51 protein-coding genes and 1 tRNA gene (2 of these 52 only partly in view) are annotated in these 57,671 nt (G+C 58.9%); 21 read left to right on the plus strand and 31 right to left on the minus strand.

Going from position 1 to position 57,671, the window contains the following annotated elements; translation table 11 throughout:
* The 6 genes in view from ACIPR4_RS02570 to nadC are tightly spaced (at most 11 nt apart) and all read right to left on the minus strand, a layout consistent with a single transcriptional unit that may run on beyond the window.
* Positions 1 to 2,526, minus strand: partial view of a ComEC/Rec2 family competence protein gene (locus tag ACIPR4_RS02570; protein WP_013567087.1) — the 5' portion only. 252 nt of this gene lie to the left of the window's left edge; only the first 2,526 of its 2,778 coding nucleotides appear in the window; the start codon lies at positions 2,524 to 2,526; its stop codon lies beyond the left edge, outside the window.
* 11 nt (positions 2,527 to 2,537) lie between these two features.
* Positions 2,538 to 3,890, minus strand: a complete 1,353-nt coding sequence (gene rlmD / locus ACIPR4_RS02575) for a 23S rRNA (uracil(1939)-C(5))-methyltransferase RlmD (RefSeq protein WP_013567088.1) — start codon at positions 3,888 to 3,890, stop codon at positions 2,538 to 2,540.
* Positions 3,887 to 4,603 (minus strand): hypothetical protein, encoded by a 717-nt coding sequence (locus tag ACIPR4_RS02580; protein ID WP_013567089.1) that lies wholly within the window; start codon positions 4,601 to 4,603, stop codon positions 3,887 to 3,889. Before ACIPR4_RS02580 ends, rlmD begins: the two co-directional genes overlap by 4 nt.
* Before the next feature lie 9 nt (positions 4,604 to 4,612).
* Complete coding sequence (locus ACIPR4_RS02585) at positions 4,613 to 5,455, minus strand: type III pantothenate kinase (protein ID WP_041586350.1); 843 nt, start codon at positions 5,453 to 5,455, stop codon at positions 4,613 to 4,615.
* A gap of 5 nt (positions 5,456 to 5,460) precedes the next feature.
* A complete protein-coding gene (locus tag ACIPR4_RS02590) occupies positions 5,461 to 6,270 on the minus strand; it encodes a biotin--[acetyl-CoA-carboxylase] ligase (RefSeq protein ID WP_013567091.1) in 810 nt (269 codons plus the stop codon).
* 5 nt (positions 6,271 to 6,275) lie between these two features.
* A complete protein-coding gene (nadC, locus tag ACIPR4_RS02595; RefSeq protein ID WP_342612308.1) occupies positions 6,276 to 7,214 on the minus strand; it encodes a carboxylating nicotinate-nucleotide diphosphorylase in 939 nt (312 codons plus the stop codon).
* Between the two features lie 53 nt (positions 7,215 to 7,267).
* Between nadC and ACIPR4_RS02600 the strand changes: the two genes are divergently transcribed.
* Positions 7,268 to 7,663, plus strand: a complete 396-nt coding sequence (locus tag ACIPR4_RS02600) for a hypothetical protein (protein WP_013567093.1) — start codon at positions 7,268 to 7,270, stop codon at positions 7,661 to 7,663.
* A 152-nt stretch (positions 7,664 to 7,815) separates the two neighbouring features.
* Here the strand turns inward: ACIPR4_RS02600 and ACIPR4_RS02605 are convergent, their stop codons facing one another.
* Complete coding sequence (locus ACIPR4_RS02605; RefSeq protein ID WP_013567094.1) at positions 7,816 to 10,614, minus strand: valine--tRNA ligase; 2,799 nt, start codon at positions 10,612 to 10,614, stop codon at positions 7,816 to 7,818.
* Positions 10,615 to 10,727: 113 nt separating this feature from the next.
* Between ACIPR4_RS02605 and ACIPR4_RS02610 the strand changes: the two genes are divergently transcribed.
* Entirely contained in the window at positions 10,728 to 11,225 is a 498-nt protein-coding gene (locus ACIPR4_RS02610) for a hypothetical protein (protein WP_013567095.1), read from the plus strand.
* 150 nt (positions 11,226 to 11,375) lie between these two features.
* Here ACIPR4_RS02610 and ACIPR4_RS02615 read toward each other — a convergent pair whose 3' ends face one another.
* The 6 genes from ACIPR4_RS02615 to tldD all read right to left on the minus strand — a co-directional run bounded on the left by ACIPR4_RS02615 (position 11,376) and on the right by tldD (position 19,398).
* Complete coding sequence (locus ACIPR4_RS02615) at positions 11,376 to 12,557, minus strand: alpha/beta hydrolase (protein ID WP_013567096.1); 1,182 nt, start codon at positions 12,555 to 12,557, stop codon at positions 11,376 to 11,378.
* A gap of 108 nt (positions 12,558 to 12,665) precedes the next feature.
* Positions 12,666 to 14,456 carry an outer membrane protein assembly factor BamD gene (locus ACIPR4_RS02620; protein WP_013567097.1) on the minus strand — a complete coding sequence of 597 codons (1,791 nt, stop codon included), beginning with the start codon at positions 14,454 to 14,456 and terminating at the stop codon, positions 12,666 to 12,668.
* Between the two features lie 167 nt (positions 14,457 to 14,623).
* Positions 14,624 to 15,292 (minus strand): ribulose-phosphate 3-epimerase, encoded by a 669-nt coding sequence (gene rpe, locus ACIPR4_RS02625; RefSeq protein ID WP_013567098.1) that lies wholly within the window; start codon positions 15,290 to 15,292, stop codon positions 14,624 to 14,626.
* Between the two features lie 15 nt (positions 15,293 to 15,307).
* A complete protein-coding gene (locus ACIPR4_RS02630) occupies positions 15,308 to 16,582 on the minus strand; it encodes an excinuclease ABC subunit C (RefSeq protein WP_144312289.1) in 1,275 nt (424 codons plus the stop codon).
* A gap of 9 nt (positions 16,583 to 16,591) precedes the next feature.
* Positions 16,592 to 17,974, minus strand: coding sequence for a TldD/PmbA family protein (locus ACIPR4_RS02635; RefSeq protein WP_013567100.1), 1,383 nt, complete (start codon positions 17,972 to 17,974; stop codon positions 16,592 to 16,594).
* Positions 17,971 to 19,398 (minus strand): metalloprotease TldD, encoded by a 1,428-nt coding sequence (gene tldD / locus ACIPR4_RS02640; protein WP_013567101.1) that lies wholly within the window; start codon positions 19,396 to 19,398, stop codon positions 17,971 to 17,973. Before tldD ends, ACIPR4_RS02635 begins: the two co-directional genes overlap by 4 nt.
* Positions 19,399 to 19,400: 2 nt before the next feature.
* Between tldD and ACIPR4_RS02645 the strand changes: the two genes are divergently transcribed.
* The gene (locus ACIPR4_RS02645) at positions 19,401 to 20,009 is read left to right on the plus strand and encodes a YfiT family bacillithiol transferase (protein ID WP_245536435.1); all 609 of its coding nucleotides are present in this window, start codon (positions 19,401 to 19,403) and stop codon (positions 20,007 to 20,009) included.
* A 9-nt stretch (positions 20,010 to 20,018) separates the two neighbouring features.
* Entirely contained in the window at positions 20,019 to 21,626 is a 1,608-nt protein-coding gene (locus tag ACIPR4_RS02650) for a hypothetical protein (protein WP_013567103.1), read from the plus strand.
* Here the strand turns inward: ACIPR4_RS02650 and dusB are convergent.
* The gene (dusB, locus tag ACIPR4_RS02655; protein ID WP_013567104.1) at positions 21,623 to 22,864 is read right to left on the minus strand and encodes a tRNA dihydrouridine synthase DusB; all 1,242 of its coding nucleotides are present in this window, start codon (positions 22,862 to 22,864) and stop codon (positions 21,623 to 21,625) included. The two genes, ACIPR4_RS02650 and dusB, sit on opposite strands and share 4 nt — an antisense overlap.
* Positions 22,865 to 22,950: 86 nt before the next feature.
* Positions 22,951 to 23,187: a 50S ribosomal protein L31 gene (rpmE, locus tag ACIPR4_RS02660; RefSeq protein ID WP_013567105.1), complete on the minus strand. Its 237-nt coding sequence runs from the start codon at positions 23,185 to 23,187 to the stop codon at positions 22,951 to 22,953.
* A gap of 201 nt (positions 23,188 to 23,388) precedes the next feature.
* On the opposite strand from rpmE, the gene ACIPR4_RS02665 reads away from it, so the two are divergent.
* On the plus strand, positions 23,389 to 24,174 hold the full coding sequence (locus ACIPR4_RS02665) for an ATP-binding protein (protein ID WP_013567106.1): 786 nt from the start codon (positions 23,389 to 23,391) through the stop codon (positions 24,172 to 24,174).
* A gap of 48 nt (positions 24,175 to 24,222) precedes the next feature.
* Here the strand turns inward: ACIPR4_RS02665 and galU are convergent, their stop codons facing one another.
* The 3 genes from galU to mfd all read right to left on the minus strand — a co-directional run bounded on the left by galU (position 24,223) and on the right by mfd (position 30,635).
* Positions 24,223 to 25,101: a UTP--glucose-1-phosphate uridylyltransferase GalU gene (galU, locus tag ACIPR4_RS02670; protein ID WP_013567107.1), complete on the minus strand. Its 879-nt coding sequence runs from the start codon at positions 25,099 to 25,101 to the stop codon at positions 24,223 to 24,225.
* Between the two features lie 112 nt (positions 25,102 to 25,213).
* Positions 25,214 to 26,965 (minus strand): DUF885 domain-containing protein, encoded by a 1,752-nt coding sequence (locus ACIPR4_RS02675; RefSeq protein WP_013567108.1) that lies wholly within the window; start codon positions 26,963 to 26,965, stop codon positions 25,214 to 25,216.
* A 37-nt stretch (positions 26,966 to 27,002) separates the two neighbouring features.
* Entirely contained in the window at positions 27,003 to 30,635 is a 3,633-nt protein-coding gene (mfd, locus tag ACIPR4_RS02680; RefSeq protein WP_013567109.1) for a transcription-repair coupling factor, read from the minus strand.
* Between the two features lie 45 nt (positions 30,636 to 30,680).
* Between mfd and gatB the strand changes: the two genes are divergently transcribed.
* From gatB to ACIPR4_RS02695, 3 genes are all read left to right on the plus strand, one after another.
* Positions 30,681 to 32,162 (plus strand): Asp-tRNA(Asn)/Glu-tRNA(Gln) amidotransferase subunit GatB, encoded by a 1,482-nt coding sequence (gene gatB, locus ACIPR4_RS02685; RefSeq protein ID WP_013567110.1) that lies wholly within the window; start codon positions 30,681 to 30,683, stop codon positions 32,160 to 32,162.
* An 11-nt stretch (positions 32,163 to 32,173) separates the two neighbouring features.
* Positions 32,174 to 33,649: a hypothetical protein gene (locus ACIPR4_RS02690; RefSeq protein ID WP_013567111.1), complete on the plus strand. Its 1,476-nt coding sequence runs from the start codon at positions 32,174 to 32,176 to the stop codon at positions 33,647 to 33,649.
* Positions 33,650 to 33,729: 80 nt separating this feature from the next.
* A complete protein-coding gene (locus ACIPR4_RS02695) occupies positions 33,730 to 34,014 on the plus strand; it encodes a DUF6496 domain-containing protein (protein ID WP_013567112.1) in 285 nt (94 codons plus the stop codon).
* Between the two features lie 9 nt (positions 34,015 to 34,023).
* On the opposite strand, the gene ACIPR4_RS02700 is transcribed toward ACIPR4_RS02695, so the two are convergent.
* From ACIPR4_RS02700 to ACIPR4_RS02720, 5 genes are all read right to left on the minus strand, one after another.
* Positions 34,024 to 34,359 (minus strand): FmdB family zinc ribbon protein, encoded by a 336-nt coding sequence (locus ACIPR4_RS02700; RefSeq protein WP_245536436.1) that lies wholly within the window; start codon positions 34,357 to 34,359, stop codon positions 34,024 to 34,026.
* Between the two features lie 11 nt (positions 34,360 to 34,370).
* Positions 34,371 to 35,984, minus strand: coding sequence for a phosphoglycerate dehydrogenase (gene serA, locus ACIPR4_RS02705; RefSeq protein ID WP_013567114.1), 1,614 nt, complete (start codon positions 35,982 to 35,984; stop codon positions 34,371 to 34,373).
* Between the two features lie 53 nt (positions 35,985 to 36,037).
* A complete protein-coding gene (locus tag ACIPR4_RS02710; RefSeq protein WP_013567115.1) occupies positions 36,038 to 37,198 on the minus strand; it encodes a glutathionylspermidine synthase family protein in 1,161 nt (386 codons plus the stop codon).
* Positions 37,198 to 37,566: a hypothetical protein gene (locus tag ACIPR4_RS22020; RefSeq protein WP_013567116.1), complete on the minus strand. Its 369-nt coding sequence runs from the start codon at positions 37,564 to 37,566 to the stop codon at positions 37,198 to 37,200. Before ACIPR4_RS22020 ends, ACIPR4_RS02710 begins: the two co-directional genes overlap by 1 nt.
* 96 nt (positions 37,567 to 37,662) lie before the next feature.
* Positions 37,663 to 38,838, minus strand: coding sequence for a pyridoxal-phosphate-dependent aminotransferase family protein (locus ACIPR4_RS02720; RefSeq protein WP_013567117.1), 1,176 nt, complete (start codon positions 38,836 to 38,838; stop codon positions 37,663 to 37,665).
* 90 nt (positions 38,839 to 38,928) lie between these two features.
* On the opposite strand from ACIPR4_RS02720, the gene ACIPR4_RS02725 reads away from it, so the two are divergent.
* The gene (locus ACIPR4_RS02725; protein ID WP_013567118.1) at positions 38,929 to 39,402 is read left to right on the plus strand and encodes a GatB/YqeY domain-containing protein; all 474 of its coding nucleotides are present in this window, start codon (positions 38,929 to 38,931) and stop codon (positions 39,400 to 39,402) included.
* A gap of 188 nt (positions 39,403 to 39,590) precedes the next feature.
* On the opposite strand, the gene ACIPR4_RS02730 is transcribed toward ACIPR4_RS02725, so the two are convergent.
* Positions 39,591 to 40,235, minus strand: coding sequence for a ribonuclease HI family protein (locus ACIPR4_RS02730; RefSeq protein WP_013567119.1), 645 nt, complete (start codon positions 40,233 to 40,235; stop codon positions 39,591 to 39,593).
* A 55-nt stretch (positions 40,236 to 40,290) separates the two neighbouring features.
* Between ACIPR4_RS02730 and ACIPR4_RS02735 the strand changes: the two genes are divergently transcribed.
* Positions 40,291 to 41,259 (plus strand): 2-hydroxyacid dehydrogenase, encoded by a 969-nt coding sequence (locus ACIPR4_RS02735; RefSeq protein ID WP_013567120.1) that lies wholly within the window; start codon positions 40,291 to 40,293, stop codon positions 41,257 to 41,259.
* 100 nt (positions 41,260 to 41,359) lie between these two features.
* Here ACIPR4_RS02735 and ACIPR4_RS02740 read toward each other — a convergent pair whose 3' ends face one another.
* The 4 genes from ACIPR4_RS02740 to ACIPR4_RS02755 are packed head-to-tail and all read right to left on the minus strand — an operon-like array spanning position 41,360 to position 45,155.
* Entirely contained in the window at positions 41,360 to 41,809 is a 450-nt protein-coding gene (locus ACIPR4_RS02740; protein ID WP_013567121.1) for a nuclear transport factor 2 family protein, read from the minus strand.
* Positions 41,810 to 41,869: 60 nt separating this feature from the next.
* A complete protein-coding gene (locus ACIPR4_RS02745; RefSeq protein ID WP_013567122.1) occupies positions 41,870 to 43,105 on the minus strand; it encodes a DUF2264 domain-containing protein in 1,236 nt (411 codons plus the stop codon).
* Positions 43,102 to 44,610, minus strand: a complete 1,509-nt coding sequence (gene mctP / locus ACIPR4_RS02750) for a monocarboxylate uptake permease MctP (RefSeq protein WP_013567123.1) — start codon at positions 44,608 to 44,610, stop codon at positions 43,102 to 43,104. Before mctP ends, ACIPR4_RS02745 begins: the two co-directional genes overlap by 4 nt.
* Before the next feature lie 2 nt (positions 44,611 to 44,612).
* Positions 44,613 to 45,155 (minus strand): hypothetical protein, encoded by a 543-nt coding sequence (locus ACIPR4_RS02755; protein WP_144312290.1) that lies wholly within the window; start codon positions 45,153 to 45,155, stop codon positions 44,613 to 44,615.
* Between the two features lie 57 nt (positions 45,156 to 45,212).
* Here ACIPR4_RS02755 and ribH point away from each other — a divergent pair, with 57 nt between their 5' ends.
* The 4 genes from ribH to ACIPR4_RS02775 all read left to right on the plus strand — a co-directional run bounded on the left by ribH (position 45,213) and on the right by ACIPR4_RS02775 (position 47,977).
* The gene (gene ribH, locus ACIPR4_RS02760; protein WP_013567125.1) at positions 45,213 to 46,085 is read left to right on the plus strand and encodes a 6,7-dimethyl-8-ribityllumazine synthase; all 873 of its coding nucleotides are present in this window, start codon (positions 45,213 to 45,215) and stop codon (positions 46,083 to 46,085) included.
* A 1-nt stretch (position 46,086) separates the two neighbouring features.
* Positions 46,087 to 46,527, plus strand: coding sequence for a transcription antitermination factor NusB (gene nusB, locus ACIPR4_RS02765; RefSeq protein ID WP_013567126.1), 441 nt, complete (start codon positions 46,087 to 46,089; stop codon positions 46,525 to 46,527).
* Between the two features lie 234 nt (positions 46,528 to 46,761).
* Entirely contained in the window at positions 46,762 to 47,709 is a 948-nt protein-coding gene (fbp, locus tag ACIPR4_RS02770; protein WP_013567127.1) for a class 1 fructose-bisphosphatase, read from the plus strand.
* A 1-nt stretch (position 47,710) separates the two neighbouring features.
* Positions 47,711 to 47,977, plus strand: coding sequence for an alanyl-tRNA editing protein (locus ACIPR4_RS02775; RefSeq protein WP_013567128.1), 267 nt, complete (start codon positions 47,711 to 47,713; stop codon positions 47,975 to 47,977).
* Between the two features lie 53 nt (positions 47,978 to 48,030).
* On the opposite strand, the gene ACIPR4_RS02780 is transcribed toward ACIPR4_RS02775, so the two are convergent.
* The gene (locus tag ACIPR4_RS02780; protein ID WP_013567129.1) at positions 48,031 to 48,813 is read right to left on the minus strand and encodes an SDR family NAD(P)-dependent oxidoreductase; all 783 of its coding nucleotides are present in this window, start codon (positions 48,811 to 48,813) and stop codon (positions 48,031 to 48,033) included.
* Between the two features lie 85 nt (positions 48,814 to 48,898).
* On the opposite strand from ACIPR4_RS02780, the gene ACIPR4_RS02785 reads away from it, so the two are divergent.
* Together ACIPR4_RS02785 and ACIPR4_RS02790 are read left to right on the plus strand one after the other, a co-directional pair.
* Positions 48,899 to 49,426: a TetR/AcrR family transcriptional regulator gene (locus ACIPR4_RS02785; RefSeq protein WP_013567130.1), complete on the plus strand. Its 528-nt coding sequence runs from the start codon at positions 48,899 to 48,901 to the stop codon at positions 49,424 to 49,426.
* A 161-nt stretch (positions 49,427 to 49,587) separates the two neighbouring features.
* Positions 49,588 to 49,663, plus strand: a tRNA-Ala gene (locus ACIPR4_RS02790).
* A gap of 59 nt (positions 49,664 to 49,722) precedes the next feature.
* Here ACIPR4_RS02790 and ACIPR4_RS02795 read toward each other — a convergent pair.
* Positions 49,723 to 50,553, minus strand: coding sequence for a response regulator (locus ACIPR4_RS02795; RefSeq protein ID WP_013567131.1), 831 nt, complete (start codon positions 50,551 to 50,553; stop codon positions 49,723 to 49,725).
* Positions 50,554 to 50,857: 304 nt separating this feature from the next.
* On the opposite strand from ACIPR4_RS02795, the gene ACIPR4_RS02800 reads away from it, so the two are divergent.
* The gene (locus ACIPR4_RS02800) at positions 50,858 to 53,497 is read left to right on the plus strand and encodes an ABC transporter permease (protein WP_013567132.1); all 2,640 of its coding nucleotides are present in this window, start codon (positions 50,858 to 50,860) and stop codon (positions 53,495 to 53,497) included.
* Positions 53,498 to 53,528: 31 nt separating this feature from the next.
* Here the strand turns inward: ACIPR4_RS02800 and ACIPR4_RS02805 are convergent, their stop codons facing one another.
* The gene (locus ACIPR4_RS02805; RefSeq protein WP_013567133.1) at positions 53,529 to 54,413 is read right to left on the minus strand and encodes an aldo/keto reductase family oxidoreductase; all 885 of its coding nucleotides are present in this window, start codon (positions 54,411 to 54,413) and stop codon (positions 53,529 to 53,531) included.
* Between the two features lie 51 nt (positions 54,414 to 54,464).
* On the opposite strand from ACIPR4_RS02805, the gene ACIPR4_RS02810 reads away from it, so the two are divergent.
* The 4 genes from ACIPR4_RS02810 to ACIPR4_RS02830 all read left to right on the plus strand — a co-directional run.
* Positions 54,465 to 55,124, plus strand: coding sequence for a TetR/AcrR family transcriptional regulator (locus ACIPR4_RS02810; RefSeq protein WP_013567134.1), 660 nt, complete (start codon positions 54,465 to 54,467; stop codon positions 55,122 to 55,124).
* A gap of 27 nt (positions 55,125 to 55,151) precedes the next feature.
* Entirely contained in the window at positions 55,152 to 56,189 is a 1,038-nt protein-coding gene (yiaK, locus tag ACIPR4_RS02815) for a 3-dehydro-L-gulonate 2-dehydrogenase (RefSeq protein WP_013567135.1), read from the plus strand.
* 299 nt (positions 56,190 to 56,488) lie between these two features.
* The gene (locus ACIPR4_RS23440; RefSeq protein WP_013567136.1) at positions 56,489 to 56,776 is read left to right on the plus strand and encodes a helix-turn-helix domain-containing protein; all 288 of its coding nucleotides are present in this window, start codon (positions 56,489 to 56,491) and stop codon (positions 56,774 to 56,776) included.
* Positions 56,777 to 57,062: 286 nt separating this feature from the next.
* Positions 57,063 to 57,671, plus strand: partial view of a hypothetical protein gene (locus tag ACIPR4_RS02830; protein WP_013567138.1) — the beginning only. It continues 894 nt past the right edge of the window; 609 of the gene's 1,503 nt are visible here — the first part of the coding sequence; the start codon lies at positions 57,063 to 57,065; its stop codon lies off the right edge, out of view.

Genomic DNA, 57,671 nt, shown 5'->3' on the forward strand with positions numbered 1-57,671 from the left:
GAGCGGCTGTCCACTCTTCAACATGGCCTCCTCGCTCGGAGCTTCGGCGTCGCCTTCCAGTAGGAACGAAGCCTTTTGCCAGGTGATTCGCATCGCTAACGAGTCATTATTATTTGGCATCGAGCCCGGCGAGTAATTTGCTGCCGGAGACAAGACCTGCACCTGCGTCTGGCCCCAACCGATCGCGTCTCCTGCGTGCAGACGTCTCACATGAATTCCCATATGGGTCGCCTGCTGAAGCAGTGCACGAAACTGCGGTGCGTTGGAGTCCACACTGATCCAGAGTTCACGCGGATGGAAATTTCCCAGTACCGCAGACATACCTCCCATGTGATCGCCATGCGCGTGCGTCAGCACCATGACGTCCAACTGACTTACACCGCGGCTCCACAGGTAGGGTGATACGATTTCTTCGCCCACATCGTAGTGGCTGCTCTGCGCCATCTCGGCGGTGCCTACAGGACCTCCCGCGTCGATGAGCATGGTATGTCCATCGGGAGAAGCAACAAAGATGGAGTCTCCCTGACCTACATCCACAGCGGTCATCTCCAGCCGCTCCGGTGAGAGACGAGGTCGTATAGGCCACAGGATCAGCGCGGCCATAGTTGGCAACAGAACAACTCCTATCCAAGCTGCCTTGCACGATCCTCGTAGCAGCCACACCGTGGCCACCATCAAAATGCAGAACGCAACGACGTGTAACGATGACGGCTCTGCCACTCTCCAGTCGGCTCCATGCGCAAGGCTCACGCGATGAAGAACCGCTGTGACCGCGTGTAACAGCCCCGCCGTGATCACGCCCGCAGGAGCGGCCACTGGTGCCCCTACACACGCAAGAACAAACAGAATCGCAAGGGAGCCCATGAGAAATGGAATCAGAACGATGCAGATGAGATTGGCGGGTAAAGCGAAGGGAGTCAGGCGGTGAAAGTAAATCATCATTGGCAAGGACATTATGAGTTCAGCCATTGCAGAAAACAGCACGAGTTCCAGCAGCCAGGCAGAACCACGGACTACCCGCGCAAGAGCGCGCGCCGCGATTTGTGGGTTGCGAGGAAGAAGTGCGCTGGCGACCATACGCAGGCTTACGCGGAACTGAGCCAGTACCGGGGCAAGATGCGCATCCCATGCGATGACATTGATGGCCCGAGATGCTCTCGCATAGGGCAGAAAGCTGTGCTGTGCCAGTGGAAGGGCGATGCCCGCAATTGCAATCACTGCGAGGATCGTCATCTGAAAGCCCGCCTCGAAAAGGGACGAGGGAGCCACGATCAGCATGCCCAGCGCACTGGCTCCAAGGGCATTCAGCGCATGTCGCTGGCGTGCGAACAACGTTGCGATGAGGAACACCATCGTCATCCAGAGCGCTCGCTGTACCGGTAGTCCAAATCCAGTGAGCACAGCGTAGCCACTCGTGAGGAACATCGTCGCAAGCGTCGCCGTGGTCCGTCCGCAACGTAGCCATAGGAGAAGGGAATAGACTCCCCAGGCAACGAGGCCGACGTGCAGGCCTGCGACAACCAGAAGATGGAACGAGCCTGTCCTCTCGAAGTCCAACCTGGTTCCACGCTGTAACGCGCTTCGATCGCCCAGGAGCATCGCATTGAAGATACCCGCATCGGTCTCGGTGACGCGAAACCATTGTGGCATACGAACATTTACTTTGCTGCGAGCGTAGCGTTCGATGCGCTCCTCGGCCCACTTCCTCATGCGCAATAAACCGCACGCCAACGAGGCGTGGTTCGCATGATGCACAGAGCGAGGAAGCTCACGGCTCGAAGCGCGCACGCCAACGCCTTCGCCTTGCAGATACTCCGGATACTGCCAGACGCCCGGATCGCGAAAACCCTGCGGCAGACGAAGCCGCAATGCAATCCGAAGTTGATCTCCGCAGAGCAGTTCAGGCATGACTGTGTTCTGCATCGTGATGCGAACGACGCCATCCATCGCAACCATTTTGGAGACATCCGGGGTTACGTCTTCGACGGCGCCCATCGCAAGATCGACGACCCATTGATCTTGCGGTATTTTACGTGATGCGGAGATTTCCTGATCCGGAGCCATCTCGACACCGCCGATTTCTTCGTCCGCTACTTCATTGCTCCGTAGACGCCGGATGTTTTGAACGGTTCCATCCACATCCCGACGTAAGCCGTCCGCATACTTTTGAAGACCTGTCTGTGGCTGCGGTCTCATTTCCAGTGAGGCGCAGGTCCAGCCAAGTGCGATCCACGCCACTCCGAGCGCAAGCAGGCGTACATGACTCGGGCGAGACGAGCAGAACCAGGCAATAGTAACAAGCAGACAGGTACATGCGACTCGAAGCGCTGCAGTCTGCCATCGCGAGATCAGTAGCCGGTCAGATGTAATCCCCGTGGCGAAGCATAACGCCGCGAAGAACAAAGGATGCGTGCGGAAGACGAGAGAGTCGAGCGCGGAAAATCGAGCGGGATGACCGACATACTTCTTGTGATGAGGTGATGCCTCCGCGTCCTGCACGTCGATCCAGCGCTCCCAGGTAGTCATGCAAGACTCGCCTAGCGCTGAAGGACCGTCACAGTTTCCATGTGATAGGTCTGCGGAAACAAATCGACCAGATGAAGCTCAGCGAGGCGATAGCCGGAGTTTAGCAGCTTTCGCAGATCGCGCGAAAGCGTTTCTGGATCGCAGGAGACGTACACGATCTCCTTTGCTTCTACCTTCGCAATCAGACCACAGAGTTCTTCACCAAGACCTGCACGCGGAGGATCCACGACGATCAGATCCGGCTTGCGCATCGCTGTGGAGGCAACCCGTTTACGCAGGAAGCCGACGCATGTCTCCCGCACCGCTTGATGGCTCGAGTGTGCAACGAAGTCACGCAGACTTCCGAAGGCCCGCTCTGCTACTTCGACTGCGATCACCTGTTGGAACCGGTCGACGAGCGCCTGCGTAAATAGTCCAGCTCCTGCGAACAGGTCCCATGCAAGACCGCCCTGTCGTTCGCCAAGCGCAAGCTCAACCAGTTCCTGGACCAAATATCGATTGACCTGAAAGAACCCTCCACGCGCGATGGCGTGCGTATACTTCCGTCCCAGCGCATCTACCTTGTAGAGCAGCTTCGGTTCACCCCACGCAACGATCTCAATCTCTTCCGCCTGTTCTGCAGGCACACCGCGCTTCGACGTTTTGGTGCTCGCAGTCACAGGCCGAACGAAGAGGCCCGCTCCACTTAGCTCCGGGACAGAAACGCGGATCGCATCACAGAGTTTACGAAACTGCTTTGGACTCTCGCGTTCCATCTCTTCCATCGCGGCGTTCAGCGAGAGTGACAGCTGCACCGTCTGCTCGCTGGCATCGCAAAAGAACTCAACCTCGCGTGACTGCGCGGGTACAAGCTGCGAAGAAGCAACAAACGCCTGCGCGGCTCTCCATAACAGCGGCGCAGCAATGGGACACTCACGCGCTTCCATGAAAACGCGCGATCCGCGCATGACATATCCAACGCGCCATCGACCTTCAAAAGAATCCAATCGCAGACGAATGCGGTTGCGATAGCCCCATGGCTCCGCAGAGTGCGTCTGTAATTTTTCAGGAACCGGAACACCGTTGCGCTCCAGCATCGTGCGGAGAATGGTCTCTTTGATCCTGAGTTGCTCTTCGTACGATGCTTGCTGATACTGGCATCCACCGCAGACGCCAAAGTGCATGCACCCCGGAGCTACGCGCTGCGCTGAAGGCTCCAGCACACTTTGGATGCGCCCTTCTTCGCTAGTCTCAGAGCGCGGCGCAAGCAGGATCTCTTCTTCCGGAAGCGTGAAAGGAATATAGACAGAACGGCCTTCGACGCGGGCTAGACCTGCGCCACCGTAGACCATCTTCTCGATGCGCACACGTGCGGAGCCGTTCATCCCTGGCTCATGTAGAAAAGACTCAACCTCGGCAAGGCATTCTCTTCGAGCAGCTTCTTCTGCAAAAACTGATCCTGAATCTGGCGAATCTGCGCACCCTGCATCTTGCCGCGATACGGTGCGAGTTCGCGCGCGGCCTGCTCCTGCAGACGCAGGAGATCGTCTTCGTCCGCAGTCAGCTTCAGCGCGGAGAAGATTCTCTCTTCCATCGACGTGAGGGTCAGCTCTACGCTTTCGATCTGGCTTGCGTCTCCTGTGCGCACCTGCTCCGCGAGCGCGCGCAGCTTGGCCGCAGAGGCCCGCAGCGTCTCACCGGTGACGCCATCCATGAGGATCTCATCGAGTATCTGTGCGTTCTTTTCGAGATAAGCTGCAATGCGGTGCGCTTCGAAACCGCTCTCCTGGGCTACTGTTTCTTCTGTCGAAGATGACGCGCCAATGGCAGCCTCACTCATCGCTTCCGCCGCCTGCATCACGCTCTGCGCGCACCATGCCAGACCATTGATCTTCTTCGAACGTGCACTCGCCTGTGCGCGCTTTGCATCCTGCTTATCGAAAGCATCGTCGATGCCGCGCAGCACGGCCTCTACCGGTATCCCCGATTCACGCCAGATCTCAATCAGCGCCCAATCGAGCGTGGAGAGGAGCAGCAGCGAACCGCGTCGTTGCTGAAACCGTTCTTCGATCTCGGTAAAGTAGTTGAAGTAATTCAACGGAGATTCCTATATCTTCGCAGTCGGTTGTGGAACGGAGGAAGCACGGCGTCGGCTTCGTTCCAGGTTGCGGTCAAGATTTCGTTCATGGATCAAACGAAGGCCGTCGAGCGTCAACATCTCATCGACCACTTCAATGTACTTCGACCCACCGGCAATGAGCTTTGCCAATCCACCCGTAGCTACAGCCTTTACCTTGCCACCTATCTCCGTAATCAGCCGCTCCAGGATTCCATCCACCAGCCCGATGTATCCGTAGTACAGGCCAATCTGGATGTTGTCCGTAGTACTTGTTCCGATGATCTTCGAGGGACGCTTGATATCCACGCGGGTCAGACGTGCCGCGCTGTCGAAGAGCGCATCGGCCGAGATGCCAAGTCCGGGTGCGATCGCGCCACCAAGAAACTCGCCCTTCGGAGAAACCACATCGAAGGTCGTTGCCGTGCCCATGTCGACTACGACGCAAGGGCCGCCATATTTTTCAAAGGCAGCAATGCAGTTCACAATGCGGTCCGCGCCGACCTCTGCCGGATTGTCCGTCAGCACTGGAAGTCCCGTCTTCACCCCCGGTTCGACGAAGAGCGGACGCAGTTTGAAAAAGCGGTCGCAAACGTGTCGCAACATGGAATCGACGGGTGGCACTACAGAGGCGATCACAATCGCTTCCACCACGGACAGCTCCAGACCATGCAGAGCAAACATGCTGCGCATCTGCACGCCAAGCTCGTCGATCGTGGTGTGCTTCGGCGTGGTCAATCTCCAGAAATGAATTGGCGGATTTCGCTCTGCGGTGCTGAGGTCGTATAGCCCCATCACGGTATTAGAGTTGCCTACATCGATTGCTAACAACATGCGTGTCATTCCGGTCCCACCTCCCGAACGCCACCATGCCGGGGCGTTCGTATTGCTCCATTGGCCAATCTCACGCGAAGAAATCCCCGCTCATCCAGACCATCGGTCACGCCAGTATATCCCTCGTCTTCGTCCACCTTAACCCTCTTTCCGAGGGCCCAGCCGCTCTTCGATGTAAATCTGCGCAGAATCTCCTCGGGGTCTTGTACCAGCAAAATCATCTCCTGCGATAGTGCATGTAGCAGAGAAACCAGCACCTCTTCCCGGCGAACCGATCGTCCCGTGATCATACGGGCGGAGGTGGCAGAGGCAGCGATCTCCGCAGGCATTTCGATGTGATTCAGATTCAAGCCAATACCGATCACCGCGTAGCGCAGTTGTCCCTCAACGCTTACACCCGTTTCTGTGAGCAATCCACCCATCTTCTTGCTGAATGCTCCCGGTTGAGGAACCACAATATCATTGGGCCATCTCAGATCGACATGGAAACCGCAGCTTTGTTCCAAAGTGGTCTGCACAGCGAGTCCCGCGGCCAGCGAGATCTTCAGAGCATGGGAGACAGAAAGCTCGGGTCGAAGCAGCGCGCTGACATAAAGTCCCGCGCCTGCTTCGGAGTGCCAGGCATGGCCACCTCGACCTCGTCCCGCAGTCTGTCGATCAGCGACACAAACCGTGCCTGCGGCAGCGTCTTGCTGTGCTTGTTCGACGAGGTAGGTATTCGTGGAAGAGATTTCTTCAAAGTGGAGCACACGACCGCCCGCCGCGCGACAAAACGCGGTGCCAGCCAGTGCTGCATCCAGAGCCTCGAGGTCCATCACGCTCAATAGACTTCCGACGTGATACGCATGCTGATGTCCGCGGCCATGGCGGAACGTGTAAGCGCGCCCACCGAAACAAAATCGACACCTGTTGCGGCATAGTCGCGCACCGTATCCAGGCTCAGATGGTCCGCAGCCTCCAGCTTCACCTTGGGACTCTTAGCGCGCGCAGTCTTCACGGCCTTGGCGACCTGAGAAGGCGTCATCTCTACCAGAAGCAGAGCCTCAGCGCCAGCGTCCATCGCCTCTTCCACCTCGGCGATCGATCGAACTTCAATCTCCACAATCTGCCCGGCTTTTTTCCCCTTCAGGGCAAGCTCGATCGCAAGTGTGATGCCTCCGGCCAGGGCAATGTGGCTGCTCTTGATCAGAATGCCGTCCTGCAGGTCCTGCCGGTGGTTCTGTCCGCCACCACAGCAGACGGCGTACTTGTCCAGCACGCGCAGGCCGGGAATCGTCTTGCGGGTATCGAGTACCTTGGCCTTCGTCCCCTTGGTCTCTTTCACGAAATCATTGGTCAATGTGGCGATACCACTCATACGCTGCAGCAGATTCAGGATCACGCGCTCGCAGCTCAAAATGGCGCGAGCGTTATGACGGATGACGGCAATGGTCTTTCCGCTCTTGACGCGGACACCGTCGAAGATCTCGGCATGACTCACTACTTCGAACCGGCCTGCGGACTTGCGTCCGGACTGGGTCAACATGTGGTTGAAAACGTCAAAAGTCGCGATGATCGCACCCAAACCTGCGATCACGCACTCCTGGCGCGTAATTACCGTGGCGGAGGCCCGCACCTCCGCGCCCACGGTCAGGGCGGTGGTAATGTCTTGCATTGCCTTGTCTTCCAGAAGCGCGGCTTCCAGAATTGCCGCCACTTTCTTGCTCTTCCACTCCATTGTCCCGCCATCCTTGCCGTGCGTCTGGCATCCAATAGACACCAGCCATCCGCACCGTACCGCTGTAGGATGCTTCCACACCCCCGGGAGAGTCAATGCCGCTTTCACATCAGTTCGCCATGCTCGCTCTGCTCGCGCTCCCGATCGCGTGCATCGCATGGACGGTCACCCATGAAGAGATCTTTCGCGAACCGCGCGAGTTCTGCAAGCGGTGCAGCGAAACCAGGACCCATTTCCTGGTGAGAAAGTTTTTTTATCTCTTTACCTGCGAATACTGCTTCAGCCACTACGTCACGGCGGCTATTCTCATCCTCACCCGCTTCCAACTGCTCTACAGCGGTTGGCGAGGATACTTCCTCGCGGAGTTTGCCCTCGTCTTCCTGGCAAACATCTATATGAGCTTCTACAACCGCCTGCGGCTCGATATCAAACACGAGAACGTCGTCATCGCGAACGAAGAAAAAGCGCAGGAAGAGATTGAAACGAAGTAGCAGGGGTTGTGCACAAGATCATGCACAACCCCCATTTTTTCTGCTTTTGCTCTAAACCAGCAACGTCGTGCCCCATTCTTTTGCAGCTTTATCGCGAAAGGGTGGGGTAAGGGCACCACGGATCTATAAGCAAGGATCCGGACCCAAAAGAACTAAGCCGGCAACGCCTCCAGCGCAGCCCTCGTCTTGTCGCAAAGCAACTGGGTCTCCGCCTGTTGCTTCTTCAACCCATCCACCACACTCTGCGGAGCCTTCGCCAGGAAGCCTTCATTGCCCAACTGCCGCGAAGCCGCTTCCAGGCCCTTTTCATACTTCACAAGGTCTTTCGTCAACCGTTCGCGCTCCGCCGCAACATCGATCTGCCGCTCATAGACCACAGCGACGTCGAAGTCCTTCGTAGAGCGAGCATTCGCACCTGACAGGGCTTCCGTGGCAAACTCCACATCGCTCACGCGCGCCAACCGCGCCAGCATATCGCGATTCGCATCGGCCAGCGCCAGCATGCGATTGTCGCCATGCAGCTGGATCGGTGCAGACTCCTTCTCCGGTACCGCCATCTCCTTCCGCACACCGCGCACCGTCACGATCAGGCTCTGCAGCGTCTCCATCGCGGCCACCGCGCTGTCGTCGGCAGGGAAGTCCTCAGCCTGCGGATAACGTGTCAGCGCAATGCTCTTTGCAGGAGCATCGCCTTCATACATGGCATGCCAGATCTCTTCCGTAAGGAAAGGCATGAAGGGCGAGAGAAGCCGCAGGGCAGACTCGAACACGCCGACGAGACCAGCCAGAGAAACCGCCGTCTCAGGATTCTGGATGCCGGGGACATACTCCAAACGAAGCTTCACCAGCTCCAAATACCAGTCGCAAAACTCGCCCCAGAAGAACTGATAGATCGCACTCGCCGCCTCATCGAAGCGATACTCGGTAAGCGCACGATCCACCTCGGCGCACACAGCGCGTACGCGCGCGAAGATCCATCGCGTCTCGATCGGCGTAAAGTCCGGCAGGGCCGTCACAATCGCGGCAGGTCCCATCTTCATGGTGTACCCAGCCTCGCGTGCTCGCTCGATCTGCATAAAGAGAAAGCGGGCGGCATTCCAGATCTTGTTCGCAAATGCGCGATTGCCTTCTGTGCGCGCTTCGCTGAAAGCAACATCCGTTCCCGGAGAAGCCTGCGAAGCCAGCGTGAATCGCACCGCATCGGTGCCATAACGCTGGATAATGTCGATCGGATCGATCACATTGCCCTTCGTCTTCGACATCTTCTGGCGGTCCGCATCGCGCACCAGCGCATGGATGTAAACCTCGCGGAAGGGCACGGCATCCTTCAACGTTCGCGCCAAGCCGTCGGGCATGGGAACGTCCAGCATGAAGTGCGTTCCCAGCATGATCATGCGCGCCACCCAGAAGAACAGGATGTCGAAGCCTGTGACGAGAAGGTCCGTCGGATAAAAGTCGTTCAGGTCCGCCGTCTGCTTCGGCCAGCCGAAGACGGTGAAGGGGAGCAGACCGGAAGAGAACCACGTATCCAGAACGTCCGTCTCCTGCGTCAGGTCCGCCGAAGAGCATGTTCCGCAGGCAGACGGGGCCTCGCGGGCCACCGTCATCGCGCCGCAGGCGCCGCAGTGCCACGCCGGAATCCGATGCCCCCACCACAACTGCCGCGAAATGCACCAGTCATGAATGTTCCGCATCCACTCGAAGTAGGTCTTGGCGTACATCGCAGGCGTGAAGGTGACATGGCCCTCTTCCACAGCCTGGATCGCCTTGTCTGCCAGCGGCTGAATCTTGATGAACCACTGCTTGGAAAGCCGCGGCTCGATGACTGCGCCCGTCCGCTGGCTCGTCGCCACGGACATCGGGTGGTCCTTGATCTCTACCAGGAAGTCCTCAGTCTCAAGATCGGCAACGATCTTCTCTCGCGCCACATAACGGTCGAGGCCGTTGTAACGCCACTGGGCCTTTATGCCACCGGGCGTAGGTTCTCCGTTCTGGAGAATAGCTTCGCCGTAAAGGCTGATCTGCGCCTTCTCGTCCATGATGATGAGCTTCGGCAGATTGTGCCGTTCGCCGATGGCGAAGTCATTCGGATCGTGTGCAGGCGTCACCTTGACCGCACCGGTACCGAACTCCGGATTCGCCCAGTCGTCGGCCACTACAGGAATCTCTCGTCCCACCAACGGCAGAAGCAACATCTTCCCGATTAGCGAAGCGTAGCGCTCGTCCGTGGGATTCACTGCAACGGCCACATCGCCTAGCATTGTCTCCGGACGAGTCGTTGCGATCACAATGGATCCTGAACCGTCCGCCAGCGGATAGCGCACGTGATACAGCTTGCCCGCGCGGTCCTCATGCACCACTTCCAGGTCGGAGACCGCCGTCTGCTGCACCGGGTCCCAGTTCACGATGTACGCACCGCGATAGATCAGACCCTGCTCATAGAGCTTGACGAAGCACTCCTTCACCGCGGCCGACAGGTTCTCGTCCATGGTGAAATACTCGCGGCTCCAGTCCACGCTCGCGCCCAGGCGTCGCATCTGGTCCGTGATCGCGCCGCCGTACTGCGCCTTCCACTCCCAGACGCGGCCGATAAACTCTTCGCGGGAGAAATCCTCGCGCTTCTTGCCTTCGCTCGCCAGCTGGCGCTCGACCATCATCTGCGTGGCAATGCCGGCATGATCGGTCCCAGGCACCCAGAGGGCACGCTCGCCGCGCATCCTGTGCCAGCGGGTCAGAATGTCCATCTCCGTCTGGTTCAGCATGTGGCCCATGTGCAGACGGCCCGTTACATTGGGCGGAGGCAACAACATGGTGAACTTTTTTGGATCTTCCTGCGTATCGGATTCCATGGAACCGGCAGGAACATCAAACAGGCGCTCGCGCACCCAGAACTCCGCCCATTTTTCTTCAATGGCGGAAGGGTCATATGCTTTGGGGAGGTCGTGTGGCATGGTTTGTGTGTGCGCGCCGCGCACCACACCCATTCGTTTTCACACACAGGCGCGCGCCGGAGCCGCAATCCTCACGATAGCATAGCAATCACCCGCAATTGACAGGAGTCACCATGCCGCTGCGCCGCCCTACCCTCATCCTCGCTCTCCTGCTCGCCGCCATCCCGGCCACCATGCACGCGCGCGACCGCGTAGGCGCCTTTACGACCTTCAAGATCGCCGCAGGCAACGACGCCAACGACGTGGTCTGCGCCTTTTGCACGATTACGATCGAGGGGCCAATCCACGGGGATCTTGTTACCGCCTTCTCCGACGTGACGGTCGCAGACAATACCGAAATTGGGAAAGATACCGTCACAGCTTTTACCGATCTGCACTTCGGTGAGAACGTGACCATTGGAAAAGACCTCGTCGCCTTCGGCAGCTTCGGCGACCTTCCCGCTTCCACTGTCGTCCACGGAGACCGTGTCGTGGTCCCGGCGTGGCTGGCCTTCCTTTTTGCTCTGATCCCCTTCGCCATCCCCGCAGGCATCATCTACCTGATCGTCCGCCTTGTTCGCGGGCGGCAAACCTACGCGTACGTCCCGCCCCCAGGCTATCCCCGCGTCTAATTCTATTTTTGTCATCCCGTAGCGAAGGGATCTGCTCTTCGGGCTTCCCCGAACAACCCACCACAAACCGTCATCTCGACCGGAGCGACGGTTTTATCGTCGCGTAGGGGAGAGATCTGCTTCTCTCCCCTACGCGACGCCAGTCAGCATTTACTTCGTAAACAACAGCGGCGCCAGCGTAATCAAATTCTCCCGCCACACCAGCCACGTGTGCATCCCGGGCGTCTCATTCACGCTGACCTCACCCTTCACATTCGTCTTCGCCCACGCCCCCAGAGCACGATTGTCGTTAATCAGGGTATCTTCCGTTCCACAGCTCATCCAGAAAAGCTTCAACGGAGCCTTGGACCTACCCGCATAAAACTTGTCGAAGTCTTTGGTGATCACAGCAGACGACATCGCCCCAACGTATCCGAAGACATCCGGATGATTCAGGCCCGTGAAAAGCGTGTGTCCGCCGCCCATCGAAAGCCCCGCGATTGCTCGATGCGCTGGATCGCGCGCAATGTTGTAGCGCGCCTCCACCATAGGCAGGATCTCGCCGATCAGTTGGTCGGCAAACATCTCCTGGTTCTTGATGGGCAAGGCATAGTCGCCGCTCCAGACGTTCCAGCCCTTGTAGATCATGTCCATCGTCCCGTAAGCCAAGGGCATTACGATCACCATGGGCTTCACCTTACCCTGCGCAATCAGGTTGTCCAGAATAAAGTTCGCCTGTCCCGAAGCCCACCAGCCCGACGAGTCGTCGGAGTAGCCGTGCAGGAGATAGAGGACCGGGTACTTGTCTTTCCGCTTCGCGTCGTAGCCCGGTGGCGTGTAAACCCAAAGGTCCCTGTCCGGCGTGGAACCGTCGTTGATCATCTTCGAGCGGTACAAATGATGTGCGACTTCACCGTGCGGAACGTCCGTCCGCTCCCAAAGCATCGCGGGCGATCCAGGCACAGGCGCCACGCTCGACGGGTTCTGCAGATTGGGCCGGACATTCGGGTCCATCGGGTCCATCAGCCGAACGCCGTTTACCACGATGCGGTAACCGTAGTTCTCCGGCGACAGCGGCTCCGTGGTGAAGGACCATATTCCGGCCTCGTCGCGCACCAGGGCGATCAGGTCTCTTCGTCCCTCCAGCTGCAACTGCACCGTCTTGGCGTTCGGGTCTTTATAGCGAAAAGTCACGGTCCGGTCCGAATGGACTTCGGGCGACTTCAGGGCCAGCGCCGCAGCGGGATCGATGGAAACGACACGCTTCGGAGCGCCAGGAGCGGGAGTCTGCGCCACGGCAGAACCAGCAAGCAATACACCGACAAAAAGAGAGGAAATAAACCGAGTCACCATGCGCGCCAGTCTACCAGCCGGAAACGCAGCCAGTCTTCCGCACAGCAAAAAGCCGGCTCCCAAAAGGGAACCGGCTTTTTGCTGACTCGCTAACCTGCTGACTCGTTTTTAGAAAGGGTTGATCTTGTTCAAGCCCTTCTTCTTCTTATGGGAGCTGCAGGAGGCTTCGCTCTTGTCGCAATCCACTTTGGCTTTGCCCTTGGCCGGAGCAGCCTGACCCACGGGAGTCTGTTGGCCCGCTACTTCGTTGATCTGATCGGGAGCAGCGGCTGGCTTTTCCGCAGCAGGCAGGGCCTCTGTATTGGCAGGTCCAACGGCGGTCAGGCCATTGGGCTGTTCGCTGGTCCTGGTTGCTCCGGGCGTCAGAATCTCGACGCCCACGCCGGTTCCAGAACCCGCCGATGTAGCCGCCGGTGCCGTCATGTCCACTGCAGCTCCCGTAGGGGCAGCGGCACCATCGGTTCCCTGTACATCGTTCAAGGCCAACGGCGCAGCGCTCGCGGGCGGGGCCGGTGCAGCGGAGTTGGTATCGTCCGCTGCAGGCGCCGGTGCAGCAGCGGTCGTCGTGGAGGCAACCGCTGCATTGGGATTCAGAGCACCGTTGAAGTCCGCCATAACCTGCCGTGTGACCGTAGGTGCCAGGGTCGGTTTCGGGTCGGCCAGCGCGGGCTCACCCAGTTTGGAGGCCTGCACGGTATCCGGTCCACGGAAGACGAGGAGCTTGACGCGGTCCTTCAGGCGGTAGCTCTGGCGGCTCGCTTCAAGCGCCTGGCTAGCTGCAACCTGATCGGCGGTTGGCGTAGGAATAGGACGGCCAATCGTCTCCAGACGGTCGCGCGCATCTTCTACGTGAGCGCTGGCAGAGTACTGCGTGACCACACGGCCATACGCTGCGGCTGCTTGGTCCTCGTAGATCTTTACCAGACGCGCCTTTGCGCCTTCAGGAAGCTTCATGACACGTACCATGCGCGCCTCTGCGGCAAAGGCATCGCCCAGGCCGATCAAAGCTTCGTCGGAGTGACTGAAGATGGGGTACGTATCCACAACCGTTTGGTAGCGCGCGATGGAAGCGGGCCAGTTTTCGCGACCTGCATAGAAGGCGGCGATGTTCGTCTCGCGCGTCGCCAGGACCTCCTGCACCTCACGCAGACGCTGCTTCGCGCCCGGGATCAGTGTGGAGTCCGGGAACTGCTGCAGCATCGTCCGATACTCTTCCTGCGCGTGAACAGCCTTGGTGTAGTCGCGGTCCGGCGTGTCCATCTGCTTGAAGTAAATATCGCCCACACGCATCTGTGCCTCTGCGGCTTCAGGAGCGTTCGGAAAGAACGTAATGAAATCCTTGTATTCGGTCTCCGCCTGCGCCAAAGCAGCCGTGCCGCCCTCGCGGTACCAGCTGTCGGCAAACGCCAGCTTGGCACGCATCATGTACTCGGAGTCAGGATAGGTCGCGAGCAGCGTCTGGAGCTCAAGACGAGCCACGTCATAACGTCCGCGCTTCGTGGAAGCCAGTGCCTTGTCATAAAGCTGCTTGTCCGGCTGGGTAGAGTCCAGACCGGCAAGCGGATTGTCTTTCGACAACCGGGTGGTCTGCTTCTGGCTCTTCTTGGTGTCCTTGGACGCAACGACCTTGTCTTCCTTGGACTTCCGCGTCCGGCCTCTCTTGTTCGGCGTATTGGCAACTGGCTCCGTGGGCGTTGCTGGAGCTTCTGTTGCGGCGGGTGCTGGAGGATTCGCGTCCTGGCCGGTCGGCGTGGCACCCGAAGCCGGTGCTGTGCTGGCGGGGGGAGTCGTAGGCTCCTGTGCATACAGCGTGCCTGCCACAAGACCGAGACCCAGGGTCAATCCCATCGCGCCGCGAATCAGGCCGCGCGCACTTCCAAAACGAAGATCTGAAATCATTAAAACTCCTCCGGACATGGCAGCCGCTGCTCGTGAAGGAGCGCGCCATCCGGTTTCTTTATTCTAAATCCCCGTGCAACCCCCGCCCGGCCATCGGGACATGGAATCTGTCTAAATTAGACCGTTCCTGCCCTTCAGTCGATAGCAAGCGCTTCGCCGGAAACCCGTTAGACTGCACCCGCCGCACGGGCCAGCCGCAGGAACTCACGCGCATTCTGCTCGGTCTTGTTCTCCTGAAAGATCGCCGAACCGGCCACCAGAAGCTCCGCCCCGGCTTCCACCACGCTCGCCACCGTACTGTCGGCTACGCCTCCGTCGACTTCGATACGGAAGTTCAAGCCCATCTTCTGCCGCAGATCGGCAAGATGGGCGACCTTCTCCACGCACCGTGGAATGAAGCTCTGCCCTCCGAAGCCGGGGTTAACCGTCATGACCAGAACATGATGCAGCAGCGGAAGGACCTCGACGATGGTCTCGACCGGAGTCGCAGGATTGATCACTACGCCTGCTTCCATGCCATGTTCGGTGATCAGCATGATCGTCCGGTGCAGATGCCGGCAAACTTCCTGCTGCACGCTCACCCAATTCGCACCCGCCGTGGCAAAGGCCGGAATGTACCGGTCAGGATCTTCGATCATCAGGTGGCAGTCCAGGGGAAGCGCAGTGATCTTGCGCACCGCAGCCACCACCGGAGGTCCAAAGGTAATATTCGGCACAAAGTGTCCGTCCATCACATCGATGTGGCAGACTGTTCCTCCGCCACGCTCCGCAAGGGCAATCTCATCCGCAAGATGCCCAAAATCCGCCGCCAATATAGAAAACGCCAGCTCAATCACAATGCCAAAAGTCTATCAGCCGCGCTCCGGAGCGACCTCCGCGACTTCGGTTGTCGCGGCAGGAATCGATTTCAGACCCACCTTCGCTGCCGCCCGCACCATCTTTCGCACGGGCCATGTGTCTCCTTCGGGAAAGCAAATAACGCCGATCCGCTTGGCCTCTGGCCGGTAATACCAGCGCTTCAGCATTGCCAGATGGTCCGCCATGGTTGCGACATCGTGCGGAGGCTGGCCGCCCTCCATCCGCGCAATCGCGCCGAGCAGCCGTTCCTCTGCACTCTCGCCCGTCGCGGCGGGACCTTCCAGCGGAACTGCTTCCAGCATGAGCGGCTGCGCAAATAAACTCGACCCGACCTCCGCCTGCTCCTTCGCCAACCGGACACCCAGCGTGGAAAAACGCTCCGGCCCATGCAGGCATCCGCCCTGCATCAACCACACCTGGACTACAGCCGCATCCTCCGCCGCAGGCAGAAAGACGACTCCCCGCAACTTATCCAGCGGACGAACAAGCTCCCCCGCCAGCGCAGCCGTCGCCTTTACCTCGACATAGCGCTCATGCGCCGCCGCAGCAGCTTCAAACTCCATATCCTCCGAAGCCTTCTCGCGTTCGGCGGCAATCTTCTCCAGCAGAGACTCGCCACGCGTCGCCAGAAAATCCAGAACGGCATCAGCCTCCGCGCGATACTCGTCATCCGTCACCCTCGCCTGGCACGGTGCCGAACACTTCTTCATCTCGCCATAGGCGCAGCCGGGATGCTCAGGGAAGGGAACCAGCTCCTCATGGCACCGCCGCAGGTGAAAGAGCTCATTCACGCCATCCACGTACCGCTCCGCCGAGGCGCGCGAAGCAAACGGCCCATAGCTCGTATGCAGAGTCCTTCGCCCTAAACGGCTGGTCACGTACATGCGCGGAAACCGGTTCTCCACGGTAAAGCGCACGACATACGGCGGATACAGCTTCAACCGCTTGCGCGTCTCATCCCGTCCAAAAGCCTCGCTCGAAGCACGATAGAGCAACAGAACCGACTCGAAATCCGACCCCGTCCGGCTCCACGCCACTCGTGCGATCCGGTCACGCAGATTAAGCCGCTTCGTCTGCCCTTCGCTTGGCTCCAGCAACCGCTGCAACCGCCGCCGGATGTTCCCGGACTTTGCCAGGTAAGGACGGTCGCCCTCGCCCGCACCATAGAGCGCAAAGACACCACACCCCGCAGGAGCCTCGCGCAGAACCTCTTCGGCACGCCCCGGCACAAACTCCATCACCCGCTCGAAGATCGCTGCCTCACCCACTCGCCGATTTTACTCGCCGGCTATCGTCATGCCTTCGATCCGAATCGTCGGCACTGCGGTCGCTCCACGCCATACGAGGTCGCTGCCAATGGCCACAATGTTGGAGTACATCTCCTTCAAATTTCCCGCGATCGTGATCTCCTCGACGGCGCCGGTAAACTCGCCATTCTCAATCCAAAGCCCCGAAGCGCCCTGCGAGTAATCGCCCGTTACCAGATTCACGCCAGAACCCAATGTCTCGTAGACGTAGAGGCCGTTCTGCACCTCGCCGACGATCTCTTCCAGCGTCTGCGTGCCCGGTTCAAGATAGAAGTTTCCCGCGCCGATCCCCGGAGCGCCGCCCAGGCCGCGCGTAGCGTTGCCGGTCGACTTCATCCCCAGCTTGCGCGCGGTGTAGGTGTTCATCACGTAGCTCTTGAGAATGCCCTTTTCCACGATCACCGTGCGCTGTCTCGGCAGGCCGTCGCCATCGAAAGGCAGAGTGCCAAACCCGGCAAGTCCGGGCTCCAGCATCATCGTTCCATCGTCCACGACCGTGATATTTTCGCCCGCGACGCGTTCGCCCAGTTTGCCATCGAAGAACGTAGCATGGCGATAGATCGCTTCACCGTTCGCGGCCTCGAAGATATTGCCAATCAGGCTGCGCGCAATCTCCGGTGGAAAGACCATCGAAGCGCGCTGCGTCTTAACCTTGCGTGCGCCGAGCCTTCGGACGGCACGTCGCGCGGCCTCTTTGCCCACGCTCTCCGGAGACTCCAACCGCGTCATCGTCCGCGCGCTGGAGTACCAGTAGTCCCGCTGCATGCCATTTGCATCCTGCGCAATCGGCATCGCCGAGACGCTGCAGTAGCTCTTTTTGTACTCGCCCGCAAAGCCGCGTGAGTTCGCCATCACCTTGCGCGACGTCGCCGCATCGAAGGTGCCGCCATCGGAGTTCTGAATGCGCACATCCGCGTTCATCGCAGCCTCTTCCGCGCGCCGCGCATACGCGATGCGTTCTTCGGCTGGAAGCGAATAGACATCCTCAAAGAAAAGCCCCATGCCTTCGGAGTTGCGCACCTCGGAGAACGCTCCCGCCTCCGGCAGACCCGCAAACGGATCTTCCCCCGTGATCTTCGAAAGCTCTACGGCACCTTTCACCAGGTGTGCGATGCCCTCATCGCTCAGGTCGCTCGTGGACGTGCTCGCTGTTCGTAGACCATTGAAAACACGAAGGCCGAGCCCGCGCGATCCACTTTCGACGAGCGTCTCCACCTGTCCAAGTCGAACCTTTACCTCGAACTCGTCGCCTTCGTACGCCACGGCCTCTGCATCGGTGGCACCGGCCTTAATTGCACGTTCCACCACGTCCGCTACAAGCTGCTTCAGATCTTTCTTCGTCTCAATCATCATCGTCCCGTTCCACCTACCGTCATCCGGTCGAGCTTGATCGTCGGCATGCCTACGCCCACCGGCACACCCTGGCCCTTTTTGCCACACGTCCCAATGCCTTCATCCAGCGCCAGATCATGCCCCACCATGCTCACGTGGTTCAGCGCCGTCGGGCCATCGCCGACGAGCATCGCGCCCTTCACCGGTGCGGTGATCTTGCCGTCTTCGATCAGGTAAGCCTCGCTCGCCGCGAAGACGAACTTGCCATTGGTAATATCCACGGACCCACCGGAGAAGTTCACGGCATACAGGCCCTTCTTCACGCTGCGGAGAATGTCCGCAGGCTCATCTTCCCCTGCGAGCATGTACGTATTCGTCATCCGAGGCATAGGGAAGTGCTGATAACTTTCGCGGCGTCCACTGCCCGTTCCCGGCAGACCCATCAGCTTGGCGGAGAGCTTGTCGCTCATATAGCGCCGCAGAACGCCCTTCTCGATCAAGACCGTGTCCTTCGTCGGCGCGCCTTCGTCGTCCACGTTGATCGATCCGCGGCGTCCGGCGATGGTGCCGTTGTCCACCACGGTCACCTTCTCGTTCGCGACCTTCTGTCCCAGCAAGCCCGCAAACGCGCTCTGCTTCTTGCGATTGAAGTCGGCTTCCAGACCATGTCCCACGGCTTCGTGAATCAGCACGCCCGGCCATCCCGGACCGAGGACGACTTCCATCTCGCCTGCAGGCGCTTCGGTGGCCGTCAGTTGCAGGATCGCCTGCCGCGCGGCTTCCGCCGCAAAGAACTCCGGGGTCTTCTGCTCGTTGTAATAAGAGATCTGCACACGTCCACCGCCACCGCTCGTGCCACGCGCCGAGCCGGAGTCGTCCTTCGCCAGCACGCCAACATTCAAACGGCTCAACGGCTGCACGTCGCTGGCATAGGTTCCATCGCTGGCGACGATGAGGATCCGTCGCACCTCGTCGCTGAAACTCGCACGCACCTGGGTCACACGCGAATCGTAGGCGCGCGCCGTGCGGTCGGCACGCTGCACCAGATCCAGCTTCTGCGCGATCTCTGTATCTAATCCCGTTATGGGATAGAGGGCATGTACCTCGGTCTCAACGAATCCCTGCACCTGCACCTTGGAAGGGCCGCTTGCAATGAGGGCCGCTGTCTTCGCTGCATGCAATAGCTTCGCTTCGGTCAGGTCGTCAGTATAGGAAAAGCCCGTCCGCTCGCCGCTCAGGACGCGAATGCCACACCCGACACTCATTCCCTGGCTGGCGGATTTAACGATCCCCTCGTCCACGCCGATAGAGGTTGACGTAACGCTCTCAAAATAAAGCTCTGCAAAATCTCCGCCCGCGCTCAGTGCCGCCTGGAGACATCGCTCCAGCAAACCGTTTGTTACACCCATTCGTTCGCGAAAGTACTCGGTCTTCGATACCGTCATTGTTGCCATCTCTCAATTCTACGCACGTGAAAGCCGCGGCCTCGACGTGTGCTACCTTCATTCCCATGAACCCGCCGCAGACCGTTCCTCCCATCGATCCCCGGTACCCCATCGGTCGCTTTCCGCGCACTGAGATGATTACGCTGCACATGCGCGAGGCTGCGGTCGCCCGTCTGGCCGAACTTCCAGAAGAACTCTTTCATGTGGTCGACGGTCTTTCCGACGCGCAACTCTCCACGCCCTACCGCGAAGGCGGCTGGACCGTTCGCCAACTCGTGCACCATGTTGCCGATTCGCATGCGAACGCCTACCTTCGCATCCGCCTCGCGCTCACCGAAGATGCGCCCACCATCTGTACTTACGATGAAAAGGCGTGGGCCGAACTGCACGACTCCATCGCGCCCGTGGCATGGTCCATCCAGTGGCTGGAGGCGCTTCACGCGCGTCTTGTGATGCTTCTGCAATCGCTCGATGCGCAGCAGTGGAAACGCGTCTTCATCCACCCGGAAAAGGGACCGGTGACGGTGGAGATGGCGGCGCTGGAATACGCCTGGCACTCGCGCCACCACGTCGCCCACATCGCCCACCTGCGCGCGGTCAAAGGCTGGTAAAACAAGTCGATGTCTTCGGTTGGGTCAGAGCAAACACCAGAGCAGATCGGCACCGCACTCGAAGAGTTCCTCGTCAGCCACCCGCGTACGCTCGTCTATGAAGACGGCGCACTCCTCTTCGACCTGCAGGAGGCGAAGTACAGCCTCTCCACGGAACACGGTCGCTGCACGCTGCATCTCTGGTCGGAAGAAAAGAACCTCGTTCGCCGCGTCGTCTCCTCTCGCGCTCGCAAAAGTTCACTCGCGCTAGCGACGATGCGCTTCGGCCAGACGAAGCCGAAGCTCCTGGAACTTGTCTCCGACCCTGACCGCCGCACACCCTCCACACGCGAAGCTACGCGCACGCGTTTCCTTCCCAAAGTGGAACGTGTCCTCAAGGCCGAGTTCCCACATTGGGCCATCGATGCCTTTCATACCGCGATGGATCTGGAAAAGTCTTTTGGCCCGGCCTATGCGCGCGGCACCATGCACCAGGGGCAGCAGGCGTGGGCCGTGATTGCGGTCAATGGCGACGAGACGCCCGCCACCATCGACGGCATACTCACTCTCGGCATCCTCTGGCTGCAGCACTGCCGCGAGAACGCCGGTGGCCGCCGCCTCTACCAGGGGCTCCGTATCATTGTTCCACGTGGAACGTCAACGCTGACCCTCCAGCGTTTGCAATGGCTTAGAACCGATGCGGCGCAATGGCAGCTCTACGAGTTCGACGAGCCAAACAACACCCTCACCGAACGCGACCCGTACGACATCGGCAACCTCATCACACGCCTGCCGAATGCACCGGATACCGCAGCGGCCAGCGACCGTTTCGCCGAAGCACTCGCGAAGGTCTTTGCGCTCATCCCGCTGGCGTTCCACAAAGACGTAGACCAGCAGCTACGTTCCTCAACCCACCTGGCGCTTTCGCTGCACGGCTTGGAATTCGCACGCCTTCGCCTTACCATTTCGGCCAACTCCTTCAATCGCGAAGTGGAAATCAGCTTCGGCGCAGGGCCGAATGAGACACCCCTCGCGCTCGTGACCGAGGAGCATCTGCGCCACCTTGTGGAACGTCTCTTCGCCCGTCGCATCGCTTCAGGCGCGCAAAAAGACCCGCTCTACCGCAGCCAGCCCGAGCGATGGCTGGAGTCCAGCCTCCGCCGCAATATCGCGCCACTTACCGCAGGAGCAAACTCTCTCACGCAGTTCAACGCGGATCATGTCTACGCGCAGGTTCCCGCCTTCGCCGCCTCCGACCGAGGCATGATCGACCTGCTCACCGTTACCCACGCAGGCCGCCTCGCCGTTCTGGAGCTCAAGGCAAACGAAGACATGCACTTCGCCCTGCAGGCCCTCGATTACTGGATCCGCGTCCGCTGGCACCACACCCAGACCTCCGACCCTGCCACTGGCCTCGGAGCCTTCCAGGCCCACGGCTTCTTCACCACGCTGCGCCTCTCGGCAGAGCCACCTCTGCTCTACCTCGTAGCCCCATCGCTCCGCATTCACCCGGTTACGGAAGTCGTTCTTCGCTACCTGAAACCTGAAGTGGAGTGGACCATTCTAGGACTTAGCGAACACTGGCGTCGCGAGATGAAAGTGATCTTTCGGAAACGCTCACGCGGGCAAAAGATCTAATCGCAGCCCTGACCCATCGCTTCAAGCGACAGTTCGTCCTCACCGGCTTCCGCGAAAGTGCCTTCCAACTTGCCTTCGAAGAAGCGTTCGACGGCGTCCATCACTTCGCTGCCGCGCTTGGCATCGAAGATCGCTCGCCGCAGCGCTGCTCCACCGACTACGCCATGCGTGAACCAGCTTGCGAATTGCTTCATCTTGCCGATGGCATCGCGGCGTGAGCTTTCGCGGTCCTTCTTTTGCCGCTTTTCAAAGTCCGTTTCGGCGGGTCCGGTGATCTCAGGATGCTCCTGCTCCATCTCGGCCAGCAGCATCTCGAAGTAGCCGCGGATCATGCGGTAGCGGTCCATCTCGGTGGGGCGGTCGTAGTTGCCCGTCGCCGTGAACTGTGCGATCTGACGGAAGATCCATGGATTCGCGGGAGCCGCGCGACCGATCATCACGGCATCGCAGCCTGTTTTTTCGACCATCGCGGCAGCGTCTTCTGGTGTCCGCACATCGCCATTGCCAATCACCGGAATCGAGACCGCGTCCTTCACGGCAGCAATCCACTCCCACCGCGCCTCACCGCTGTATCCATCCTCGCGTGTGCGGGCGTGCAGGGCCACGGCGTTCAGGCCGCTTTCCTGCGCCATTTTGGCGAGTTCCACGCAGACGATCTGCTTGTCGTTCCATCCCATCCGGAACTTCACGGTGAAGGGGATCGTGACCGACGCGCGTACTTTTTCGAAGATGTTCTGGATCAGCGGCAGGTCGCGCAGCAGGCCGCTGCCGCCATTCGAACTGACGACGCGCTTTGCGGGGCAGCCGAGGTTGAGATCCACCATATCGAAGCCTGCGTCCTGCACGATGCGCGCGCTTTCAGCCAACGTCTCCGGGTTTGAGCCAAAGAGCTGCGCAGAAATCGGGTGCTCGTCCTCGTAGTACGTCAGGTAGCGTTTGCGCTTGGTCTCGCGCATCCGCGCCAGGCCGTCGGCGCTGGTGAACTCCGTCACAATCAGGCCGCAACCGCTCTGCTGGTTGGAGACTTCGGTCTCCACATCAGAAGGAGCGGCAGTAGAAGCCGCCGTAAACATGCTCGCGTTGCGAATAAACCGCCGAAAGACGGTGTCGGTCACGCCGGCCATGGGGGCGAGCACCGTCGCCGGCGCGATGCGCACGTTGCCGATGGTGAACTCCGCGCCTACGCGTGTCTCCGCGGGCATCGGCCGTTCCAGCGTGTTCTCCCAGCCCTTCTTCATGACGATCTCTTTTCGCAAACGCGTTGTCTTTCATAAACCAGAAAGGCCCCCGCCAAAGCGGAGGCCTTCCTATTCAGCTTCGTTGCTTACTGTGCTGCTGCTTCGGTCTTCGCGTCGTCAGACTTGGCATACTTGCGGCGGAAGCGCTCGATACGTCCAGCAGTATCGATCATTTTCTGCTTGCCGGTGAAGAACGGGTGGCAGGCGTTGCAGATTTCGAGAACGATGTCGCCCTTGTGGGTCGAACGCGTCTCAAATTTGTTACCGCACGCGCAGCGAACTTCTGTCACGTGGTAATCGGGATGAATTGCTTCTTTAGGCACGATGAAACCTTCTTTCAAGAAAGTGCGGACGTTATCGGCGTACGGTCTGCTTGCAACGGTTCAGATTCACGTCACATCAGATTCCTGTCGCACCGCCGAATCCCTCAACTGAAGAGAGAAGCCGCTTTTCCAAGTATACCGCCGTTTTCAACACGCAGCAACGTGCCCCACCACCCCGCATGTGAGCGATACTGGGAACCGATGCCAGAACTTATTCCACCGGTCTGCCCGCTCTGCCAGGGCACCCTCTTTCGCTTCATCGAGCGGCCCAACGGCGATCGCTTCGCCCAGCCGTGCAGCTGCCGCGTCGCCCACCGCAACGCGCGCACGCTCCTGCAGGCCCGTATACCGCGTCGGTACGAGCACTGCACGCTTGAGAGTTTTGAGACGAAGTTCGGCTCAGCCACGCCCTCGCTCTCGCATGCGCATATTGCAGCAAAGAAGTTCGTTCAGGCCTATCCTCTTGAAACCAATGGCACAGGTCTGCTTCTAACCGGAAATATAGGCGTAGGGAAGACCCACCTTGCCGTCGGGATCCTGCAGGCGCTCATCGAACGTGGTGCCCAGGGGCTCTTCTACGACTACCGCGAGCTCCTGAAGCAGGTACAGCACTCCTACAACCCCTCCGTGGCAGCCACCGAACTTGGCATCCTGGAGCCCATTTTCAACGCGGAGGTCCTCGTCCTCGATGAGATCGGGGCGTCGAAACCCACGGACTGGGTCTGGGACACCGTCGCGCACATCCTCAATACGCGCTACAACGATCAGCGCACCACCATCATCACGACCAACTACGCCAACCTGCCTCCGCTTGGCGTGGATATCCCTGGAGCCACCACGATCAACGACCGCAAGGGCCATCGCGAAGACACCCTCGGCGACCGCATTGGCGAACGCATGCGTTCGCGTTTGCAGGAGATGTGTGTCGTCCTCGAGATGCGCGGAGAAGACTTCCGCCAGCGCGTCAAACGCGCTACCTTCGCCTAAAACGAAACGCCCTCCGTCAGGAGGGCGTTTGCGATATCCATCAAAAGTCTACAGAGGGAAGTTCTTCAACCACTCGCGGAACGGTGGTCCCAGGTCATCGCGCTTCAGTGCGAATTCGACGGTGGCCTTCAGGAAGCCCAGCTTGTCGCCTGCATCGTGACGCTTGCCTTCGTAAGTAAAGCCGTAGACCTTCTCGTACTGGAGAAGAGCCTTGATGCCGTCCGTTAGTTGCAGCTCGCCGCCAGCGCCGGGCTTCAGTGCTTCCAGCATCTCGAAGATGCGCGGCGTCAAAATGTAACGGCCAATGATCGCGTTCTGGCTTGGTGCCTCGCTTGCCTTCGGCTTTTCCACCATGTCGCGCACGGCAAGGAGTCTGGGGTTGTTCGGGTCCTGCGTGCAGTCCAGACAACCGTAGTTGCTGATCGCTGCGCCCTCTACGACCTCGCTGCCAAGGATCGAAGCGCCGGTGTCGTAGAAAGCTTCCACCATCTGCTTCATGCAGGGCGTCTTCGCATCCACGATGTCATCCGGCAGAATGACCGCGAACGGCTCATTGCCCACGAGCTCTTTCGCCATCAGCACGGCGTGTCCCAGGCCAAGCGCCTCGGGTTGCCGTGTGTACGTGATCTTTGCCAGTTTCGAAACGGAACGCGCAATCTGCAGCAGGGCGGTCTTTCCGCGTGCTTCCAGGCTTGCTTCCAGTTCGGCAGACTTGTCGAAATGATCCTCCATCGTCGTCTTGCCGCGACCGGTGATGATGATGATCTCCGTGCAGCCTGCGGCCACGGCCTCTTCGACGCCATATTGAATCAGTGGCTTATCGACAAGAGGAAGCATCTCCTTCGGAGTCGCTTTTGTTGCGGGCAAAAAACGTGTGCCCATACCTGCAGCTGGAAAAACGGCCTTGCGAATCTTCATCTGGCTCATAACGTGGTCAGAGTTCCTTTACGGGCAAATGGTTTGCCGGAATGTGCTCATCCTAGCAAAGCGCTAGGAAAGGTCTCTACAACTTTTGTAATTCGGTTCGTAGCCACTGAGCCTACAGCACGGGCGAATCGTCGTTCAGCATGGCTTTGCGAATCACTTTGATGGGTGCAAATCCCTGCCGCATTAAATCATCGTGAAATCCTTGCAGGGTGAACGCCGTACCGCGCTTCTTCTTCACATCCTCGCGCAGTTTCAGGATCTGCAGTTTGCCCAGGGTGTAGTAAAGATAAGTCGCATCGGACGTTCCGCGCTTCGTCTCCATCTTCGCAATCGAAGGCGACTGATACCCCTCCTTCACGAAGAAAGCCTCTGCTTCCTCTGTCGTCATTCCCGCCGTGTGCATCTTGATGCCGACAACAAACCGTGCATTGCGCAGGAGAGCATCCTGCAGCTGTCCGAGTCGGATCAGCTTTGCTTCGCGCTCGTCCTTCGCTCCAAAGCCCGGTTGACCGTATCCCTCGTCCAACATCATCTGCTCGCAGTAGTGCGCCCAGCCTTCGATATTGCTGTTCGCACCCACCAGTTTGCGAATCTTGGAGGGGAACTGGTTCTGCCATAGGAACTGCGTGTAGTGACCGGGATATGCTTCGTGAACGCTTGTCGACACAATCGTTCCCACGTTGAATGCCGCCATATGCTCCGCGACACGTTCTTTGCTCCATCCAGGTTCGGGCAGGGTCACGTTGAAGAAGGCCGTCGTCGAATGAGTTTCAAACGGTCCCGGCGGGTCCATGCTTGCCTGTGTGGTCGCGCGCATGAACGGTGGCGTCTCTTCGAGCACCGGCCTTACATCGCTCGGAAGCGTGATGATCTTATGCGCCTTGATAAAGGCAATCTGCCCATTGAAGCTATCGCGAAAGGCGTCCAGCAGCTTGTCCGGCGCGGGATGAATCGTCGCCAACTCGGCCAGCACATCCAGCGGAGATTTGTTCGGATCCACCTCATGCGCGATCCGCGCAAACTCCGCCTGGTTTACACGCATGTTCGCCGTATCAATCTCAATCAGGCGATCCAGCGGTGTATCTACCATCTCGTCATACTGCAGCTTCTTGCGATAGGTGTCCGCGCCGAAGCGAAAATCACCGTTCGAGCGCGGCAGCAGGTCCGACTTCATCCATGCGCCGTAGCTCTTCAGCGCTTCAATCACGGCGGAATTGCTCTTGGCAAAGTCTGCCTTCGTCTGTGCATCGGTCGCATCTTTGAAGGCAGTAGGCACATCGTTCTGGAAGAAACTCACCAGTCCGTCGATCTGCTCCAGAGCTATCTCCGTGTAGATCTTTGGCGGATTCTTCAGATTCTTGCGTGCTTCCACAAAGACCTGCGGCATCAGCTTTTCGCGCTCTACCGCAGCGCGCAGGCGCGTATTTACCGGAGCATAGTTGCGGCTCATGATGACGAAGACTGAACCCGTAATCCCGCTCGAGTAGTTGTCCGGATTCTTCTCCCACATCCGGATCGTCTCCAGCGAAAGGAGCTGCGAGCGAATGCTGTTCAGAAGAATCTCGCGGTCCGCGGCGACATCGCGATCCAGACCTTCGGCTGGAATAGACTCGAACTTCTTCTCCCACTCGTGCAGCTTCACTACCTGTTTTTGCACGGCGGCGGCGGAATAGTCCTCAAGCATGGTGTCGTACTCATGCAGGCCGACGGAGGTTCCATAGCTCGGTTGCGCGTGGAACAACTCATCGAAGTACTGCTCGCTCCAGACGCTGAAGGTCTGTGCCGCTCCGTCAATGTTTACGCGCTGTGCCGATGCCGTCATGACTACCCCACTCAACAAAACTGCTCCAAGAAAAAACTTCATCGCGTCCTCACCTCGACTGATGCACAAATTGTAAGGGTTACTGGTGCAAAACTGGTGGCCGAACTGTGATCTCATCCAGCAGCGCACGCGCCTCGGAGATCACCTCTTCCGCCTTCGAAGAGGAGAGGGGCCAACGCAAGACACCCTGTGGCGTGAACTGCGCTCCACGCTTTGCCGAGCGCGAGACCAGCTTCATCATCGCGCCCGGATCGATGGGCGCTTTCTGATCGAAACGTACCATCAGCATCTCGCGCATGACCTTCTGCTTGTTCTCTTCGATCTGGATACGCTTGCGATCCAGTTGTGCAACACACAACCGTTCGCATTCCATGCGCAGTTCGGCGGCCGCCAGCAGATGCGTTACCGTCTCCGGCAAAAGTCCATAGCGGTCGATCATCTCTGCGCGCACGTCGGCCAGTACGCCGGAGTCCTGCGCCCCTGCGATGCGTTTGTACATCCGCAACCGCTGGTTTTCTTCCGCGATGTAATCCGCATCGATGCGCAGAGAAATGCCGAGGTTGAGCTGGACGGCAACGCGCTCTTCCGCGCTCTCGCCCTTCATCTTGGCCACGGCCTCCTGCAGCATCGTCGTGTACATCTCAAAACCAATCGCTTCGATATGTCCGCTCTGCTCGCCGCCGAGCATGTTTCCGGCGCCACGTAATTCCAGATCCAGCGCGGCGATCTTGAAGCCTGCACCGAGGTCGGAGAACTCTTTCAGAGCAGCCAGACGCCGTCGCGCTACTTCTGTCAGTTCGTTGTCCGGAGGGATGAGCAGATACGCATACGCTCGCCGGTTCGCGCGTCCCACACGTCCGCGCAACTGGTATAGCTCGCTCAAACCATGCCTGTCGGCGCGGTTGATGATGATCGTGTTGGCACGCGGAATATCCAGGCCGTTTTCGATGATGCTCGTCGCACAGAGCACGTCGAACTCGTAGTTCATGAACGCGAGCATCGCTTTCTCCAACTCGCCTTCACCCATCTGTCCATGCGCTGTGATCACGCGCGCATGCGGCACGAGTTCGCGAATCTGCGACGCGAGATCGTAGATCGTTTCCACGCGATTGTGGACGAAGTAGATCTGCCCGCTACGTTCCAGCTCCATCTCAATCGCTGTGCGCACCAGCTTTTCGTCGAACTTCGCAACGATGGTCTGGATCGCCATGCGGTCTTTCGGAGGCGTCTCAATCACGCTCATATCACGCAGGCCGAGCAGCGACATATGCAGCGTTCGAGGAATCGGCGTGGCGCTCATGGCCAGTACATCGATGGCTGCGCGCATTTGCTTCAATCGTTCTTTGTGCCGCACGCCGAAGCGTTGCTCTTCATCGACCACGAGCAGACCGAGATCCTGAAATGCAATGTCCTTCGAGAGCAGGCGGTGCGTGCCGATCAGGATGTCCACCTTACCGTCGGCGACATCTTCCAGGATTTTCTTCTGTTCCTTTGCCGTGCGGAAGCGCGAGATCATCTCCACGTTTACAGGGAAGCGCGCGAAACGCTTCTTGAATGACTGATAGTGCTGAAAGCTCAGCACGGTGGTGGGTGTCAGTACCGCGACCTGCTTTGAATCCTGTACTGCCTTGAACGCGGCGCGCATGGCTACTTCGGTCTTGCCGTAGCCGACATCGCCGCAGAGCAGGCGATCCATCGGCTGCGTGCTCTCCATATCGCGCTTGATGTCCGCGATGGCGGAGAGTTGATCGTCCGTCTCGTTGAAGTCAAAGGCATCCTCGAACTCGCGCTGCAGGTTGTTGTCCGGCGCAAAGACAAAGCCCTCTGCTGACTGCCGCTGCGCGTACAGCTTCAGCAGTTCGGCGGTCATGTCCTGCATGGCCTTCTTGACGCGGGCCTTCGTCTTCGCCCACGCCGCGCCGCCCATCTTGTTCAGCTCCGGAGCGGGACCCGTGTCGGCGGTCCTGTACTTCTGAATCAGGTCCAGTCGCGTCAGGGGAACGTACAGCTTCGCCTGCTCGGCAAACTCCAGGATCATTAACTCAAGCGGCATGCCCTCCTGGTCGATGGTGCGCAGACCCATGTACTTCGCAATGCCGTGCTCCACGTGCACTACGTAGTCGCCTACGGTGAGATCGCGGAAGTCCGAGATGAACGCCGCTGTCTTTGATTTCCTCTGCACCGGACGCGCCGTGACATCGGCATCGTCGTTCAGGTCCTGCGCGCCAAAGATCACGAGCATCCGCGCCGTGGCCTTGTCGAGATCGAGCACCTGCACGCCATTCGCAATCGCCGTCTTCACGATCACCGGCGTCCGCAGATCGCCCGCCAGGTAACTCGATTCGTCATAGACCGTCGCGCTTCCGCTCGACGTCTGTACGCGGCTGCCGATGCGATACGGCACCTGGTACTCCTGCAGCAGCGTTGCCAGACGCTCTACTTCACCTTGATTTGGCGCGGCGATCAGCACACGCGCGTCCTGCAGCGTAAGAGACTTTAGCTGTTCCACCATCGCCGGAATCGATCCGCGGAAGCGCGGAGTCGGGCGTGTTGCAAACTCGATCTCTGTCAGCGCGGAGTTGTCGACGTCCAGCACATCCACCGCGCCAAGCTGGTCGAGATCGCAGCCCGGCAGGACACGCAGGCGGTCTTCCAGGTCCCACGGCGAGATGTAAATATCTTCCGGCACGACCAGCGTGCCAATCGCGCTGCGCTCGTGCCTCTGTTCGATCTTGTTCCACCAGCGCTCGCCCTGGTTTTTCACCATCGCAGGCTCTTCCACGAAGACGCGCGTGTACGGCCCCATCAGCTCGAAGATCGTCGAAGTAGCCCCCGCTACCGGAGCAAAGAACTCCCATCCCGGAAAGATCGTCGCCTGTCCCACGCGAGACTGAAGTTCCGCTGGTTCTTCGCCGCCTTCGATCATCGCTCCTGCAGCGCCGCCGCGCACCAAGCGCGTGTGCACGGCATTCAACAGCTTTTCCGTAATCGGCGTCTCTGTCAGCGGAAGCAGAATGGCTTCATCCACAGGCGTGCTCGACCGCTGCGTGTCGGGATCGAACTTCCGCATGCTCTCGATCTCATCGCCGAAGAAGTCGATGCGCACCGGTCTGTCCATCTCCGGCGAATACACATCCACGATTCCGCCGCGCAACGTCACCTGTCCCGGCATCTCCACGACATCTACGCGCGTGTAGCCGACTTTCAGCAGATGCGCCAGGATCATCTCCGTGTCGTACTCTTCGCCGCGCTTCAGCTCCAGCGCCAATCCGGCGTAAAAATCCTTGGAAAATAGCCGCATGCAGGCGGACTCCAGGGGCGCAATGACCACCTTGGCCTGCCCGGTCGCGATCTTCCAGAGGGTCGAGGCGCGCGCCTCTTGGATCTCGGCGTGCGGGGAGAGGTTCTCAAAGGGAAGCACATCGTGCGCGGGGAGCCGCAGAACTTCCTCGCAGGCCAGCACGCCCGTAAGCTCGCAGGTCCCCAGCAGGGCCTGATGCAGCGCCTCCGCGGCCTTGTTGTCGCTCACCAGGATCAGGGCGGGGGCATTCCCGGCCTTTACCATGTAGGGCAGATAGAGCGCCCGTGCCGTAAATGTGAGGCCAGACACACGTCTCCGCCCCGATCCGCCGCTCAAGTGCCGCCGTAAACGCTCAAATATCTCGGAATGTTCCAGCTCCGCGACCATCTCGCGGACAAAGGGGAGGATCATGCAGTTTCAAGTTTAGCAGCGCATTGCTTGCTAAAATCGAGATCTATGCCCGCCATCGCAGGTCTCTCGCCCGAAATTCTCTCCAAGTATCAGCCCGTCATCGGTCTTGAAGTCCACGTGCAGCTTCTGACCAGAACCAAGGCCTTCTGTGGCTGCGTGAATCTCTATGGTGGAGAACCCAATACGCACACCTGCCCCACCTGCCTCGGCCTGCCCGGAGCGCTGCCTGTGCTCAATCGCCAAGCCGTGGAGTTTGCTGTGCTCGCCTCCACCGCGCTCAACTGCACCGTCAATGAGAACTCGGTCTTCGCGCGCAAGAATTATTTTTACCCGGACTCTCCCAAGGGCTACCAGATCTCGCAGTTCGACAAACCCATTGCGGAAAACGGCTGGCTCGATGTCTCTGACGGCAAGGGCGGCTTGAAGCGCATCGGCATCACGCGCCTGCACATGGAAGAAGACGCGGGGAAGAGCATCCACGACGGCTTCGCCGACTCTGCGACGAACACCTACATCGACCTGAACCGCTGCGGCACGCCGCTTGTGGAGATCGTCTCCGAGCCGGATATCCGTTCCGCCGACGAGGCTTTTGAATACCTCACCAAGCTGAAGGAGATTCTGCTCTATACCGGCGTCTCCGATTGCAATATGGAGGAAGGTTCCCTCCGCTGCGATGCGAACGTCTCCGTCATGCTCAAGGGCGCGGCTGAGTACGGTACCAAGGCCGAAGTGAAGAACGTCAACAGCTTTCGCTACATCCGCGACGCCATCAACTACGAGATCGAGCGCCAGATCGAAGTGGTGGAGTCCGGAGCGAACGTCAAGCAGGAGTCGCGCCTCTACAACTCCGGCGAGGGCCGCACCTACTCCATGCGCTCCAAAGAAGAGGCGCACGACTACCGTTACTTTCCGGAGCCCGACCTCCCGCACCTCGTCGTCGACGACGCCTGGAAGGCCGAGATTCTGAAGGCACTTCCCGAGATGCCAGAAGCCAAGCGAGCGCGCCTCGTTGCGACCTACGAGATCTCTGTCCAGGATGCCGCAACCCTGGCCTCTTCGCAGACCTTCGCTAACCAGTTTGAGGAAGCCGCCAAGGCAGCGAAGAGCCCGAAGCGCGTCGCCAATCTCATCCTCGGCGAACTCCTCGGACGTCTCAACGCCGCTGGATTGGAACTCGAGACCTCCCCTGTCACCCTTAAGGGAATCGTGCAGGCCGCGGATCTTCTTGAGGAGGGCAAGCTTTCGTCCAAACAACTCAAGCAGCTCTTCGACATCTCCTTCGAGAAGAGCGAAGACTTCGGCGTTGTCTACGACCGCGAAAAACCGGAACAGATCTCCGATACGGGCGCGATCGAAACCATGATCGACGAGGTCATTGCGGCCAATCCGAAGCAGCTCGAACAGTACAAGGGCGGCAAGAAGACCGTCTCCGCCTTCTTTGTCGGGCAGGTCATGCGCCTCTCCAAGGGGCAGGCAAATCCTGCCATGCTCAACGATCTTGTGGTGAAGAAGCTCGACGCGGCATAAACTCGTAGCCAATGCTGCGTCGACCTCTGCTCCGCCTCCTGCCGCTTGCCGCTCTCCTCGGCTGCAGCGTCTCGCCTAAGCCACCGTTAGAGCAAATCGCCGCGGACCAAAAGGTTATGCCGCCCAACACTGTCGATTTTTCGCAGATGATGCGCGAACTCTCCGCGCAACCCGGGTTTACGGAGAAGCTGCTCGCGCAGATCAACCACGGCGAAAAGGCCGGTGCCTATCTCACGCCCAGGCTCTTTGATGAGTTTCGCAAACTCATCCTTGGCAGCGACTGGAGCGGCCTGGACCGCTTTCCCGGATGGAATATCCGCCGCATCACGCGCACCGTCGATCTCGGAAGCCATCTTGCGAAGGGCTCGCAGGCCAGCCCGGATCTCGGCGTAAACGTCGGACCTTATACCCTCAACGCTGCGCACACGGAATCTCTGGACACGCCCTCGACGCTTGGCGGCTTTCAGGCCGACCAGAGCTCGCTCGGCGCAGACGTCTCGCACGGAGACGGTCCTGACCCGCGCCTTGCACCGATGCACTCCGAGAGCGCGCGCCTCGCGCAGGTCTTCAACCGCCTCTCGCTGAACAGCGCCCCCAACAGTGCACCCAAGCCGGTTTTCACCGCAAAGATCGGCGATCAGAACGCCACATCGCCGGAACAGCTCGTGGCCGCGCTCACGGCCACCGGCCACACCGTCACCGTGGCGGACGCGCGCTACTTCGCCAACTTTGGCCACTTCCATTACAAGGGCCGCGACGTCGAAATGCCCTTCTGGCTCGATACGCAGCTGCTTATCCCGACAGACCACTGGTGGCAGCGTTCGCGCCATCTCCTCGTTCCCGTCGCGCACGCGGAGTACGAATGGATCATCAGCGGGCCGAGGATCAACGCTGACGTCACTTTCTACTTCGGCATCGATGGCCGCGCGGAGTTCCGCACGAATGACGAACAGAATCAGCCTTGGGTCATGGGACGCCACGAGCACGAGTATCACGGCGACCAGGCCGTCGAGGTCACACGTCTCACCGGAAAATACGTCCGCGCCTACGCTGCCCTTCACGCCGCGCATCCGGAGCTGCCCTTCGGCGGTTACTACACGCTCGGCGTATGCCAGGACGTCATCGGCTCCATTGAACTTCGCATGACGGGCAAGACAACGCTCTTCCCCAACACCGCACAAACAGAATACTTCCACGATCAGCCCGATGCGGAGATCACCGCCTTGATGGACGCCATCCCGAAAGATACCGAAGGTCCTGCACCCACGCCGGACCGCATCTTTGGTTCACTTCCCACGGAGGATTACTCAGCCCTGACTGTTCCCGGTCTGCGCGAAGATGTACTCCGAACGCATGCCGCGTGGGAGCAGGGAACTCTGCGCTCCGCATGGCCTGTGCGCCGGCGTCTTCTATCGCTTGTCGGTCTTGTGCTTGCTACCGGTGTGGTCGCATGGGTGGCACGTCGCCGTAGCAGCAAGGTTGTCTGAAAAGGATCACTCGTGTGTACGCGGAAGCAGTGGATCGCATCTCATGGCAGGTAGTCATCTCTCCGTCAGGGAGCAATCGCATGGCAACCAAAAAGGCTGCGACAAAGAAGACAGCAACGAAGAAGGCGGCCGCCAAAAAATCTGCGGTCAAGAAGTCCGCTGCAAAGAAAGCCACGACGAAGTCAGCGACCCGGAAGTACTCGCCTTCGGTTGGTAGTGACGTCAAGCGCGAGATGCACGCCATGCATCAGGGCAAGCTAAAGAGCGGACGTAGCGGCAAGAAGGTCACGAATCCGAAGCAGGCCATCGCCATCGGCCTTTCGGAAGCGCGCAAAGAAGGCAAGAAAGGCCCCGCCAAGAGCTAAGGGATTTTCTTATTTATCGGAACTTGAAGAGGAAGTGGAAGACGACACCGGAGCCGCAGTGGCGGCCGGCGTTGCCGTTGCTGCCGCAGCAGGTGCCGCCCCCTCCGAAGAACCAGAAGCCGCTGGAGTTGAAGATCCCTCACCCGTTGCAGGTGTCTTCGGCGTTTTTTTCGACGAAGAGTAGAGATCGGCATACCAGCCGCCGCCCTTGAACATCACTGCCGGTGCCGAGATCACACGCTCCAGCAGACCACCACAGTGCGGACACTGCGTGATCTCCGGATCGGAGAACTTCTGCCGTTTCTCCGTATGTTTGTGGCACTGCGTGCATTCGTACTCATACATCGGCATGCTGATTACCCCTGGGCCTTCTGCAACTCAACAAGCCGTACGCTGACAATCGCTTCCACCTTGCGCAACGCTTCCAGCACGCTCTGTGCTTTGGCGGCAGCGGGAAGATCGATCTGCACCACGGCCAGCGCCTGTCCCTGGGGAACGCGCTGCGAACGGACGTTGCGCCCCAGAGCGAAGTTGGCTACGTTGACCTTCTGCTCACCGAGGATTGTTCCAATGCGGCCAATCACGCCGGGTACATCCTGATTCCGGATAGAAAGCAGTGTGCCCGTCAGCGGCGCTTCGATGTCGATGCCGTCGTAGCTCAGCAGGCGCGGCGAGTTGCCATGCAGCACCGTTGCGCTCGCCGTAGCGTCGCCATCGGCGGAGTGCAGCGTCAGCTTTACCACGGAACCAGCGCCACCAGAGACAAACTCTTTCTTGTCTTCCTGCACGCGGATACCGCGCTCAGCGGCAATCGAAGCGGCATTGATGTGGTTCACGTTCTCGGAGTCACTCAGGACGCCTGCGAGGATTGCGTTGCGAATCAGGTCGGTCTTGCCCTGTGCCAGACGACCAGAGTAAGCAATCTGAATATTCTCCAGGTTGCCCGGCGTCGCATGCGACAAGAAGGCACCGAGGCGCTCCGCCAGGTCCACATAGGGCGCAACCTCAACGTACTCCTCACGCGAGAGCGAAGGCACGTTCACGGCGTTCTGCACCACGCCCAGCTTCAGGTAATCACGCACCTGCTGCGCCAGCTGAATGCCGATGGCTTCCTGCGCCTCATCCGTCGAACCCGCGATATGCGGCGACAGGATCACGTTATCCAGCGCGTGGTACGGCGACTCCTTCAAAGGCTCCTTCGTAAAGACGTCCAGAGCCGCACCGGCAACCTGGCCGCTCTTCAGAGCTTCGACCAGCGCTTCATCCACGATCAGTTCTCCGCGAGCGCAGTTCACGATCCGCACGCCCTTCTTCATGATGGCGATGGAGTGGGCGTTGATCAGGCCTTCGGTCTGCGGCGTCAGGCCGACGTGCAGCGAGATGTAGTCCGAACTGTTGAAGATATCGTCGATCGAAACCAGCGTGACGCCGTTTTCGCGTGCGATCACCGGAGCGACGAACGGATCGTAGCCGATCAGCTCCATGCCAAAGGCGCGCGCGCGCTTGGCGACTTCCAGGCCGATGCGTCCCAGACCCACGATGCCAAAGGTCTTGCCGCGCAGTTCCTGTCCCTGCAGGCTTTTCTTGTCCCACACGCCTGCGTGCATCGTTGCATTCGCGCGTGGAATCGAGCGCGCCATCGTGATCATCAGACCCAGGGTCAGTTCGGCCACGGCCACGGCGTTTGCGCCTGGGGTATTCATTACTACAATGCCCTTGTGCGTCGCCGCGGGAGCGTCGATGTTGTCCACGCCCACACCTGCACGGCCAATCACGCGTAGCTTCGGAGCGGACTCCAGCAGGGCAGCGTCTACCTGTACGGCGGAGCGGACGACGAGAGCATCGGCATCGGCAAGTTCAGCGGCCAGACCATTCTTGATCTGGTCCGGCGTCACAATGTTCCATCCAGCTTCCTGCTGGAAAACGGCAAGCGTTGCAGGGGAGACTTTTTCGGCGAGCACAATCTTCATAGAGCCATTCTATCGGCTCCCGGCACGACACACCAAAGACACGGACAGATGTCTTATTTGAAGAAGTGAGGAATAAACGAGCTCAGGTTGTCCGTAACCGGCCCCGCACTCTCCCGAATCCCCATCCCGCCGCACTCCTGGTCGATCATCCAAAGCCCAAGCACCGGGTAGCGGTCCGCTCCGTCCGGCCTGCTGAACTTCGCCTGGGGAGCAAGCGCCTGGTAGACAAACCGCTGTCCGCCATAGGGGCCGTCCAGATCCGTGCGACCCTCCGGCGTGACCAGCGAGATGTTGTTGCCTTCACGCGAGAGGAGGGGCTTCTTCACATAGCTCGTCATACCCTTTGGTGAGTCAAAGTAGCACTCCAACAGGTTTTTGTGGCCCGGGTAAAGCTCCCAGAGGATCGGCAGAATGCCCTTGTTCGAGAGCAACATCTTCCAGATCGGTTCGATCCACTTCATATCGCGGTAGGTTCCCAAAGCCGCCGGTCCAAACTCCTCCGCCAGCATCGCCTCCCACGGATAGAGCTTGAACATGGAAAAGATGATGTGTTCGTCCGGATCCACAAAACGGCCCTGATCGTCGTCCCAGCCAATCTCTTCCATCAGCATCTGCTCGGTGGGAATGCCCGCCTGCTCTGCCGTGTCGCGCAGATAGGTGACCGTCAAAAGATCTTCGACGTCCTCAACACTTGAAAAATAGAGCGGCTTGGAGATGTACGGAGCGATGTCCTTCCACTTCGCAATCAGACGCTCGTGGATGGAGTTGAACTGGTCCGCCTGAGGATAGACCTCCTCCAGCCAGCTCCACTGCACCACCGCAGCTTCCATCAGAGACGTGGGGGTATCGGCGTTGTACTCCAGCAGCTTCGCCGGACCGCTTCCGTCAAACATGAAGTCGAAGCGCCCATAAATCGCTGGCGGTTCGTCATTCCACGCCCACTCGATCACTTCGATGGCCTCTTCCGGAATCTCCAGATCGGGATACCGCTTTTCGTCGATGACGTGTTGCGCCGCAGCGAGGCACATCTGCTGCATCTCGTTGGCCGCAGCCTCAAGCTGGTCGACTTCGGCAGCGGAGAACTCGTAGCAGGCCGACTCGTCCCAGTAGGTGGCACCTTCGGCCAACAGGTCCGCGGGCGAATGAAAGTTCAACCCAACCGCTTCTACCTTCTCCCGCCAGTCCGCTCGCGGCGCAATCGAAATCCTCTGCATTACTCCCCACTTCCGCTGCTTGAAAAACTTCTGCCAAATCCGCTGCGCGTCACCGAAGGCGAAGCGTAACTGCGCCCCGGAACCGCCGAATATCCGCCGCCATACACATGCTCGCCCAAACCATAACCGCCCATGCCGCCGAAATATGGCCGATACATCGGTATAAAGAACGGGATAAATCCGCCATGCCCATCCGGCCGCTGCTCCACGCGCTGCTGCGCGGGTCCCTGGCACAGGTTATCGGCGACTACGTTGTCATGCTCGTCCACACACCGCTGCATCTCCGGCTGCTTGCAACCAGAGGCCAGCGACATGGCCGTAGCGGCGAGAAGGGGAGCGACAACCTGTAGGGATCGACGACGAGTCATAGAGGACATTCCGAAACAGAGTGTACGCCCAAAACGAAGGCGACCCGCACCGAAGTGAGGCCGCCTTTCCTAACAACTATCAACTACCAACTTTAACTACTTCGTTCTATCTTCAAATATCTTCTGCGCCGCGATCAAACCTTTACCGTATTCAAATCCCGGCAGATTCAGCTTCGCCTTCGCCACAAGCTCCAAAGCGCCGATGATCGCAATCGTGTCCATGTAATCGAAAAAGCCAATATGCGCGATGCGGAAGAGCTGTCCCTTCATCTCCCCCTGTCCGTCGGTCACAATCGCACCGAAGCGCGACTTGAACTCCTTCACGATCACGCCGGAGTCGATGCCATCGGGAGGCAGAATCGCCGTCGTAGCGGCAGCATAGGAGCCCGGTGCAAAGAGGGGAAGACCCAGCGCCGTTGCTGCAGCCCGCACCATCGCGGCGCAGGTTTCGGCGTTGTCTACCAGCTTTTTGCTGCCTTCGCGCAGATCGCCATCGGCCTGCCCGGCAATGTAGTCCAGGGCGGCGCCCATGGCTGCAATCAACGCAACCGCAGGCGTATAGGCACTCTCGCCCTTCGCTGCATTCTTGCGCTCCTTGCGGAGATCGAAGTAGTAGCGCGGGTTGTAGCTGGCTTCCATGCGGTCCCATGCACGCTCGCTTACGGCGAGGTAGGACAGACCCGGAGGAATCATCAAGGCCTTCTGCGAGCCGCCGATCAGTACATCCACGCCCCATGCATCCATGTCGAGGTGCGTCGTACCGATGCCTGTAATGCCGTCGACGACGAGCAGAGCCTCGCTCTTCGCATCTTTCAGCAGCCTGGCAATGCCTTCAATGTCATGGCGAACACCGGTAGAACTCTCCGTCGCCTGCACAAACACAACACGCGTTTCGAGCTTCAGACCTTTCTTCACGGCATCGAGCGTCACCGTCTGTCCGTAGGGCGCGGAGACGACGTCCACCATGCAGCCAAACGCCTTCGAGATACCCGTCCAGCGCTCGCCGAACTTGCCTGCCGTAATCACCATCACGCGGTCGCCCGGCGACGTCAGGTTGGAGACCGCAGCCTCCATCGCTCCCGAACCGGAGCAGGAGAGGAGGATCACGTCATTCTTCGTTCCAATAAAATCCTTCAACTGCGCGAGGACCTTCGTAAACATCGCGCGAAACTCAGGCGTGCGGTGATGCAGATCGGCAGCCGCCATCGCAAACTGTGCGGCGGGAAGCAGGGGAGTCGGGCCGGAAGTAAAGAGGCGCGTCTTGCGAATCATGGAAGCGTTTCCTTTTCAGCCTCGATTCTATCGAAGCGACAAGCTCAGTCGCCCCGGCCTAGAATGGGGGCTGGAGTGTGTACCCGGCTTATGGCAATCAGCGAACAGATCGGCAAAGACATCATCACCGCAATGAAAGCGCGGGAAACCCTGCGCCTGGAAACGCTGCGCATGGCCAAATCCGCCTTCAAAAACAAAGAGATTGAGAAGAGGACGCCTCTCACGGACGCGGAAGAAGTGCAGATCCTGCAGACCATGGTGAAACAGCGCAAAGAAGCAGCAGAACAGTTCGCCAAGGGCAACCGCCCCGAACTCGCCGCCAAGGAGCACGAAGAGATCAAGCTGCTTGAGTTCTACATGCCCAAAGCCGTTGGAGACGACGAACTGCTTGTCGTGGTCCAGGCGGCCATCGCGCACCTCGCAGGCGAAGGCAACAAGCTCGGGCCTAAGGACATGGGCCCTGCCATGCGCGTCGTCCAGCAGCGCATCATGGCCTCCGGCCTCCACGCCGACAACAAAAAAGTCAGCGAACTCCTGAAAGCCGAACTCAGCAAAGCCGAATAACGGTACTCGTGCCCCCATTCTTTCGCGGCTTTATCGCGAAACCGGGGTCCCCGGCGAACGTCTTTTGTTCGCTGGGGTGGAAAAGGGTGGGGTTGCGCGGAGCGCACAAGCCAGATTTGCCAGGACAGCAAAAGCAGATCCCTCCGCTTCGCTATGGGATGACAAAGTAGGAGGTGAACGGGAACCCTTTACTCCCTAATTACCTTAACAAAAACTCCATCCGGCAACTTCTTTTCCCCGAGCAAGTGCACCACCCCATCCTTTACGAACCCCCGCAACATTGCAGGAGGTTCCGGAGGAGCCGCCGAAGCCACCGGATAAGGCGTAGCCCTCAAAGGCAGAGGGGCAGGAGCGCCGGGCGCAACCGGCCCGCGCTTCATGCCGCGGTCCATCGCCTCGTTCGCCAGCCGGTCTGCATGCTTGTTCTTATGCCGCAGCGCATGCGCAATCTCAAACTTCTCCAGCTTTCCAATCATCGCGCGCGCTTCGGCGTGCAGCGGCTTCAGATCGGGCGAGTTCACCTTGTACTTGCCCTGGATCTGCTTCACCATCAGTTCGCTGTCGCTCACCAACTTCAGCTTGCGATGACCGTTTGCCAGCGTCCACTGCAGCACGCCCAGCAGGCCGCTGTACTCCGCAAAGTTGTTCGTCTTGAAGCCGAGAAACTCGCTTAGTTCGGCAAGCACCGTTCCATCTTCGGTGGTTACGACAGCGCCATAACCCGCTGGCCCCGGATTGCCCCGCGCTCCGCCATCACAGTGCGCCAGAACCCAACCATCACTCCCGCGCGTCTCCCGCGCGGCATCGTTCGCAAACAAATCGTCAGTAGCCACGTAGCCAGTCTACTGAAAGTCCAGGTGGACTTCGGCGACCGAATACACTGAAGGCATGATCAAAGTCGGTGTCCAGGCTGCTCTCCCTGATTACCTTCTCCGCTCTCTGCCCGCAGAAGCCGAGGTCGTCCGCATCCCCGAGAAGATCACTTCGCCCATCGAACTCGATTTCTGGGTGCTTCCCTTCGGCAGCGCCACGGCCAAGGCCATGGCGCCGCATATTCAGGGGTACAAAGTGGCACAGACCATCACCGCCGGAGTGGATTCCATCCTCCCCTGGTTACCCAAGGGTGTCACCCTCTGCGACGGGCGCGGCATCCACGATGTCTCAGTCTCAGAGTGGGTCGTTGGCGTCGTCCTCGCCACCTACAAACGCCTCCCGCTCTATCGCGACCTGCAGACCGTGCAGGTCTGGAAGGGGCAGGCGCAGGAGGCGGTTTTCACGGACGATGACGCCGTCTCCAATGGCCTCTACCGCATCCTCGGCGAAGATCTCCACGGGCGCACCGTCCTCATCGTCGGCTATGGCTCCATCGGGATTGCCATCGAAGAGCGCCTTCGCCCCTTCGGCGTGAAGTTTCTCCGCCTCGCGCGCACGCCGAAGCAGAGTCCGGAAGTCCGCGCCATCGGCGATCTTCACGAGCTTCTTCCTCAGGCGGATGTCATCGTGGTCATCGTTCCGCTCACGGATGAAACCCGAGGATTCATCGGCGAACGTGAGTTTGCTCTCATGAAAGAAGGAGCTCTGCTCGTCAACGCCGCGCGAGGTCCCGTCGTGCAGACGGACGCACTCGTGAAGGCGCTCACTCACCATCATCTCCGCGCCGCGCTCGACGTCACCGATCCCGAGCCGCTTCCCGCAGGCCACCTTCTCTGGAGCGTGCCCAACCTACTGCTCACGCCGCACGTGGCCGGATCCACGCCGCAGTTCGTGGAGCGGGCCTTCGCGTTTGTAGGAGAGCAAGTCAGGCGCGAGGTCAACAATCAGCCACTCGAAAACATAGTCACCGAAGCTGGCTACTAAAGATCAGTACCGTGGCCCATACATCGCGCTTTTGCGATGTATGGGGGTACACGCGCGAAGCGCATCCTGCCGAGACCTTAACCCAAGAGAGACGAAACAATTAAGAAGCAGAGCTCGGTTTTTTTACATGCTCACTAATGTTCCCTCTCATATCCATGAGGTAATCACGTTTAGCGAAGCGCCATTTGCCTTCGATCTTCTCCAGGACATCGTGATAGCGCCCGGACGCGATCACTTGGAGAGGTAGGATGGTGGTCTGTTGCACGACGGTGTAGTACGAGCGCACCGTCGCTTCCGCACCATTCTCTGCAATTTCAATGATTGGATTCGTTATGAGGTGATGCGTGCGGGGCGTGCCATCTTCGTGCAGCTTGATATGGGTGTTGTATAGCTCCAGAATGGGAGCATCTCCATGTGTCGTGGGAGCGTCCACGCCCCACTTTACGTCTGCATGTTGGAACAGGGCGGCGACTCCCGCAGCATCTCCGGTGTCAACTCGTTCGGCATAGAGATAAAGCAAATTGGCAATTTCGGTTGCATCGTTGTTCATAAAGGGTTTCTCTCATGTTCTTTCTGAAATATGGTACGCACGAGTATTAGACGCATGATCTCAATCCTGAGCATGATCCGCCAACACACTCTCCCCGCTCCAAATCCTTTGCGCACTCCACCGCACCCGAGGCCCACTCCAAAACACATCCCCAGCCGCCAATCCCAACGGCAAAAACGCAAACGAGCAGAGATACAAACTCCCCGTCGAAATATATGTTTCGCCCAGCCCAGGCTGATGTCCCGCCAACCCAATCCTCAACCAGCCAGCCTCATCAAACGTGCCACGAGCCCCAAGCGTCCGCTCAATCACCGCGCTCAACGCACATCGCACCTGGTTCGGCGCAATCTCCGTAGGAAGCATTCCGCGTCGCGCCACATCGGCCAGCAGATGAAAGGCCCCGCATCGATAGGCGATCGACCGCCCCACCGCCGGATAACTTCCATCCACGGAGATCAGTCGCTCCTGCACCGTGGCATAACGCACCGCATGTTTCTTCTCTTCAGCAGCGAACTCCGCAAACGCAGGCAGCTCCGCGCCCAGCGTCTCGAAGATCTGCAGCAGATACGGCTGAATCACGAAGCTGTTGTAGTAGTCCCAGTGCAGGTGCGGCCCGTCGCCAAAGGTGCCATCGCCCAGGTACCAGCCGCGATGCTTGTCCAGCCCAAACTCCACGACTTCGCGCTTCCACTCGTGGCCCAATGTGAACAGGCAGGCTTCATTCATCGCTGCAAAGAGCAACCAGTTATTCATGCCCGGCTTCACGACGCGCGCTGCGACTAAAGCTTCCACGAAGTTCGTTCGTGTCGAAGCATCCATCGCGCCCATGAGGTGCTTCGGCGCGCGCAGCAGCGCCAGCGCGAGAAAGGAAGAATCCACCAGCGTCTGCGCAGTCGCTCCGAACTTCAGATACGTCGGCGAACTCTTCTCGACGCCGCGAGCAATCCCTTCCTTCGAGAGCGCACGAAACCGCACACGCAGCGCAGCTTCTCCGGCATTACTCTCGTCTTCCAGTTCAAGCCAAGGTGCGATTCCGCAGAGCAAGCGCCCGACGGCCTCCAGATGCGTCCCTGGCCTCTGTGTTTCGACATGCCCGGGCGCAGCCTCCACAGGCATCGCGCTCTGCAACGTGCCTGCAGCCCAGTGTGTCAGTACCGGCTCTGCCACCCGCTTCAGATGCGTCACCCACGCGGCGCGTTCGTCTCTTGGGGAAGTCGATTCAGCCGTTGAAATCCGCGAGCCCATGACGGCTCCCAGCATCGATCCACCCACAAGAAACCCGCGACGTGTTGTCATCCGAAAGCTACCTCAACATGCGATCCATCCCGCACGCCCATCGCGCGAAAGACGGGCGTTAATCCTATCGCTAACACTAGATTGATTGCCAGCGCAGGCACCGCCGCATACATTGAATACGTTCCACCAAGGAGGTGCAGTGGATACACGCCGCTCGTCTTCAGTTGCATCGCAGCAGCCATCCACGTTCCCATGCCCATACCTGCGGCCCATCCGCAAAAGAGCGCCCACGGGTGCAGCTTTCTCACGAAAGCGCCCAGCACCACCGATGGAAACAATTGCGCGATCCAGATCCCACCCAGTAACTGCATCTCGATCGCGTAGCTCGAAGGCGACTCGATCACAAACGCCAACGCACCGAACTTCACGACAAGCGAAACGATCTTCGCCATCTGCGACTCCTGCTTGTCGTTCAGTTTCGTACGCGTCAACTCGCCCCAGATATTTCGCGTGAAGAGATTGGAAGCTGCAATCGACATGATCGCCGCAGGCACCAACGCGCCGATGGCAATCGCCGAAAGGCAGAACCCAGCAAACCACTCGGGAAACATCTTCAGAAAGAGCAAGGGAATCGCCTGCGACTTGTCCGCTGTCGTTACGCCCGCCGCAATCGCCACGTACCCCAGCAGAGCCAGCAGACCCAACAGCAGCGAGTAAGCAGGAAGCAGTGCAGCATTCCTGCGGATCGTTCCCTTGCTCGCGGCAGACAGCATGCCCGTTGCCGTATGCGGATAAAGAATCAACGCAACCGCTGACCCGAGAGCCAGCGTTGTGTAGGGAAGGACCTGTCCCGGCTTCAACAGGATCGAACCTGCCGGAACATGCGTCGGCAGCGCAGCCTTGGCCACGGCGAAGATGTGTCCAAAGCCACCGAGCTTCAGCGGCAGCAGGACCACCGCCGCCAGCACCATGATGTAGAGCATCACATCCTTCACGACCGCGATAACCGCAGGCGCTCGCAGACCGCTCGAATACGTATAGGCCGCCAGGATCACAAATGCGATGATGATCGGCCACTCGCCGCCCATGCCCATTGCGGCGAGCACCACCTTCATCCCTACAAGCTGCAGGGCGATGTAAGGCATCAGCGAAAGAATGCCGGTTAACGCAATCGCCAGCGTCAAAGGCCGGAAGCCGAAGCGCCCGCGCACCATATCGGCGAAGGTGATGTATCCGTGCCGCTGACAGATCTCCCACAGGCGCGGCAGCACCACCATCATGTACGGGTAGATGAAGATGACGTACGGTACTGCGAAGAATCCCATCGCGCCGCCGCCGTAGAGCGCCGCAGGCACGGCAATGATGGTGTACGCCGTGTAGAGATCGCCACCGATCAGGAACCACGTAATCAGCGTGCCAAAACTACGCCCCGCCAGACCCCACTCTTCCAGCGAATGCATGCCGTCTTTCGGTCTGCGCCAGCGCCCCGCCAGAAACCCGGCCAGCGTCACCAGCGCAAACATCACGCAGAACACGGTCAGCGCAACGCCGTGCGTAAAGACCATGCTTAGCGAATCCCCACAGGGCGATTGTCATTCCACTCATCCGCCACGATGCCGATGTCCGACAGCGTCTGCATGGCGGCTTCGATATTGCGGCGAAGCTCGGGCCGTACCGACTTGGGAGCCTCGTGCGCCTCTTCAATCGCCACCACACGCCCATACGGCCACGCGCTATGGGGGATCGAGTTCAAGGCCTCGGCGAGGTGCATCGGAGCGATATTCAGGACTTCCTTGCGCGCCGCCACGGGGCGCAGCATCGTGCCTTTGCCCAGCGGGGAGGGGTTGGCGTCCGCCATCAGGACGGTGATCGTAATCATGTTCTGCTGCACGGTGAGAAGGGGATTTTCCCAGTCCTCAATCGTCCGAATGTTCATGTACAGGTTCTTGGAGGGCGGAGGAATCTGGGCCAGATCCTGCCGCGCTACTTCAAGCAGGTGCGCGCGTTCCAGGTTGGCCTGCGGTGGAATGTCGGTCGACGCGTGGCGGCAACCGGTAAGGACAAGGCCCAGAAACATGAGGGAAGAGAGCAAAAATGGACGTGGGTTCACGCAATCCAGCATACAAGGTCACGGGTACCCAGGGCTCCCGGACGGTACAATCGATTCATGATTAAGGGCGTCACACGCGTAGCTGCGGTCCAAACCGAGGAGTCTTTCAACCGGCTCACCACCCTCTTCTCAGCGCTCGGCTTCGAACCCGGCAAGGGCTGGGATGAGACAGCCTCCGGCAACGGGCCCGGCAAGGGCGCAGCCTTCCTCGCCCCCCTCGGCAACATCGAGTTCGTCACCGGCCGCCTTCCCGCCGTTCCAGAACTGCTTGTCGAAGTCACCGCGCTCGACAACGTCCACGCCATCGTCTCCAAGTGGGCTACAGCGGAAACCGTGTCTGTTACTACGGAAACTCACTGGAAATCCCGCATGTTCACCGTGGAACTCGGTGGTCTTCACCTGGGCTTCTGGGAGAATACCGACCCCTTCAAGGGCCAGCACAGCGCCATCGAAGGCGACCTCTCCGCAGAAGGCATGCGCTTCGGTATCGTCACCGCCCGCTGGAACGCTGTCATCACCGACCGTCTTCTGCAGGGTTCCCTCGACGGGCTTCTCCGTTCCGGTGCAAAAAAGGCTGACATCGAGATCGTCCGCGTCCCCGGTGCATGGGAAGTCGCTTCCGCCGCACGCACGTTGGCCGATACAAAACGTTTTGACGCCATCATCACCCTTGGCTGCCTTATTCGCGGAGAAACCGCGCACTACGAAGCCATCTATAACGAAGTAGCCCGTGGCATCGGCCAGTCTCAGCAGGAGACGGGCATCCCCCATGCCTTCGGCGTCCTCACCTGCGAGACCCTCGAACAGGCGCTCAACCGTGCTGGAGTCAAAGCTGGCAACAAGGGCTTTGAAGCAGCCATCGCAGCCATCGAGATGGTCTCCATCCAACAGAAATTGAAAGCCGGTTCGCGCTCCGGGATAGGAAAGTAAATTGGGAACACGTAGAAAATCGCGCGAACTAGCTATGCAGATGCTCTTTCAGGCCGACCTCGGCAAACAATCCTCGGAAGACGTGCAGAAATCCTTCTGGAACGCCCGCGAAGATGAAGCCGGAAAAGCCACCATCGACGCCGACACGCAGGGCTTCGCTGAGGACCTCTTTCGCGTTGCCATGGTCAAGCAGGAAGAGATCGACACCCTTCTCGAAGAGCATGCGCAGAACTGGCGCGTGGCCCGCATGGCCGCCGTCGACCGCAACCTTCTCCGCATGGCCGTCGCCGAAATGATCGGCTACCCCTCTACGCCGCACCCGATCATCATCAACGAAGCCCTCGAAATCGGCCGCCGCTATGCAGCGCCCGAAAGCGTCAATTTTCTCAACGGCGTCCTCGACGCTGTAGCGCGTGCCCTGATGGCGAAGCGCCTGGCTTAGAATTAAAGTAAAGAGCGGTATGTGCCCCCATTCTTTCGCGGTTTTTGCGAAACCGGGGTTCCCGGCGAACGTTTTTTGTTCGCTGGGGTGGGATAGGGTGGGGTCGCGCGGAGCGCACAAACCGGATTTATCGGGACGGGCAACAGCAGATTCCTCCGCTTCGCTACGGAATGACAAACAAGTGCGCGAGCGCGTCATTCGAGCTAAGCTCGACCACTGCCTTATCATTACCCCATGCCGCAGACTCTCGCCACCCACATTCAGGATCAGGATCTAGCCACTCTTCTCTCCGCCATCGCCACAGCCTGCGTTCAGATCGAATCGCGCATCCGCACGGCTGGTCTTTCGGATATCCTCGGATCCTTCGGTCACACCAACATCCAGGGCGAGCAACAGCAAAAGCTCGACGTCTTCGCCAACGACTGCATCATCGCCGCGCTTAAGCCGCTTGCGACCGTCGCCGCCATCGTCAGCGAAGAGGACGACGAACCCATCGTTTTCACCGACAAGCCCGGCGCAAAGTACATCGCCATCTTCGATCCCCTCGACGGCTCCTCGAACATCGACGTCAATGTCAACGTCGGCACCATTGTCTCCATCCAGCAGATCGAAGCCGGCGAAACAGCGACTACTTTAAAAGCAGGGAACAAACAGGTTGCCGCCCTGTACGTGGTCTACGGGCCGTCCACCATCCTCGTCTACACCGCCGGCAGCGGCGTTCACGGTTTCACGCTCGACCCCGACACCACCAGCTTTGTCCTCAACTGGGAAGAGATGAAGATGCCGCCGCAGGGACCGTACTACTCGGCCAACGAGGCCAACATCGCCGACTTCCCGCCCGCCTACCAACAGGCACTCGCGGGTCTTCGCGACGGCACGCTGCTGGGCGCAAAATACTCCTCGCGCTACATCGGCTCTCTCGTTGCTGACTTCCATCGCACGCTGCTGAAGGGCGGAGTCTTTCTCTATCCGCCGACGGCGAAGGCCCCCAACGGCAAGCTCCGTCTGCTCTACGAAGCCAACCCGCTCGCCATGATTGCCGAACAGGCCAGCGGCGCGGCCACCAATGGCACGCAGCGCATCCTGGACATCGCTCCGACCGAGCCACATCAGCGCACGACGTTCATCATCGGAAGCCGTCACGAAGTGGAAGCCATCACCAAGCTGGCAGCAGGGAAGTAGTATGCCGACCTTCGAAACGGAAGTAGCTGACATTCGCCTTCACTCACAGGCAAGGGGCCGTTCGCTCTGGCAACTCTCCCTGCGCGAAAGCCTGTTTCAGCCCGGCGATACCGGCACCCTGCGCGCCACGGCCCGCTCCGGAGCGTCGATTGAAATTGCTATCCTCGCCATCGAGCCCGATGACGAAGGAACGCTCTGGCACAACACGGAAAAACCGCTGCTAGCAGGCACCACTGTGACGGCAACGATCACTTCTCCAGCAAAATAAAAAGGCACAACAGGCGCGACCGTCCTGGCGATGGGATCGCGCCTGCGCCGGAATCAATCACGCATACGAGGCGAGCCCATCGGAGATCCGGTAAAGCCGCCGTCGACGAGCAGCTCGATGGAATTAACATAGGACGAATCGTCCGAAGCCAGAAAGAGTACGGCCTTCGCGATCTCGGTCGCCTCTCCCCATCGTTCCAGAGGGATGAGTGAAGACACAAACTCCGCATGTTGTCCCTTCTCTTCCGCTGAGATCTTGGCCCGTGCCTCACGTCCCCAAATCGGTGTCTTCGTCGCGCCCGGAGAGACCACATTGACGCGGATGCCACGCGGCGCAAGGTCCGCAGCGATGGAGCGTGCCATGGCGCGAAGGCCTCCCTTGCTCGCCGCGTAAGCTGCCATTCCAGGCTGACCGAGATAGTTATGCACGGAGGCATTAAAAATAATGGTGCCGCCGTCATTCAGCAGAGGAGCGGCGGAGTTCGCCGTAAAGAAGGCACCCGTCAGATTGATATGGATGATGTTTTCAAAAAGGGCTTCGTCGGCTTCGCCCGTCGGCGTCTTGCCCGAAATACCGGCGTTGGCAAAGACGATATCCAGCTTGCCAAAGTCCTGCGCAAGTTGTTCGAAGAACTGCTTGCGAGCAGTAGGGTCCGTGACATCGGTACGATATCCATGCGCGTTCGGGCCCAGCAGAGTCAGGGCCTCGTCCAGCGTGGCCTGATCGCGTCCCGTGATGGCGACCTGCGCGCCTTCCTGAATAAAGATCTGCGCCGTCGCCAGACCGATGCCGCTGTTGCCACCGGTGATGAGTGCCTTCTTGCCGTCGAGTTTCATGTGTTTCTCCATTTGTCGAAGTAGTACAGTCGTCATGTATGATGGTTGTAATGCTTTAGAGATTCAATTTTGTGAGGTGTAGACGATGCGCTATCCGGTCAAGGAGACAGAAGAAAAACATCAGCGGATCGTGCGTGAGGCATCCCGGCTCTTCCGGGAACGAGGCTTCAAAGACGTGACCGTGGCCGAGGTGATGAAGGCCGCAGGTCTGACCCACGGCGCCTTCTACAGCCACTTCAGCTCAAAGGAAGCCCTCATGGCTGCTGCGACAGAATATGGCATGCAAAACACGCTGGAAAGAGTCGCGAAAAACTTCGCCACTCCTGCGGGACGCAAGGCTTATATCGACCGCTACCTCAGTACAAAGCACAGGGACCATCCCGAGACCGGATGCACTATGGCGGCGCTCTCGAGTGAAATACGCCGCGAGCCCGTGGCAAGGGATGCATTCACCGCCAGCCTGAAAGAGATCCTCGCGGCAATCGGCGAAGAGCGGGGAGAAGCCATCCTGACCACGGCGACGATGGTTGGAGCGATGATGCTGGCACGCGCCGTAACGGACGAGGCCTTCTCCCGGGAGATTTTAAAAGAGATACGAGAAAAACTCACCTAGCCAAAGCGTCGCGGGAAGCGCACTGCGCATCTGTCATTCCCGCACCATTTGTCGTTCCATAGCGGAGGGGAGAAATCTGCTTCTCTTTCACGCCACCTGATACACTCACAGAAGTTGTCTGGCGTTGCCGCTGTTCCACCGCGCAACGCTCCCAGAAGTGTGGGGCTGTAGCTCAGCTGGGAGAGCGCCTCGTTCGCAACGAGGAGGTCAGCGGTTCGATCCCGCTCAGCTCCACCAAAAACAATTACTTTAGCCCGCAAAATCTGGCCAATATGAACGCCATCGACAGCTCGTTCTCAGGCTGGTAAAGCGTCCTGAACGGACTCTGCGATGTAGCTTTTCATTGCCTGACTCAGCTGCGAATCCACTTCATCGGCGATGGTCATCACGCCCAGAAGCAGCACGCTGAAATCAATCGTGCCAAGGTTCTTCTGCAGTGTGTGGAAGATGGTCACCTGAAGGATGCGACTCTCTTCCACCATCATGGCAGCAGTGTATCCCTGCCTGCGACGCTCCATCCCATGCTGCGAGGCCGATTCGGACTTCAGTTCTTTTGTGCCGAGCGGCTTAAAGGCTTGCAGGCGCTTTTCCAGGTCGCGAAAGAGCTGAGGCAGATGCTTGCAGCGCTCGTCACGGCTCAGATGAATCGTAAGCAAGGTCTCTTCCTTTTTTACCTTGTCATACCAATCCTCGATGCTGGCTTCGGTGGTACGTTCGAGAATTGTGGCGAGGGTTTCGACCTTCCGTCTATGGAGAGGTCCCTTGGCGAGTCGTTGCTTGATCGCGTCCAGAAGGTCGGGAACATTCATCGGCTTCACGAGGATCTCGTCCGTCTGCATCAGGATGGCATTGGCAGCCTCGGACATTTCCGGGAACGCACTCAGAAGTAGAGTCACAGCTTCAGGATTTGCGTGTCGCATGGCGCTCACCACGGTAAGTCCGTCTCCCGCACCAGGCATATGCAAATCGCTCAGCAAAACATCGTATTTTTGCGAACTGATGAACTTGAGCGCTTCGCTTACATCGGCGGCGCAGGTGACCTCGAAGCCATGACTTTCAAGAATGGCACAGAGGCTCAAACGGACGGACTCGTTATCGTCAACAACCAGAACCCTCGCCAGCGCCATTGGAACCTCCAAGTGGTCGCAGACGAGTGTCCGTTTGTCCCCAGTTGTTTATAGGATACGCTTCGTACGGAAGCAGGCATAGCGAGAAGTGTTTGGCAACGCGGGCGGCGGTACTGCGATACGGATTGTTCCCGTGGGACGTCGCGATCGGAAGCCCAACCCTCCAGCGATGTGCTGTTGCACACGAATAACTCTTGACAGAGGCATAGCCCTCTATATATTAAGCTGTCTAGGTATAAGAGAGCAGGACGCTTTATTGATGCGGCGACTGCCGCGATCCATCGCGTTTTGAGGACGGTGTGAGATGAGTCTCTGGTCACGTATTTCGAATGCCTTTCGTGGCGAGCGAGTAAATCGCGAACTGGACGAGGAGTTCGCCTCGCATCTGGAAGAGGCGGTGGCCGCTGGCCGCGATCCGGAGGAGGCCCGGCGCGCGCTTGGATCGCCTCTACGGCTGCGCGAAAAGAGTCGCGAGTTTCAGGTAGCGGAATCGCTGGACTCTCTTCGTGCAGACATCGTCTTCGGCTGGCGACAGTTGATGAAGCATAAGGTGACGACCGCTGCCGCTGTGCTTTCGCTTGGGCTTGGGATCGGTGCGTGTACCGGTGCGTTCCGTCTAGTGGACGCATTGTTTCTCCGGCCACTGCCTGTGAGTCATCCTGAAAACTTGTATGCCGTCTCGTACGAGGGTTTGAACGGCCGTGGTGTGCCTGCGAAGTGGGATACGAGCTCGTATCCTCTGTTTCTGGAGATGCGTGAGGCGGTCAAGGGACAGGCCGAGTTAGTCGATGCGGAGTACGCGATGCACGCCGACTTGACCTATGGCAGCTATCAACAGATGGAGCGGGTAACGCTGGGGCCGGTGTCCGGTGAGTTCTTCGCAAAGATGGGATTACAGCCGGCGCTGGGACGTTTGATCGTGAACGAAGATGACCTGATGTCCCATCCGAGGCCTGTGGCCGTGTTGTCCTACGACTACTGGATGCGGCGGTTTGCGGGGGACCCACGGACGGTAGGCAAGACCTTCAAGTGGAATGACACGCTCTTTGAAGTTGTGGGTGTCGCTCCGAAGGGATTTACGGGAACAGAGCCAGGTACGTTGATCGAGGTGTTTCTACCGGCGCTGATGGATCCCTCTGCAAAGGATGCGAACGATGCCAGCCAGCGTCTCTTTCTGCGGCCGGAGCGCGGCGTAGGTCTCGCTTCTCTCACGAGCAAACTGGACGCGGTGTATCACCGTTCCGAACGTGAGCGCGCGAAGGGATGGACGAATCTACCGAAGTATCTTTTGGAGGGATGGCCCAATGCTCATCTCTCGCTTATGCCTGCCGCTGGAGGCGTCTCTGAACTGCAGAGCGAGTATGGACTGGCACTGAAGGCCCTCGGCGTTCTGGTGGGACTGGTGTTGTTGATTGCATGCGCCAATGTTGCCAACCTGATGACGGCGCAGGCGGCTTCACGGGCGCGCGAGATGGCCTTACGCGTCTCTCTTGGCGCGGGACGAGTACGCCTTGTGCGATTGGTCATGATCGAGAGCGTGATGATGGGACTCATGGCGTCGACCCTGGGATCGCTGTTCGCATGGTGGGCCGCGCCGTTTGTTGTAGCCAGGATTAGCACGGCGTCGAATCCCATACAACTTGTGTGGCAACCCGACTGGGCCGTTACAGCCTTTGGTCTCGCGTTAACGCTGGGTGTGATCCTTCTGTTTGGTCTCATACCGGCGCTACGTGCCTCGAGCGTGAAGCCGTCGCTTGCTCTCAAGGGTGGAGAGGGACCGCAGTCGCAACGCAGAAAAATGCATCTGCTCATCGCATCGCAGGTGACGTTCTGCTTTGTGGTTTTGTTCATTGCGGGATTATTTACAACGACCTTCCGTAAGCTATCGAATCGCCCGCTTGGCTTCGACTCCGGACGCGTGCTCACGATGCCCACAGATGCGGAACAGCCGCAGTCCCTTTCACGATGGAACGCTCTGGCCGAACGAATACGCGCCGTTCCCGGAGTGAAGTCCGTTGCGATGTCCGACTGGGCCCTGCTGGGCGGTAACTCCGAAAACGGTTTCATCAGTGTGCCCGGAAAGCCCAAAACCGAAGTGCTGACGTACTTTCTAAACATCACTCCTGAGTGGCGCACAACCATGGGGATACCTCTGCTGGAAGGTCGCGATCTGCGCGATGGGGACATGCAGGGCAGAACTGCGGTCGTCAATGAGACGTTCGTGAAGACGTACTTTGAGGGTGGTAGTCCCTTGGGAAGAACGTTCCTCGTTGGCCCACACCAACCGATCGCCATTGTCGGTATTGTGGGAGATGCGGTCTACAAGACGCTTCGAGAACCGATACTGCCGCAGGTCTATGAGCCGATGCTTGCGACTTCTAAAGACGGAAAACTCAAGGAGCTTCGCTCGGCTACCCTTGTCGTGCATACCGAACAGAGCGATCCCGGATCTCTCATGCAGAGTCTTCGTAAAAAGATCGAAGAAGACCCGACGTTTCGCGTAAGCAGGATGCGGACGCAGGAGGAGCTGGTCAGTGCGCAGACCATGCGCGAAAGAATGCTGGCTACACTTGCCGCATTCTTTGCCGGGGTAGCTTTGCTCCTGGCCGCCATCGGTCTGTATGGTGTGCTGAGTTACTCCGTGCTGCAGCGCCAGCGTGAATTCGGTATTCGCATTGCCATTGGCGCGCGCATTGGAAGCGTGGCGCAACTTGTAACATCACGCGTGTTTTTGATGGTCGTGACAGGAGAGGTTCTTGGTATCGTTCTTGGCAATCTGGCTTCGCGAACGATGGCGTCACTGCTCTTTGAAGTAAAAGGCAATGGGATTTCGATGTTGATCTTACCGACGTCCGTTCTGCTCGGCGTGGCTCTGCTTTCAGCCCTGCCAGCGGTCGTACGCGCGATGAGGATCGATCCCGTCGTTATGTTGCGATCGGAATAACCAGGATGTTCTGTCGCGCGTACGACCACTTTTACTGCTTAGGCGCTGTACCGATGGAGTCGAGTTCAGCGAGTAGCTCGGCGGGTATCTGCAACGTCGCAGCCTTCAGATTTTCGTGCAGGTGCTTCACCGTCGATGTGCCGGGGATCAGGAGAATGTTCGGCGAGCGCTGCAGAAGCCATGCCAGCGCCACCTGCATCGGTGTGGCCTGGAGCGAGGTCGCTGCTGTGTTGAGCGCATCCGACTGGAGCGGCGTAAACCCTCCCAACGGAAAGAACGGCACAAACGCTATGCCCTGCTTGGCAAGCTCATCGATAAACGCATCGTCATGCCGATGTGCGAGGTTATACATGTTCTGTATACACACGATCTCAGAGATCGCCTGTCCTTCGGCCAACTGTTTGGGCGTGACATTGCTCAAGCCAAGATGGCGAATGAGCCCCTGCTGCTTGAGCTCCGCGAGGACCGTCAGAGGTGCTTCAATCGAGTCTTCCGATGGCTCCGCGATTCCACCCACGCGCAGGTTGACGACATCCAGCCTGTCGAGACCTAGATTGCGAAGGTTGTCATGCACTCCATCGATCAGTTCCTGACGCGAAAGAGCGTGAACCCAGGACTTGTCTGCCTCTCTGCGAGCGCCTACCTTCGTCACAATCGTCAAGTCATCCGCATAGGGATGAAGCGCCTGTTTGATCAGTTGATTGGTCACATGCGGACCATAAAAGTCGGAGGTGTCGATATGGTTTACGCCGGACGCAACCGCTTCTTTCAGTACCGCAATCGCACCGTCTACATCTCGTGGCGGTCCCCACACCTGCGGTCCTGCAAGTTGCATCGCACCATACCCCATGCGGTTCAAGGTCATCGAAGTACCGGGAAGGGTAAAGCTTCCGCCGAGATCTATCTGCTTCGTCATTTGTTTCTCCTTGTGATTAGATGAAGAAAGCTTCAGGTTAGGAGTTCGCATTTGCCCCCGCATCCCTCAGCACTCTTAGAACCCCGTAAATCGCCTGTACAAGCGCGCTCCACTGCGAGTGTGGAAGCCATTCTGGAAGCCACCATTCAGGTTCTGGTCACCGTGGGCAAGGAGCGTTTGACCACGACCAGGGTGGCACTCAGAGCGGGTGTGTCGGTTGGAACTTTGTATCAGTACTTCCCCAATAAGAGCGCGCTTCTTCAGGCAGTGATCCAGCGTCATCTCGACGAAGTGACCGAGGCGGTGGAGCACGTATGTCAGGAGCAGGAGACCGCCACCCTTCAGCAGATGGGGACAGCGCTCATCAACGCGTTTCTTGAAGCGAAGATGAGGAATGATCCGAAGACGAGCGTCGCGATGTACTCCGTAAGCTCTGATGTGGACGGAGCCAGGATCGTGCGGAAAATGGGTGTGCGAACCAACAAGGCGATTGTCGGCATGTTGAAAACCTCCTGCGAACCGCTCACGAGAGATCCGCAGATCGTCGCCACCATGTTGCAGAGTGCGATGGCGGGCATCAGCCGCAGCCTGCTCGAATCGGCTTCTCCCGAGAAACAATTCGAAGCCTTTCGACAGGAACTGATCTTCTTCGTCTGCACCTATATGGAGGCCGCTTCCGCGCGGCCATCGATGCGTGCGCGTGGGCGATAAACACGCGGGAACCTTTACCATCACTTCATGCAGCGCATATCTTTTGCCGAACTCCAGTCCACGATTTCAGCCGTCCTCCAGCGCACGGGTGTCTCGCCAAAGCGCGCGGACCGCTGTGCCACGCTCTTTGCAGAGACCACGCGCGACGGTGTCTACACGCACGGTCTCAACCGTCTTCCACGCATGCTGGCGATGATCGCGAACGGCTCCGTCTCCACTACGGCGGAGCCCACCGTGGTGGCCTCTCACGGCGCGCTGGAAAGCTGGGACGGCCATCTCGGTATCGGCAATCTCAACGCAGAAGCCGCGATGGCCCGCGCCATGGAGTTGGCCGACCAGTACAGTCTCGGATGTGTTGCGCTCCGTAATACCTCTCACTGGATGCGTGGTGGAACCTACGGCTGGCAGGCGGCGGACCGCGGATACTTCGCCCTCAGTTGGACGAACACCAACCCCAACACGCCAGCCTGGGGAACCGCTGGCCCTACACTAGGCAACAATCCCTTCGTCGTCGCGATTCCAAGGATCAATCCCAAAACGGGGGACTACCGCAGCGGCCCGCACGTCGTTCTCGACATGGCCATCAGTCAGTTCTCCTATGGCCAGCTCGACGCTCACATCGCGCGTGGAGAACAACTCTCTGTCCCCGGTGGATTTGATCCGGAGGGGAACCTTACCCGCGACCCCGCAGCCATCCGTGAAAGTTATCGTGCTCTTCCCATCGGTTTCTGGAAAGGCTCCGGTCTGGCCCTTACGCTCGATCTCTTTGCAGCCATGCTCTCCGGCGGCAAGGCCACGCATGAGATTTCGCTCGATCCACTCTTTGAAACCGGAATCAGCCAGATCTTCCTCGTTGTCTCGCCTTCGAACGTGGCCCATGCCGAAGCTATGACCCAGACAGTCGATGCCCTCATTCAGGCTCTCCGGTCGGCGCCGCGCAGCGATCCGGCCACGCCACCCCGCTATCCCGGCGAAGAAACCCTCCGCCTGCGCGAGGAAAACACCCGTCTCGGCATTCCGGTGGACGAGAGTGTATGGGCGGAAATCCAGTTACGTCTGTCTTAGACCGAAGCAAATCAGACGGAATTCGATCCCTCGATTACCGTAAATTGGCCCAGACGATAGGCACGTAAGAGCCTCCATGGGGGATATTTTCGGGGTAAAAAGGAGAAATTTCTTTCTTCTTCGTCGGGCATTGCTCTTCTTATCTTGTTGATTTATTTAGGGACGAAATGGATCGCCAAATGCAAGGGTTGGAGATAGCTCTCCCTCGACCCATAATATCTTCCCTGACTTTTCGAAAGACAGTAATTCGAAACAGCGGTGGAACAAGAACATGGATTGGTTGTTCTTCGAGGTCAATTATGAATCTTTCTTCTGTCGGAATTCCTTCGAACACAAACGGGCAAGATGCCTCGGTTAACCAGAGTTACTCACTTCCGCGCGACATCAGCAGCCGATTTGGAAGACGTCTTAGGGAACTCAGACAATCGCGAAATCTCACGCAGTTAGCCATGGCGGAACAGTTTGGGATCGATCGCAGTTTCATAAGTGATGTTGAGTGTGGGCGGAAGAGCATCTCTCTCCCGACTCTGGAAGTGATGGCTTTAGGATTCAAGCTTTCTCTTTCGGACATTCTTCGCGGTATCTAGGATCACCTGTTATCGCAACAAGCGGTGCATGCATTACCGAGGATCGAAGATGAAAAACTTGAGCGAAACCAGCATAGCAACGTACCGTCCACTTACCGGCCGATCTCTTTGGTCTGCATGGCTGTCGAGCCCGCATCTCACGGTACATTTTATGTTTATCTGGGTGGCTGCCATGTTACTTGTTGTTCTTGCTCTGCTGTAATCGAACGCTCGCTCCAGGTTAGACAGTCCAGGCACGCGGGCATTCCAGAGATCGATATTGCCCCAGAATATCGATAGGAGATACATGGGGGTTGTCGGGCTCCGTAGTCTTTACTTTTGGATCGCCATAGCCGCTTGTTATGCGGCATGGACACCTTTTCATAGCGGACTTGCCTGGCATGTCTTCGTCCAGGACGACTGCTTTTACTATTTGAAGGTCGCTCAAAACCTGGCGACCGGTCATGGCTCTACGTTCAACGGTCTGGTCGCCACGAATGGCTACCATCCTTTGTGGCTCCTACTTTTGACTTTGGTTTGCGCACTCTTCGGCCAGTCATCGTTCTTTCCATTTATTGCACTGATGGTCTTTGCGGCCATCCTTGCGACCTATTTTGCAGCACGGATCATTCTTCGACGGACGGGTGTTTCTCCGCTGGTAGCGAGCACCCTCGCGGCATTGGTCGCCGCGTTTTCCATGCCAATGTTTTTTACGGGCATGGAGGTGATTCTCACCATTCCGATCGGACTTTTTTTTCTTGCGCTTTGCGTTAGCGCCGACCCGGATCGCCACCGGTTTTATCACGCGTTCGGTCTGGGATGCGTACTCACCTGCCTGGTTCTCTCTCGGCTCGATACGGTTCTGCTGGTACTACTTCTGCTGGCAGGACTTCTTCTGCAACCGCGCCTGCGGTCT

This window comes from Terriglobus saanensis SP1PR4, assembly GCF_000179915.2.
GTDB lineage: Bacteria > Acidobacteriota > Terriglobia > Terriglobales > Acidobacteriaceae > Terriglobus > Terriglobus saanensis.

Coding starts and splice junctions, on each gene's coding strand:
- rlmD (WP_013567088.1), bottom strand. CDS start 3,890: ATGAACGGCTCCGCACGTGTGCGCATCGAGAAGATGGTCTACGGTGGC.
- mfd (WP_013567109.1), bottom strand. CDS start 30,635: ATGATCCTCCCCTTTGTCCGCGAGATGGTCGCGGAGCTGGAACATTCC.
- ACIPR4_RS02615 (WP_013567096.1), bottom strand. CDS start 12,557: ATGGTGACTCGGTTTATTTCCTCTCTTTTTGTCGGTGTATTGCTTGCT.
- ACIPR4_RS02795 (WP_013567131.1), bottom strand. CDS start 50,553: ATGGCGCTGGCGAGGGTTCTGGTTGTTGACGATAACGAGTCCGTCCGT.
- ACIPR4_RS02785 (WP_013567130.1), top strand. CDS start 48,899: ATGCGCTATCCGGTCAAGGAGACAGAAGAAAAACATCAGCGGATCGTG.
- ACIPR4_RS23440 (WP_013567136.1), top strand. CDS start 56,489: ATGAATCTTTCTTCTGTCGGAATTCCTTCGAACACAAACGGGCAAGAT.
- ACIPR4_RS02720 (WP_013567117.1), bottom strand. CDS start 38,838: ATGATTCGCAAGACGCGCCTCTTTACTTCCGGCCCGACTCCCCTGCTT.
- ACIPR4_RS02745 (WP_013567122.1), bottom strand. CDS start 43,105: ATGACAACACGTCGCGGGTTTCTTGTGGGTGGATCGATGCTGGGAGCC.
- ACIPR4_RS02690 (WP_013567111.1), top strand. CDS start 32,174: ATGCTGCGTCGACCTCTGCTCCGCCTCCTGCCGCTTGCCGCTCTCCTC.
- ACIPR4_RS02605 (WP_013567094.1), bottom strand. CDS start 10,614: ATGCCACACGACCTCCCCAAAGCATATGACCCTTCCGCCATTGAAGAA.
- gatB (WP_013567110.1), top strand. CDS start 30,681: ATGCCCGCCATCGCAGGTCTCTCGCCCGAAATTCTCTCCAAGTATCAG.
- ACIPR4_RS02700 (WP_245536436.1), bottom strand. CDS start 34,359: ATGTATGAGTACGAATGCACGCAGTGCCACAAACATACGGAGAAACGG.
- ACIPR4_RS02780 (WP_013567129.1), bottom strand. CDS start 48,813: ATGAAACTCGACGGCAAGAAGGCACTCATCACCGGTGGCAACAGCGGC.
- ACIPR4_RS02800 (WP_013567132.1), top strand. CDS start 50,858: ATGAGTCTCTGGTCACGTATTTCGAATGCCTTTCGTGGCGAGCGAGTA.
- dusB (WP_013567104.1), bottom strand. CDS start 22,864: ATGAAGAAGGGCTGGGAGAACACGCTGGAACGGCCGATGCCCGCGGAG.
- fbp (WP_013567127.1), top strand. CDS start 46,762: ATGCCGCAGACTCTCGCCACCCACATTCAGGATCAGGATCTAGCCACT.
- ACIPR4_RS02735 (WP_013567120.1), top strand. CDS start 40,291: ATGATCAAAGTCGGTGTCCAGGCTGCTCTCCCTGATTACCTTCTCCGC.
- ACIPR4_RS02635 (WP_013567100.1), bottom strand. CDS start 17,974: ATGATGATTGAGACGAAGAAAGATCTGAAGCAGCTTGTAGCGGACGTG.
- ACIPR4_RS02695 (WP_013567112.1), top strand. CDS start 33,730: ATGGCAACCAAAAAGGCTGCGACAAAGAAGACAGCAACGAAGAAGGCG.
- tldD (WP_013567101.1), bottom strand. CDS start 19,398: ATGACGGTATCGAAGACCGAGTACTTTCGCGAACGAATGGGTGTAACA.
- ACIPR4_RS02650 (WP_013567103.1), top strand. CDS start 20,019: ATGTCTTCGGTTGGGTCAGAGCAAACACCAGAGCAGATCGGCACCGCA.
- ACIPR4_RS02600 (WP_013567093.1), top strand. CDS start 7,268: ATGCCGCTTTCACATCAGTTCGCCATGCTCGCTCTGCTCGCGCTCCCG.
- mctP (WP_013567123.1), bottom strand. CDS start 44,610: ATGGTCTTTACGCACGGCGTTGCGCTGACCGTGTTCTGCGTGATGTTT.
- ACIPR4_RS02725 (WP_013567118.1), top strand. CDS start 38,929: ATGGCAATCAGCGAACAGATCGGCAAAGACATCATCACCGCAATGAAA.
- serA (WP_013567114.1), bottom strand. CDS start 35,984: ATGAAGATTGTGCTCGCCGAAAAAGTCTCCCCTGCAACGCTTGCCGTT.
- ACIPR4_RS02675 (WP_013567108.1), bottom strand. CDS start 26,965: ATGAAGTTTTTTCTTGGAGCAGTTTTGTTGAGTGGGGTAGTCATGACG.
- ACIPR4_RS02610 (WP_013567095.1), top strand. CDS start 10,728: ATGCCGCTGCGCCGCCCTACCCTCATCCTCGCTCTCCTGCTCGCCGCC.
- ribH (WP_013567125.1), top strand. CDS start 45,213: ATGATTAAGGGCGTCACACGCGTAGCTGCGGTCCAAACCGAGGAGTCT.
- ACIPR4_RS02710 (WP_013567115.1), bottom strand. CDS start 37,198: ATGCAGAGGATTTCGATTGCGCCGCGAGCGGACTGGCGGGAGAAGGTA.
- ACIPR4_RS02620 (WP_013567097.1), bottom strand. CDS start 14,456: ATGATTTCAGATCTTCGTTTTGGAAGTGCGCGCGGCCTGATTCGCGGC.
- ACIPR4_RS02775 (WP_013567128.1), top strand. CDS start 47,711: ATGCCGACCTTCGAAACGGAAGTAGCTGACATTCGCCTTCACTCACAG.
- ACIPR4_RS02590 (WP_013567091.1), bottom strand. CDS start 6,270: ATGGACCTCGAGGCTCTGGATGCAGCACTGGCTGGCACCGCGTTTTGT.
- ACIPR4_RS02585 (WP_041586350.1), bottom strand. CDS start 5,455: ATGTTGTTAGCAATCGATGTAGGCAACTCTAATACCGTGATGGGGCTA.
- yiaK (WP_013567135.1), top strand. CDS start 55,152: ATGCAGCGCATATCTTTTGCCGAACTCCAGTCCACGATTTCAGCCGTC.
- ACIPR4_RS22020 (WP_013567116.1), bottom strand. CDS start 37,566: ATGACTCGTCGTCGATCCCTACAGGTTGTCGCTCCCCTTCTCGCCGCT.
- ACIPR4_RS02740 (WP_013567121.1), bottom strand. CDS start 41,809: ATGAACAACGATGCAACCGAAATTGCCAATTTGCTTTATCTCTATGCC.
- galU (WP_013567107.1), bottom strand. CDS start 25,101: ATGAGCCAGATGAAGATTCGCAAGGCCGTTTTTCCAGCTGCAGGTATG.
- ACIPR4_RS02805 (WP_013567133.1), bottom strand. CDS start 54,413: ATGACGAAGCAGATAGATCTCGGCGGAAGCTTTACCCTTCCCGGTACT.
- ACIPR4_RS02665 (WP_013567106.1), top strand. CDS start 23,389: ATGCCAGAACTTATTCCACCGGTCTGCCCGCTCTGCCAGGGCACCCTC.